General features: G+C 73.7%; 58 protein-coding genes and 1 pseudogene (1 of these 59 running past the window's edge). 27 read left to right on the top strand and 32 right to left on the bottom strand.

Translation table 11 applies throughout. The features are described from left to right. Both mptB and HF526_RS19360 read left to right on the top strand, forming a co-directional pair. A protein-coding gene (gene mptB, locus HF526_RS19365; RefSeq protein ID WP_239028872.1) for a polyprenol phosphomannose-dependent alpha 1,6 mannosyltransferase MptB crosses the window boundary here: on the top strand, positions 1–1599 show its 3' portion. The gene continues 102 nt to the left of window position 1, outside the view; 1599 of the gene's 1701 nt are visible here — the last part of the coding sequence; its start codon lies beyond the left edge, outside the window; the stop codon is at positions 1597–1599. Then, positions 1583–2530, top strand: a complete 948-nt coding sequence (locus HF526_RS19360; protein WP_169382955.1) for a phytoene/squalene synthase family protein — start codon at positions 1583–1585, stop codon at positions 2528–2530. The genes mptB and HF526_RS19360 overlap by 17 nt, the downstream gene beginning before the upstream one ends. Here HF526_RS19360 and HF526_RS19355 read toward each other — a convergent pair. Then, positions 2527–2892 carry an Rv2175c family DNA-binding protein gene (locus HF526_RS19355; RefSeq protein WP_338051594.1) on the bottom strand — a complete coding sequence of 122 codons (366 nt, stop codon included), beginning with the start codon at positions 2890–2892 and terminating at the stop codon, positions 2527–2529. The genes HF526_RS19360 and HF526_RS19355 overlap by 4 nt on opposite strands. A 67-nt stretch (positions 2893–2959) precedes the next feature. Between HF526_RS19355 and pknB the strand changes: the two genes are divergently transcribed. After that, positions 2960–4786, top strand: a complete 1827-nt coding sequence (gene pknB / locus HF526_RS19350; protein ID WP_169382935.1) for a Stk1 family PASTA domain-containing Ser/Thr kinase — start codon at positions 2960–2962, stop codon at positions 4784–4786. Positions 4787–4801: 15 nt separating this feature from the next. On the opposite strand, the gene HF526_RS19345 is transcribed toward pknB, so the two are convergent. Next, a complete protein-coding gene (locus HF526_RS19345; protein ID WP_169382934.1) occupies positions 4802–6190 on the bottom strand; it encodes a class II 3-deoxy-7-phosphoheptulonate synthase in 1389 nt (462 codons plus the stop codon). Positions 6191–6360: 170 nt separating this feature from the next. On the opposite strand from HF526_RS19345, the gene HF526_RS19340 reads away from it, so the two are divergent. After that, a complete protein-coding gene (locus HF526_RS19340; RefSeq protein WP_169382933.1) occupies positions 6361–6504 on the top strand; it encodes a GPGG-motif small membrane protein in 144 nt (47 codons plus the stop codon). A 34-nt stretch (positions 6505–6538) separates the two neighbouring features. On the opposite strand, the gene HF526_RS19335 is transcribed toward HF526_RS19340, so the two are convergent. Both HF526_RS19335 and HF526_RS19330 read right to left on the bottom strand, forming a co-directional pair. After that, positions 6539–7027 (bottom strand): polyadenylate-specific 3'-exoribonuclease AS, encoded by a 489-nt coding sequence (locus HF526_RS19335; protein ID WP_169382932.1) that lies wholly within the window; start codon positions 7025–7027, stop codon positions 6539–6541. Between the two features lie 78 nt (positions 7028–7105). Beyond that, a complete protein-coding gene (locus HF526_RS19330) occupies positions 7106–7852 on the bottom strand; it encodes a 1-acyl-sn-glycerol-3-phosphate acyltransferase (protein WP_169382931.1) in 747 nt (248 codons plus the stop codon). A gap of 218 nt (positions 7853–8070) precedes the next feature. Here HF526_RS19330 and HF526_RS19325 point away from each other — a divergent pair, with 218 nt between their 5' ends. Next, a complete protein-coding gene (locus HF526_RS19325; RefSeq protein ID WP_169382930.1) occupies positions 8071–8622 on the top strand; it encodes a hypothetical protein in 552 nt (183 codons plus the stop codon). 25 nt (positions 8623–8647) lie between these two features. Here HF526_RS19325 and HF526_RS19320 read toward each other — a convergent pair whose 3' ends face one another. The 6 genes from HF526_RS19320 to HF526_RS19295 all read right to left on the bottom strand — a co-directional run bounded on the left by HF526_RS19320 (position 8648) and on the right by HF526_RS19295 (position 13095). Continuing rightward, positions 8648–9592, bottom strand: coding sequence for an ROK family protein (locus HF526_RS19320; protein ID WP_169382953.1), 945 nt, complete (start codon positions 9590–9592; stop codon positions 8648–8650). Positions 9593–9675: 83 nt separating this feature from the next. Then, entirely contained in the window at positions 9676–10035 is a 360-nt protein-coding gene (locus tag HF526_RS19315) for a hypothetical protein (RefSeq protein ID WP_169382929.1), read from the bottom strand. Then, complete coding sequence (locus tag HF526_RS19310) at positions 10032–11261, bottom strand: TRC40/GET3/ArsA family transport-energizing ATPase (RefSeq protein ID WP_169382928.1); 1230 nt, start codon at positions 11259–11261, stop codon at positions 10032–10034. Before HF526_RS19310 ends, HF526_RS19315 begins: the two co-directional genes overlap by 4 nt. A gap of 55 nt (positions 11262–11316) precedes the next feature. Beyond that, positions 11317–11760 (bottom strand): SRPBCC family protein, encoded by a 444-nt coding sequence (locus HF526_RS19305; RefSeq protein ID WP_169382927.1) that lies wholly within the window; start codon positions 11758–11760, stop codon positions 11317–11319. Positions 11761–11789: 29 nt separating this feature from the next. Continuing rightward, a complete protein-coding gene (locus tag HF526_RS19300; RefSeq protein WP_169382926.1) occupies positions 11790–12578 on the bottom strand; it encodes a metallophosphoesterase family protein in 789 nt (262 codons plus the stop codon). 106 nt (positions 12579–12684) lie between these two features. Further along, on the bottom strand, positions 12685–13095 hold the full coding sequence (locus HF526_RS19295; RefSeq protein ID WP_211177479.1) for a polyketide cyclase / dehydrase and lipid transport: 411 nt from the start codon (positions 13093–13095) through the stop codon (positions 12685–12687). A gap of 125 nt (positions 13096–13220) precedes the next feature. Here HF526_RS19295 and HF526_RS19290 point away from each other — a divergent pair, with 125 nt between their 5' ends. Beyond that, a complete protein-coding gene (locus HF526_RS19290; RefSeq protein ID WP_169382925.1) occupies positions 13221–15053 on the top strand; it encodes an AMP-binding protein in 1833 nt (610 codons plus the stop codon). Positions 15054–15060: 7 nt separating this feature from the next. Here HF526_RS19290 and HF526_RS19285 read toward each other — a convergent pair whose 3' ends face one another. The 3 genes from HF526_RS19285 to HF526_RS19275 form a co-directional block, all read right to left on the bottom strand. After that, on the bottom strand, positions 15061–16209 hold the full coding sequence (locus HF526_RS19285) for a glycosyltransferase (protein WP_169382924.1): 1149 nt from the start codon (positions 16207–16209) through the stop codon (positions 15061–15063). A 90-nt stretch (positions 16210–16299) separates the two neighbouring features. After that, on the bottom strand, positions 16300–17358 hold the full coding sequence (locus HF526_RS36980; protein WP_169382923.1) for an NlpC/P60 family protein: 1059 nt from the start codon (positions 17356–17358) through the stop codon (positions 16300–16302). Between the two features lie 629 nt (positions 17359–17987). Beyond that, entirely contained in the window at positions 17988–19367 is a 1380-nt protein-coding gene (locus tag HF526_RS19275) for an NYN domain-containing protein (RefSeq protein WP_169382922.1), read from the bottom strand. Positions 19368–19462: 95 nt separating this feature from the next. Here HF526_RS19275 and HF526_RS19270 point away from each other — a divergent pair, with 95 nt between their 5' ends. Then, the gene (locus HF526_RS19270; RefSeq protein ID WP_338051593.1) at positions 19463–21208 is read left to right on the top strand and encodes a DEDD exonuclease domain-containing protein; all 1746 of its coding nucleotides are present in this window, start codon (positions 19463–19465) and stop codon (positions 21206–21208) included. Between the two features lie 56 nt (positions 21209–21264). Next, on the top strand, positions 21265–21543 hold the full coding sequence (locus tag HF526_RS19265; RefSeq protein WP_169382921.1) for an Lrp/AsnC ligand binding domain-containing protein: 279 nt from the start codon (positions 21265–21267) through the stop codon (positions 21541–21543). Positions 21544–21558: 15 nt separating this feature from the next. On the opposite strand, the gene trpD is transcribed toward HF526_RS19265, so the two are convergent. Both trpD and HF526_RS19255 read right to left on the bottom strand, forming a co-directional pair. Beyond that, positions 21559–22608 (bottom strand): anthranilate phosphoribosyltransferase, encoded by a 1050-nt coding sequence (trpD, locus tag HF526_RS19260; RefSeq protein ID WP_169382920.1) that lies wholly within the window; start codon positions 22606–22608, stop codon positions 21559–21561. Positions 22609–22635: 27 nt separating this feature from the next. Next, entirely contained in the window at positions 22636–23076 is a 441-nt protein-coding gene (locus HF526_RS19255; RefSeq protein ID WP_169382919.1) for a hypothetical protein, read from the bottom strand. Positions 23077–23196: 120 nt separating this feature from the next. Between HF526_RS19255 and ctaE the strand changes: the two genes are divergently transcribed. The 6 genes from ctaE (at position 23197) to HF526_RS19225 (ending at position 29986) form a co-directional block, all read left to right on the top strand. Further along, positions 23197–23820 (top strand): aa3-type cytochrome oxidase subunit III, encoded by a 624-nt coding sequence (gene ctaE, locus HF526_RS19250; RefSeq protein ID WP_169382918.1) that lies wholly within the window; start codon positions 23197–23199, stop codon positions 23818–23820. An 85-nt stretch (positions 23821–23905) separates the two neighbouring features. Then, a complete protein-coding gene (gene qcrC, locus HF526_RS19245; RefSeq protein WP_169382917.1) occupies positions 23906–24748 on the top strand; it encodes a cytochrome bc1 complex diheme cytochrome c subunit in 843 nt (280 codons plus the stop codon). Continuing rightward, on the top strand, positions 24745–25884 hold the full coding sequence (gene qcrA, locus HF526_RS19240) for a cytochrome bc1 complex Rieske iron-sulfur subunit (RefSeq protein WP_169382916.1): 1140 nt from the start codon (positions 24745–24747) through the stop codon (positions 25882–25884). Before qcrC ends, qcrA begins: the two co-directional genes overlap by 4 nt. Next, positions 25881–27560, top strand: a complete 1680-nt coding sequence (gene qcrB, locus HF526_RS19235) for a cytochrome bc1 complex cytochrome b subunit (protein WP_169382915.1) — start codon at positions 25881–25883, stop codon at positions 27558–27560. The genes qcrA and qcrB overlap by 4 nt, the downstream gene beginning before the upstream one ends. A gap of 172 nt (positions 27561–27732) precedes the next feature. Next, positions 27733–28758, top strand: coding sequence for an LLM class F420-dependent oxidoreductase (locus tag HF526_RS19230; protein ID WP_169382914.1), 1026 nt, complete (start codon positions 27733–27735; stop codon positions 28756–28758). Next, a complete protein-coding gene (locus tag HF526_RS19225) occupies positions 28664–29986 on the top strand; it encodes an acyl-CoA dehydrogenase family protein (RefSeq protein ID WP_169382913.1) in 1323 nt (440 codons plus the stop codon). Before HF526_RS19230 ends, HF526_RS19225 begins: the two co-directional genes overlap by 95 nt. 93 nt (positions 29987–30079) lie before the next feature. On the opposite strand, the gene HF526_RS19220 is transcribed toward HF526_RS19225, so the two are convergent. Both HF526_RS19220 and HF526_RS19215 read right to left on the bottom strand, forming a co-directional pair. Continuing rightward, positions 30080–30508, bottom strand: a complete 429-nt coding sequence (locus HF526_RS19220; RefSeq protein WP_211177477.1) for a hypothetical protein — start codon at positions 30506–30508, stop codon at positions 30080–30082. A 1-nt stretch (position 30509) separates the two neighbouring features. Then, on the bottom strand, positions 30510–30995 hold the full coding sequence (locus tag HF526_RS19215) for a cupredoxin domain-containing protein (protein WP_211177476.1): 486 nt from the start codon (positions 30993–30995) through the stop codon (positions 30510–30512). 164 nt (positions 30996–31159) lie between these two features. Here HF526_RS19215 and HF526_RS19210 point away from each other — a divergent pair, with 164 nt between their 5' ends. Together HF526_RS19210 and HF526_RS19205 are read left to right on the top strand one after the other, a co-directional pair. Further along, positions 31160–31741, top strand: a complete 582-nt coding sequence (locus HF526_RS19210; protein WP_211177475.1) for an RNA polymerase sigma factor — start codon at positions 31160–31162, stop codon at positions 31739–31741. Next, positions 31734–32414: a zf-HC2 domain-containing protein gene (locus tag HF526_RS19205; RefSeq protein WP_169382912.1), complete on the top strand. Its 681-nt coding sequence runs from the start codon at positions 31734–31736 to the stop codon at positions 32412–32414. Before HF526_RS19210 ends, HF526_RS19205 begins: the two co-directional genes overlap by 8 nt. A gap of 6 nt (positions 32415–32420) precedes the next feature. Here HF526_RS19205 and HF526_RS19200 read toward each other — a convergent pair whose 3' ends face one another. Both HF526_RS19200 and HF526_RS19195 read right to left on the bottom strand, forming a co-directional pair. Next, on the bottom strand, positions 32421–33536 hold the full coding sequence (locus HF526_RS19200; protein WP_169382911.1) for an acyl-CoA dehydrogenase family protein: 1116 nt from the start codon (positions 33534–33536) through the stop codon (positions 32421–32423). Positions 33537–33573: 37 nt separating this feature from the next. Beyond that, positions 33574–34290, bottom strand: a complete 717-nt coding sequence (locus HF526_RS19195) for a FadR/GntR family transcriptional regulator (RefSeq protein WP_211177474.1) — start codon at positions 34288–34290, stop codon at positions 33574–33576. Positions 34291–34787: 497 nt separating this feature from the next. Here HF526_RS19195 and HF526_RS19190 point away from each other — a divergent pair, with 497 nt between their 5' ends. Beyond that, positions 34788–35066 carry a hypothetical protein gene (locus HF526_RS19190; protein ID WP_169382909.1) on the top strand — a complete coding sequence of 93 codons (279 nt, stop codon included), beginning with the start codon at positions 34788–34790 and terminating at the stop codon, positions 35064–35066. A 24-nt stretch (positions 35067–35090) separates the two neighbouring features. Here the strand turns inward: HF526_RS19190 and HF526_RS19185 are convergent, their stop codons facing one another. The 3 genes from HF526_RS19185 to HF526_RS19175 form a co-directional block, all read right to left on the bottom strand. Continuing rightward, a complete protein-coding gene (locus HF526_RS19185) occupies positions 35091–36482 on the bottom strand; it encodes an FAD-dependent oxidoreductase (protein ID WP_169382908.1) in 1392 nt (463 codons plus the stop codon). A 134-nt stretch (positions 36483–36616) separates the two neighbouring features. Continuing rightward, positions 36617–37021, bottom strand: coding sequence for a MaoC/PaaZ C-terminal domain-containing protein (locus HF526_RS19180; RefSeq protein ID WP_169382907.1), 405 nt, complete (start codon positions 37019–37021; stop codon positions 36617–36619). Further along, on the bottom strand, positions 37018–37479 hold the full coding sequence (locus tag HF526_RS19175; RefSeq protein ID WP_169382906.1) for an FAS1-like dehydratase domain-containing protein: 462 nt from the start codon (positions 37477–37479) through the stop codon (positions 37018–37020). Before HF526_RS19175 ends, HF526_RS19180 begins: the two co-directional genes overlap by 4 nt. 160 nt (positions 37480–37639) lie before the next feature. Here HF526_RS19175 and HF526_RS19170 point away from each other — a divergent pair, with 160 nt between their 5' ends. After that, positions 37640–38764, top strand: a complete 1125-nt coding sequence (locus tag HF526_RS19170) for a DICT sensory domain-containing protein (protein ID WP_169382905.1) — start codon at positions 37640–37642, stop codon at positions 38762–38764. Positions 38765–38775: 11 nt separating this feature from the next. On the opposite strand, the gene HF526_RS19165 is transcribed toward HF526_RS19170, so the two are convergent. The 4 genes from HF526_RS19165 to HF526_RS19150 all read right to left on the bottom strand — a co-directional run bounded on the left by HF526_RS19165 (position 38776) and on the right by HF526_RS19150 (position 43041). Further along, positions 38776–39948, bottom strand: coding sequence for a PaaI family thioesterase (locus tag HF526_RS19165; RefSeq protein ID WP_239028870.1), 1173 nt, complete (start codon positions 39946–39948; stop codon positions 38776–38778). Then, complete coding sequence (locus HF526_RS37480; protein WP_169382903.1) at positions 39867–40286, bottom strand: DNA glycosylase AlkZ-like family protein; 420 nt, start codon at positions 40284–40286, stop codon at positions 39867–39869. The genes HF526_RS19165 and HF526_RS37480 overlap by 82 nt, the downstream gene beginning before the upstream one ends. Before the next feature lie 230 nt (positions 40287–40516). Beyond that, positions 40517–41884, bottom strand: a complete 1368-nt coding sequence (locus HF526_RS19155; protein WP_169382902.1) for an NtaA/DmoA family FMN-dependent monooxygenase — start codon at positions 41882–41884, stop codon at positions 40517–40519. Continuing rightward, positions 41881–43041: an LLM class flavin-dependent oxidoreductase gene (locus HF526_RS19150; protein ID WP_169382901.1), complete on the bottom strand. Its 1161-nt coding sequence runs from the start codon at positions 43039–43041 to the stop codon at positions 41881–41883. Before HF526_RS19150 ends, HF526_RS19155 begins: the two co-directional genes overlap by 4 nt. 115 nt (positions 43042–43156) lie before the next feature. On the opposite strand from HF526_RS19150, the gene HF526_RS36455 reads away from it, so the two are divergent. From HF526_RS36455 to HF526_RS34665, 3 genes and pseudogenes are all read left to right on the top strand, one after another. Further along, on the top strand, positions 43157–43285 hold the full coding sequence (locus HF526_RS36455; RefSeq protein ID WP_275404094.1) for a hypothetical protein: 129 nt from the start codon (positions 43157–43159) through the stop codon (positions 43283–43285). Beyond that, positions 43282–43395: pseudogene (locus HF526_RS37475) on the top strand (hypothetical protein); the annotation flags it as partial. The gene HF526_RS36455 and the pseudogene HF526_RS37475, both read left to right, overlap by 4 nt. Positions 43396–43570: 175 nt before the next feature. After that, on the top strand, positions 43571–43807 hold the full coding sequence (locus HF526_RS34665; protein WP_211177473.1) for an alpha/beta hydrolase: 237 nt from the start codon (positions 43571–43573) through the stop codon (positions 43805–43807). Here HF526_RS34665 and HF526_RS19140 read toward each other — a convergent pair. From HF526_RS19140 to pcaB, 3 genes are all read right to left on the bottom strand, one after another. Further along, positions 43747–44214, bottom strand: a complete 468-nt coding sequence (locus HF526_RS19140) for a nuclear transport factor 2 family protein (protein WP_169382900.1) — start codon at positions 44212–44214, stop codon at positions 43747–43749. The two genes, HF526_RS34665 and HF526_RS19140, sit on opposite strands and share 61 nt — an antisense overlap. 65 nt (positions 44215–44279) lie before the next feature. After that, entirely contained in the window at positions 44280–45068 is a 789-nt protein-coding gene (locus HF526_RS19135) for an IclR family transcriptional regulator (protein ID WP_169382899.1), read from the bottom strand. Beyond that, the gene (pcaB, locus tag HF526_RS19130) at positions 45065–46219 is read right to left on the bottom strand and encodes a 3-carboxy-cis,cis-muconate cycloisomerase (RefSeq protein WP_169382898.1); all 1155 of its coding nucleotides are present in this window, start codon (positions 46217–46219) and stop codon (positions 45065–45067) included. Before pcaB ends, HF526_RS19135 begins: the two co-directional genes overlap by 4 nt. Positions 46220–46314: 95 nt before the next feature. Between pcaB and HF526_RS19125 the strand changes: the two genes are divergently transcribed. From HF526_RS19125 to HF526_RS19115, 3 genes are all read left to right on the top strand, one after another. Further along, positions 46315–46971, top strand: coding sequence for an HAD hydrolase-like protein (locus tag HF526_RS19125; RefSeq protein ID WP_420821641.1), 657 nt, complete (start codon positions 46315–46317; stop codon positions 46969–46971). A 344-nt stretch (positions 46972–47315) separates the two neighbouring features. Next, positions 47316–48065 carry a CoA transferase subunit A gene (locus HF526_RS19120; protein ID WP_169382896.1) on the top strand — a complete coding sequence of 250 codons (750 nt, stop codon included), beginning with the start codon at positions 47316–47318 and terminating at the stop codon, positions 48063–48065. After that, positions 48062–48688: a CoA transferase subunit B gene (locus HF526_RS19115; RefSeq protein ID WP_169382895.1), complete on the top strand. Its 627-nt coding sequence runs from the start codon at positions 48062–48064 to the stop codon at positions 48686–48688. The genes HF526_RS19120 and HF526_RS19115 overlap by 4 nt, the downstream gene beginning before the upstream one ends. A 33-nt stretch (positions 48689–48721) precedes the next feature. Here HF526_RS19115 and HF526_RS19110 read toward each other — a convergent pair whose 3' ends face one another. Both HF526_RS19110 and HF526_RS19105 read right to left on the bottom strand, forming a co-directional pair. Next, complete coding sequence (locus HF526_RS19110; RefSeq protein ID WP_169382894.1) at positions 48722–49927, bottom strand: cytochrome P450 family protein; 1206 nt, start codon at positions 49925–49927, stop codon at positions 48722–48724. Positions 49928–49960: 33 nt separating this feature from the next. Beyond that, the gene (locus HF526_RS19105) at positions 49961–51094 is read right to left on the bottom strand and encodes an NAD(P)/FAD-dependent oxidoreductase (RefSeq protein ID WP_169382893.1); all 1134 of its coding nucleotides are present in this window, start codon (positions 51092–51094) and stop codon (positions 49961–49963) included. 268 nt (positions 51095–51362) lie between these two features. Here HF526_RS19105 and HF526_RS19100 point away from each other — a divergent pair, with 268 nt between their 5' ends. Then, entirely contained in the window at positions 51363–52085 is a 723-nt protein-coding gene (locus HF526_RS19100) for a 4'-phosphopantetheinyl transferase family protein (protein WP_338051592.1), read from the top strand. 7 nt (positions 52086–52092) lie between these two features. Here the strand turns inward: HF526_RS19100 and nhaA are convergent, their stop codons facing one another. Further along, positions 52093–53427: a Na+/H+ antiporter NhaA gene (gene nhaA, locus HF526_RS19095; protein ID WP_338051591.1), complete on the bottom strand. Its 1335-nt coding sequence runs from the start codon at positions 53425–53427 to the stop codon at positions 52093–52095. Between nhaA and HF526_RS19090 the strand changes: the two genes are divergently transcribed. After that, positions 53420–54037 (top strand): DsbA family protein, encoded by a 618-nt coding sequence (locus HF526_RS19090; RefSeq protein ID WP_338051590.1) that lies wholly within the window; start codon positions 53420–53422, stop codon positions 54035–54037. The genes nhaA and HF526_RS19090 overlap by 8 nt on opposite strands. A gap of 37 nt (positions 54038–54074) precedes the next feature. Further along, a partial coding sequence (locus tag HF526_RS19085; RefSeq protein WP_338051589.1) for a DNA polymerase IV occupies positions 54075–55433 on the top strand: 1359 nt, incomplete at its 3' end.

Genomic DNA, 55433 nt, shown 5'->3' with positions numbered 1-55433 from the left:
ACGGCGGTGCACCGGCCCGCCGACCCCGGCCCGCACGACGACGGGGCCACCGCGCGCCGCACCCCCAGGGCTGCGCCGCGGACGTTGCGAAGCCGCCTCGGCGACCCCCCGCCGGGTCCGCTGTTGCTCGGCCTGCTCGGCTCCCTGCTGATGGTCATCGGGGGATTCGGCGCCGGCGGCGTTCTGGTTCGGGACCCGATCCTCACGAACAGCGCGGTCGGGTTCTGGCGCTACGGGCACGGCCGCGAACTGGCCGTCGCGGTGGTCTACCTCGGCGTCGCGTTGATGGCCTGGGCCTGGGTGCGGCTGGGCCGGGAGGTGCTGGCCCACCGGGTCGGGGGCCGGGCGGTGCTGACCGTGTCGGCGGCCTGGCTGGCCCCGATGCTGGTCTCCCCACCGCTGTTCACCCGAGACGTGTTCAGCTACCTGGCCCAGGGCGCGCTGCCGCTTGCCGGGTTCGACCCGTACGCGGTGGGCCCGGAGGTGATGCCGGGGATCTTCACCGACAACGTGCACTACTTCTGGCAGGACACCCCGGCGCCCTACGGCCCGCTGTTCATCCTGCTGGCCAAGGGGATGGCCGCCCTCGTCGGCAACAACATCATCCTCGGCGTGATCGGCATGCGCCTGCTGCTCGTCGTGGGGCTCGTGCTGCTGATCTGGGCACTGCCCGAGCTGACCCGCCGCCTCGGCGGCCGGGTGCCGGTCGCACTGTGGATCGCCGTGGCCAACCCGGTCATGGTCATCCACATGGTCGGCGGCGGACACAACGACCTGCTGGTCGTCGGGCTGCTCGCCGCCGGGTCGCTGTTCGCGCTGCGCGGCCGGCACGCGACCGGCATCGCGATCGTCACCGCCGCGATGGCGGTCAAGGCCAGCGCCGGTGTGGCGCTGCCGTTCCTCGTGCTCATCTGGGCCGCCCACCTCCCCGGGTCACGGACCGCGCGGGTACTCAAGGCCGGCGCCGCCGGCCTCGGCGTGTTCCTCGTCGTCTTCACCGCGGCATCGGTGGCCGCCGGGGTCGGGCTGGGCTGGCTGCCCGCGCTGAGCGCCCCGTCGATGATCGTGAACTGGCTGTCGCTGCCCACCGGAGCCGGTGAGCTCACACACACCCTGGTCAGCATCGTCGCCGATGTGCCCAAGCAGCCGTTCATCAACGTCGGCCGCATCATCGGCGCGATCGTGCTGCTCTACATCGCGGTCACCCAGTGGTGGAAGGCCCGCGACGGTGGGCCCGACGCCATCCACCGCGCCGGCATCGTGCTGTTCGCCGTCGCCGTGCTCTCCCCCGCCACGCTGCCCTGGTACGTCAGCTGGGGGATGGCACTGCTGGCCATGGTCGCCTGGAGCCCGCGGGCCTTGTCCTGGCTGGTCTTCGGCTCGCTGTGGCTGGTGATCGTCTACTACCCCAGCGGCGAGGCGGCCCTGTACAACTGGGGCTACCTGGCGGTGTGCGCCGCGCTGTGCACCCTGGCCGCGGTCTCGCTGCGGCACCCGGATCCGCTCAAGCTGCGCACCCGCAAGGCCGACACCGAGACCCCGGCGCCCGTCCCCTCGGACGTCGCGACCGCCGGCAGCGGTGCTGAGCGGGCCGGCTGAGCTCGACGCAGCCGGCGTCCACGACCCGGCGCTGCGAGCCGCCTACGCCGCGTGCCGGGAGCTGAACGCCGTCCACGGCCGGACCTACTTCCTCGCCACCCGGCTGCTCCCGCCGGAGCGCCGCCCCGCCATCCACGCCCTCTACGGGTTCGCCCGGCACGCCGACGAGATCGTCGACGACCTGGGTGACGGCCGCCCGGTCGCCGACCGGGCCGCGGAGCTCGAGGCGCTGTCCGGACAGCTGGAGACGGCCCTGGGGGGCGGCCCGGCGACGCACCCGGTCCTCGCCGCGGTCGCCGACACCGCGCTGCGCTACGGCATCGACCGGCGTCACTTCGCCGACTTCCTCGCGTCCATGCGGATGGACACCCACGTCACCGGCTACCCTACCTACGACGACCTGGCCCGCTACGTGCACGGCTCGGCCGCGGTCATCGGCCTGCAGGTCCTGCCGGTACTGGGCACCGTGGTCCCGCGCGCCGAGGCCGAGCCGCCCGCGGCCGCGCTCGGCGTGGCCTTCCAGCTGACCAACTTCCTGCGCGACGTCGGAGAGGACCTCGACCGCGGCCGGGTCTACCTGCCCGCCGACGAGCTCGCCGCGTTCGGCGTCGACCGCGAGCTGCTGGTGTGGTGCCGGCGTACCCGCCGCCCCGATCCCCGGGTGCGGCGCGCCCTGGCCCATCTGGTGGCTCGCACCCACGGGGTCTACCGGCGCGCCCAGCCCGGCATCGCGATGCTCGAGCCGGTCTCCCGGGCGTGCGTGGCGTCCGCGTTCACGCTCTACCGCGGAATCCTCGACGAGGTCCGCGACGCCGGTTACCACGTGCTGCACCGCCGGGTGTCCGTCCCGAACCGCCGCCGCGCCGCCGTGGCGCTATCGGGACTGGTCCGGGTGCTGGGCGCCCGGACCCGCCGCGGCAACGGCCGCTAGAACGCCATGGCCTGGGCCCGGCGCTTGACCTCCTTGTGACGGCCGGCGCGCAGCGCAGCGATCGGGGCGCCGGGCAGCGACTCGTCGTCGGTGAACAACCAACGCAGGATGTCGTCGTCGTGGTAGCCGCCGTCGCGCAGCACCGTGATCGTCCCGGCCAGGCCCTTCACGACGGCCGAGCCGTCCATGAAGTCGGCCGGCACCACTGTGACGCCGTCACGGCGCAGCGAGAGCAGCTGACCGTCGCGAACCAGTTGGTGTACTCGGCTCACGGAGATGGACAGCAGCTGCGCCACCTCGGCGACCGGGAGCATCGCCACGTCCTCGGATAGCGCCGCGGGGGCGCCCGACACCTCACTCACAAGCGCACACCCTCTCACAGCACCGGGGCGTCGGGGCAGCCTCCGGGCGGGCGGTAACGTCGTCGGTGTGAACGCCCCCACCGGCGCTGTCGGCGCGCTGCTCGACGCGCGCTACCGGGTCGGGCCGGTGATCGCCCGCGGCGGGATGTCCACCGTCTACCGCGGCACCGACACCCGGCTGGACCGGCCCGTGGCGATCAAGGTGATGGACCCGCGGATGGCCGCCGACCCGACGTTCCGGGTGCGGTTCGAGCGGGAGGCCCGGTCGGCGGCGCGGATCGACCACCCCGCCGTGATCGACGTGCACGACCAGGGCGACGACCACAGCGGCCCCGAGCCCACGCTGTTCCTGGTCATGGAGCTCGTCGAGGGCGGCACGCTGCGCGACGTGCTGCGCGCCCGGGGTGCCGTCGGCGTCCCGGCCGCGTTCGCGGTGCTCGAACCGGTGCTGGCCGGGCTGGCCGAGGCGCACCGGCTCGGGCTGGTGCATCGGGACGTCAAGCCCGAGAACGTGCTGATCAGCCGGACCGGCGAGGTCAAGGTCGCCGACTTCGGACTGGTCACCGCGGCCGCGCAGGCCGGCGCCAGCCACGCCGGGATGATCATGGGAACGATGGCCTACCTGTCCCCCGAGCAGGTCGCCACCGGCTCCGCCGACGCACGCAGCGACGTCTACGCCACCGGAGTGCTGCTCTACGAACTGCTCACCGGCGCGCCGCCCTTCACCGGCGACACGGCGATCTCGGTGGCCTACCGGCACGTGAACGAGGACGTCCCGGCCCCGTCGCAGACCGCGACCGAGGTACCCCCGGAGCTCGACGCGCTGGTCCAGCGCGCCACCCGCCGCGACCCCGCCGCCCGCCCGGCCGACGCCGCCGCGTTCCTCGCCGAGCTGCGCCGGGTACGCGACCGTCTCCGAGTGCCCCGGGTGCCCGTACCGGTGCCTCCGCCCCGCCCGATCGACGAGCAGGACACCGTCCCCGCGGGGCCGCGCCGGGTGCCCGGTGGCACCAGCGTCGAGCCCGTCCCGGACTGGTCCGCGGCCGGCCCGCCGGGCCCCGGCGGCACCCGCGCGCTGAGCCGCCCGGTGGACCTGGAGGCGACACCGGGCTCGACGCGGCACACGCCCATCCCCGCCGCGGGTCGCGCGGACCATCGGGTGGCCCGGCGCCGCAGCAGGCGCATCTTCGCGGTGTGGATCGCCGTGATCCTGGTGCTGGGGATGCTGGTCGCCACCGCGGCCTGGTGGCTGGGTACCGGCCGCTGGACCGCGATGCCGTCGGTGGTGGGGCTGAACCGTGCGGCCGCCGAGAAGCTGATCGCCGAATCGGACCTCGTCGTCTCGGTGACCGAGGCCCACCACGACTCGGTCGCCACGGACGTCGTCTCCGCCGCCGATCCCGCGCCGCAGTCGCGGCTGCTGCGCGGCAGCCAGGTCAAGCTGGTCGTCTCGACCGGCCGGCCCGTCGTGCCCGCCGTGGCCCCCGGTGCGACCGTCGCGGCCGCCGAGCAGACGGTGCGGTCCGCCGACCTCACCCCGGTGCAGGCCACCGGTGCCACCGAGTTCAGCTCCACCGTGCCCGAGGGCGCCGTCATCCGGACCGATCCGGCGGCGGGCACGCAGTTGCCGATCGGCGGCTCCGTCACGCTCGTGATCAGCCGCGGCGCCGCGCCCCCGCCGCCCCCGCAGCAGGTGCAGGTCCCGTTCGTCATCGGCGAGAAGGCCCGCGACGCCGCCGAGATGCTGAACGAGGTCGGCCTCTCCACCCAGCTGGAGTCGGCCTTCCCCTTCGGCCGCGGGAGTGGCCGGGACAACGGACGCGTGGTCGGGCAGAGCCCGTCCGCGGGATCCGAGGTACCGCCGGGGACCCCGGTCGTCCTCACGATCCTCTGACCCGCGAGTCGCGGGTCAACCGCGAAGCATCTCGGCGACCAGGAAGGCCAGCTCGAGGGATTGCTGGGTGTTCAGGCGCGGGTCGCAGGCCGTCTCGTAGCGGCCGGCGAGGTCGGCGTCGGAGATCTCCTGGGCGCCGCCCAGGCACTCGGTGACGTCCTCGCCGGTGACCTCGACGTGGATGCCGCCGGGATGCGTGCCCAGCGCGTGATGCACCTCGAAGAAGCCCTGCACCTCGTCGACGATGCGGTCGAAGTGGCGCGTCTTGTAGCCGGTGGTCGACTCGTGGGTGTTGCCGTGCATCGGGTCGCACTGCCAGATGACCTTGTGCCCGGACGCGGTGACCTTCTCCACGATCTCCGGCAGCACGTCACGGACTTTGCCGTTGCCCATCCGGCTGATCAGCGTGAGCCGGCCCGGGGTGTTGTCCGGGTCGAGCCGCTCGACGTACTCGACGGCCAGTTCCGGCGTCGTCGTCGGGCCGATCTTGAGGCCGATCGGGTTGGACAGCAGCTCCGCGAACGCGATGTGCGCGCCGTCGAGCTGGCGGGTGCGCTCCCCGATCCACAGGAAGTGCGCCGAGAGGTCGTACAGCTTCGGGCTGGGGCCGCTGGTGTCCATCCGCAGCATCGCGCGCTCGTAGTCGAGGAGCAGCGCCTCGTGCGAGGCATAGAACTCGACGCTGCGCAGGTTGTAGTCGTCGACCCCGCAGGCGCTGATGAACCGCAGCGCACGGTCGATCTCCGTGGCGATCGACTCGTAGCGCTCCCCGGCGGGCGACATCCGCACGAAGTCCTTGTTCCAGTCGTGGACCATCGTGAGGTCGGCCATGCCGGTCGCGGTCAGCGCCCGGACCAGGTTCATCGCCGCGCCCGCGTTGGCGTAGGCGCGGACCATCCGGGACGGGTCCGGGATCCGCGCCGCCGGGTCGGCGACCAGCGAGTTGACGATGTCGCCGCGGTAGGACGGCAACCCCAGCGCGTCGACGGGCGAGCTGCGCGGCTTGGCGTACTGGCCGGCGATGCGCCCGACCTTGACCACCGGCACGCTCGCGCCGTAGGTGAGCACGATCGCCATCTGCAGCAGCGTGCGGATGGTGGCGCGGATGTGCGGCTCGGTGTTGTCGACGAACGTCTCCGCACAGTCGCCGCCCTGCAGCAGGAAGGCCTCGCCCCGGGCGACGGCGGCCAGCCGGTCCTGCAGGCGGTCGACCTCCGGGGGCAACGTCACCGGCGGGACGCTCTCCAGCACGGTGCGCACGTGCTCGACCTGCGCCGGGTCCGGCCATTCCGGTTGCTGTGCGGCGGAGCGGGACAGCGCCTCGTCCAGCCGGGTTCGTAGCTCGGCGGGCAGCGGCGGCAGCTCGGGAAGCACCTCAACCGGGGCGTCGACGGTCCAGTTCACGGTGTCCAAGGGTAAGCGGTCATCCCGGGGGTGCGGCGCAGGGTTACCCCACACGAGGTCGCCCCGCGGCTGAGTGGCGGAACGCCGGCCGGGAGGGGCTGCGCCGAACGGCCTCCACGACCACCCGGACGGCCCGATTCCGAATCGGAGCACTGCGGATATACCCCGCCATGTCGACTCTTCTCTGGATTCTGGCCGTCGTCCTCGTGGTCGCCGGTGTCGTCGCGCTCCTCCGCAGGCAGCTCCTGTGGGGCATCGTGCTCATCATCGTCGGGCTGCTGGTGGGCCCGGGCGGGGTGAGCATCTTCACCTGACCGGCGCGCCGCGCGACGCCCGGTGGGTCCGTCCTCACCGGGCGGCGACCGCCGCGTCGATCGCCTCCCACCGCCGCAGGTTGAGCCGGGCGTCGGCGAGCGCGTCGTGGGCGTCGGAGCTGGGCGGCGGCAGCGGCGGCCGCCCGGCGTCCTCCCAGCGCTGGCGCAACTCCCTGGTGAACCGGGGCAGGGCGCGGGGCAGCGCGGGCATGGCGCCCCACAGCTGGCACAGTGCGACGTGGTCGTAGGCCGCGATCCAGGCCCAGAGCTCGACCTCTCCGGGGGCCGAGGTCAGGAACTCGAGCAGCCCGGAGCGGATCTGGGCCCGTGAGCACCATGCCCGGTCGGCCGGTGAGGGCAGCTTCGGCAGCACGTTCGCGCGCACCCAGGCGCCCGCCCGTGCCGGATCGAACTCCGTGGACACCGCATAGAACTCCCTGCCGTCCTCGCCGACCACGCCGATCGACACCAGGTCGATCGTCGTGCCGTCCTCGATGAACTCGCAGTCGTAGAAAAACCGCACGACGGGCAGGCTAATCGGCGCAGGTCGCCGAGGCTCGATGACACCGGCCACGCCCGGGGCGGCGTGGCCCCGGGCGGCTCAGCCGGCGCGGGTTCCCGGGACCCGGGCGGCGTCGCGGGCGTCGCTCCTCGCCGCCTCCCTCTCGGCGGCGGCCGCCTTCTCCTTGACCGACGCGGCGTAGAGGTCCACGTAGGTCTGCCCGGACAGTTCCATCAGGGAGTACATGATCTCGTCGGTCATCGAGCGCTCGATGAACCGGTCGCCGGCCATCCCCTCATAGCGGGAGAAGTCCAGCGGCTCGCCGACCTTGATGTGCACGTGGTGCGGCCGCCACATCCGGGAGCCGATCGGGTTGACCTTGTCGGTGCCGATCATCGCGACGGGGATCACCGGCACCTCGGCCTCGAGCGCCATCCGGGCGACGCCCGTCTTGCCCTTGTACAGCCGCCCGTCCGGCGACCGGGTGCCCTCCGGGTAGATGCCGAGCAGCTTCTCCTCCCGCAGCAGCCGCACCGCGGTGCTCATCGCGGCCTGGGCCGCCGATCCGCCGGACCGGTCCACCGGGACCTGGCCGACGCCGGTGAAGAACTGCTTCTTCGCCCAGCCGATCGCCCCGGGCTCGGTGAAGTACTCACGCTTGGCCAGGAAGGTGATCCGCCGCGGCACCAGCAGTGGCAGGAAGAACGAGTCGACGACGGCGAGATGGTTGCTCGCCAGAATCGCACCACCGCTCTCGGGGATCCGGTCGACTCCCTCGATCGTCGGCCGGCACAGCAGCCGCAACAGCGGCCCGAGCAGCACGAACTTGGACCACCAGTACAGCACCTGGGCGTGCCTCCCTCGACGCGGAGGCCCAAGCCTACGGAGCCCCCCGGTTGATGCCAACGGGTGGCTCACCGTCGCCGCCGGACAGGGTCTCTCGCCCGGGAACGGAACGTGTCAGGATGGTCCCTGCGCCGTCGCCGACGGCATCTGGGGAGGTCGCCGATGCCCCTCGACTCGGACGTCGGGCTGTTCCGGACGCTCGCGACGGAGGGTGCCGGATGAGCCACGATCCCGAGGAGCGCTGCGGCCGCGAGTTCGGGGGCCCGGAGCCAGACCCGATCCGGGACGACTTCGACCGCATCGTCGAAGGGTGGCGCCGGGAGGGCAGGGTCCCCGAGTGGCCCGACGACCTGAGCCCCGACGATCCGCGCCTCGACGACCTGGAACCGGACGGCCCGCGCCTCGACGATCCACGGTCCGGGGTCTCGCGGTCCGACGTGCCGTGGCCCGAGGAGAACCGGCCGGCGGTGCCGCCCCGGCCACCGCGGGCGGTCGATCCCGCGCCCGCCGATGAGGACGACCACTTCGTTCCCCCGGACCCGCCGCCCCTGCCCCGGCTCGGCCCCCCGGCCGTGATCGGCCTGGGGCTGCTGGCTCTCGGCCTGCTGCTGATCATCCACCCGGCGCTGGTCGGGGTCTCGTCGGTCTACGGACTGCCGCTCGGGCTGCTGTCGCTGGCCGCCGGGCTGGGCTGGCTCGTGCTGCGGCTGTGGCCGGCCGCCCCGCCGAGCGGCGACGGCGACGGGGAGGACGACGGCGCGGTGCTCTGAGCCGCACCGTCCCGGCGGGGCCCGCTCAGCCGTGCACGAGGTCGCGGGCGAGTTGTGCGGACCCGACGACGGCGGCCGCCTCACCGAGCTGTGCGGTGCGGATCCGGGCCAGCGGGCGGTTGCCGGCGCCGGTGACCGTTCGCGCGTAGTGCTCGCGGGCCTCGTCCAGGAACAGCGGGGCCGACTCGGACACCCCGCCGCCGAGCACGATGAGCTCGGGGTCGAACACGTCCGCCACCAGGGAGAACCCCTCCCCCAGCCAGCGCCCCAGATCGGACATCGCCCGCCGGGCCAGCCGGTCGCCCTCCCGGGCGGCCGCGGCCACCCGCTGCCCGGTGATCCGGCCGGGGTCGCGCATCGCCTCGCGGGCCAGCAGCGATCCGCCGTGATCCTGACCCAGCATCTCCAGGGCCGTGGTGGCCAGCCCGGTGCCGCTGCAGTAGCGCTCCCAGCAACCGCGCTTGCCGCACGGGCACGGCCGCCCGTCGGGGACGACCCGCAGGTGCCCCAGCTCGGGCGCCACCCCGTGGGTGCCCCGGTACAGCTCGCCGCCGACCAGCAGGGCGGCCCCGATCCCGGTGCCGAGCGCCACGAACGCCGCGACGGACGCGCCGGTGGCGGCGCCGAACCGGCGCTCGGCCAGCGCAGCGGCGTTGGCGTCGTGCTCGACGACCACCGGCAGGTCGAGCCGGTCGGCGATGCGGTCGGCCACCGGGGCGTCGCGCCAGGTCAGGTGCGGGGCGAACCGCACGGTGCGGTGATCGGGGCCGATGAACCCGGCCAGGGCCAGTCCGACCGCGGCGATCCGGTGCCGACCGGCGAGCTCGCGCACCGTGCCGGCGATGGTCTCCTCGAGGGCCGCGTCGCTGGACGGTGTGGGCGCCCGCGTGGTGTCGAGGACCTCGCCCTCGGCGTCGACCACACCGGCCCGGACACTGGTCCCGCCGACGTCGACACCGACCGTGAGCACCGGCCGCCGGCGCAGGGTGAGGGGCTCACGGCGGGCGAGGGTCTCCCGGTGGCGGCGAGGAGCCGGGGCGGTGCGGCGAACGCTCATGTGCGGTCTACCGGGATGTGCTGCACGGACCGCCGCGCGGGTCCGGCCGGCTCGCTCGCCGTGGTTCCCCCGGGTGTGGCGCCTGCGCCCTCGTCCAGCGCGCTGCGCAGCACGGCCAGCAACTCGGAGGCCTGCTCGGCGAGCCGGATCGCGAGCTCGGGACGTTCGCCGCGCAGCGCAGCGATCAGCGCACAGATCGGGCACGCCGCGCAGCCGGCCGGGGTGGCCGCGGCGTCCGTTCGGATCCGTTCCAACGCGGGCTGCAGCCGGTCCAGGGCCGTGATCGCGATCGCGCGCAGCTCCGCGGCCAGCCCCGGGTGCCCACCGCAGCCGGGCCCGTCCATCGGTTCGCTCATCGCATCCAGACCGCGGGATCGGGTGCGAAGACCACGCGCAGGTCGTCACCGGCGAGCCGGGCCGAGGTCACCGCGCAGCGGCACAGCACCGAGGGCAGCGTGACCATCCGGCGGGCCGGCCCGACGGTGACGGCCAGCTCGTCGCCGATCCGGGCCAGATCCAGCGGCCCGTCGGCGGCGCCGGGCAGGCGCAGCACCAGCTCGAACTCCGAGTCGAGCGCGATACCCTCGCCCGCGGTGCGGCGCACCTGCAGCGGCGGCGGGGCCGGGGCGGCCGGGGCCACCGGGTCGGCGTCGCCGTAGACCGAGCGGGCCAGCTCCAGCAACGCGGGCACGCCGATGGGCTCGGCCGCGGCGTGCTCGGCGGCGCGTAGCGGGACGTCCAGACCGGCGAGTTCGCCGAACACCCCCTGCTGCTCGGCGTGCCGCTCGCGCAGCCAGCGCCCGGCCGGCCCGCGCAGCGACGCGGGCGGGGCGGGCAGCACCCGGTTGACCACCAGCCCGTCGACCCGCAGCCCGTGCAGCGCCAGCGCGGTGAGCGTGCGCCGGGTCTCCGCGGCGACCACCCGCTCCGGGGTCAGCACCAGCCGGATACCGGTCCGGCGCTGGTCGGCGAGCATGCCCTGCAGCCCGGTGAGCTGATCGGCGAGGCCGTCGAGGGCGTCGACCGTGCGGTCCCAGTGCGCCAGCGACTCCGACGCCGTGCGGCCGCCGGCCAGGCCGGCGAGCATGCCCCGCACGGCGCGGCGGTGAGCCGGGAAGAGCCGCTCCAGGTAGCCGCTGAGCGCCGCGGGCAGGCCGAGCAGCCGCAGTGTCTCCGCGGTGGGGCCGCAGTCGACGACCACGACCTCCCACGGCCCGGTCTCCGCCGCGCGGCGCACCTCGCCGAGCGCGAGTAGTTCCTCGACGCCGGGCAGCACGGTCAGCTCGTCGGCAACCAGCTCGTCGACGCCGGCCCCCGCGAGCAGGGTGCGCAGGTGACCCTGCAGCCGCCCCCACGCGCCGTCGAGCAGGGCACGGGTGTCGATGTGCGCGGCGAACAGCCCGGCCTCGAGCTCGGCCGGCTCGCCGCCGAGATCCGCCGCCAGGGCGTCGCCGAGCGAGTGTGCCGGGTCGGTGGAGACGACCAGCACTTTGCGATCGGCTCGCGCCAGGAGGGCAGCCGTCGCCGCGGCCAGGGTGGTCTTGCCGACGCCCCCCTTGCCGGTGAACAGCACCACGCGCACCGCCGGAGCGTAGCCGCCCCACGTTGCGAGGCGATCGACCCCCGCCGCGCAGAGGTCAGCTCGCGCCGCGCTCCACCCGCCGCTTGAGCCCCTTCAGGGCGGTGTCGATGATCACCTTCTCGGCCTTGCGGCGCAGCATGCCGATCATCGGGATGTTCAGGTCGACCGCCAGCGAGTAGGTCACCGTGGTCGACTCGCCGTCCGCGACGAGCCGGTAGGAGCCCGTCTGCGCCTTCTGGATCTGGCCCTTCACGAGGTTCCAGCTGACCGACAGCCCGTCCGGCGCCCAGTCGTAGTCGAGCGTGTAGGAGTCCTTGATCGGCCCGGCGTCCATCGTGAACCGGACCCGCTCGGCGCGGTTCCCGGGACCCGTCTCGAGCACCTCGACCGTCTTCACCTGCTCGGCCCACTCGGGGTACGCGGGGAAGTCGGCGATCACCGACATCACCCGCTCCGGATCCGCGGCGATGGAGATCGAGGACGTGGTCGCGTCGGCCATGGCGCGCAATGTACCTCCCGGTCCGCCGCTCACCAGCGCAGGACATAGGGCACGCCGCTGCGGCGGAAGTGCCCGACGTTCACGCACTCGGTGCGCCCGACCCGCATCCGCGCGGCGAGCGGCTGGTGCACGTGCCCGAACAGCGCGGCCCGCGGCCGGTCCCGGGCGATCACGTCGAGCAGGCCGGGGCCGCCGGACTCCGGACGCCGGGAGACCACGTCGTAGACCAGGTCGGGAACCGCGGGCGGGACGTGACTGCAGAGGACGTCCACCTCGGACAGTCCCACGGCGATGGCACCGAACTCCGTGGCGGGCAGCAGGTTCGGCTGCCAGGGGCCGCCACGGCGTCGCACCAGCCCGGCCGGCAGCGGAGCACCGCCGACGAAGCCGAAGCGCAGCCCGCCGATCTCGACCACCCGCCTGTCGGCCAGGCACAGGCCAGGCCCGGCGAACTCGGGCCACAGGTGCGGCAGGTCGACGTTGCCGGGGATGGCGTAGGCGGGGGCCGGGAGCACCGCGAACATCTCGGCGTACTGCGCCCGCACCGCCTCCTCCACGACCGCCGCCGGGTCCTCGAAGCGGGACCAGGCCTGCCGGGCGTACTCGGCCAGCTCACCGGGCCGGCCCGACGCGCGCAGCCGGCCGAACCGGGCGCTGGCCTCGGGCCCGAGGACGCGCCCGAGGATCCCGCCGGCCGGGTCGTGGTAGTCGACGAAGTCGACGAGGTCGCCCAGCACGATCAGCGCGTCCGCCCCGTCGCCCGCCCGGGCCAGCGCCTCGGTGTTGCCGTGCACGTCGGAGACCACGTGGACGCGCATGGATCAGCACGCTACCTCGCGCCGCCGGCCGCGGCGCGGTGATCGTCGTCGCGCGAGTCGCGCCACCCCACCCGCGAGTCGCCCTGTTTCAGTGCGCGCGTCGCCGTCAGTCCGCGTCCGGCCAGGACCCCGGCGGCTCCCCCGCCTCGCGCCCGGCCTCGAGCCGGTCCTTCAGGGCGAACCCGATCGCCTTGGCCGCGCGCTGGCGGCGACGCGACTCCGCGGCTGCCCGGCGCGGCGGCGCGGGCGCCGGACCCCCGTCCGGGCCAACCGGGTCGGCCCGCAGGAAGTAGTGCAGGACCGTGCCGTCCAGCACCTCCTCCAGCCACACCTCCATGCTGCCGACCAGGGCGCCCTCGACCGTCCAGCGCACACCCCGGGGCCCGCGGTCGGTGACCACCTCCAGCCGCAGGTCGGGCCACAGCTGCGACCAGCGCGCAGGCACCGCGAACTCGGCTGCGACCCGCTCGCGCGGGACCGCGAGGAAGATCTCGTCCACCACGTCGACCGACGGCATGCCGTTCAGCCTTCCGCATGCCCGCCGCGCCGGCGAAATCGGTCGAAACAGACAGTGCACCCGGGTGCAGCGACACGATAGGTTGCGCGCGGAGAAGCCTGCCAGCGCCGGCCAGGAGGTCAACAGTGCGTGAGTACAGCGTGCCCGCAACGGTCCGGGTCGGTGAGGACGAGAACCTCGTCGGCGCGGTCTACCACAACGCCGAGCGGCACGCCGACGCGATCCTGTTCCGGCGCCGTGGCGCCGACGGCGCGTGGACCGACGTCCCCGCGGCCCGGTTCGCCGAGCAGGTCACCGCCGTGGCCCGCGGGCTGATCGCCGCCGGGGTCGAGCCGGGTGACCGGGTGGCCCTGCTGTCACGCACCCGCTTCGAGTGGACGCTGCTCGACTACGCGATCCTCGCCGCCGGCGGCGTCACGGTCCCGATCTACGAGACCTCCTCGGCCGAGCAGATCTCCTGGATCCTGTCCGACTCCGGCGCCGTCGCGATCATCGTCGAGACCGAGAAGCACCGCGGCCTCGTCGAGAGCGTCGCCGATTCACTGAACGCGCTGAAGCGGATCTGGCAGATCGAGCCACCCGCCGGGTCGCCGAGCACACCCGGGGCGGTGGACGCACTGGTCGCCCTCGGCTCCGGCACCGCCGACGACGAGGTGCACGCCCGGCGCCGTGCGGTCAAGGCCGACGACCTGGCCACCCTGATCTACACCTCGGGCACCACCGGCCGGCCCAAGGGCGTCGAGCTGACGAACCGCAACCTGGTCGCCGAGTGCAAGACCGTGTCCGACGTCTTCCCCGAACTGCTCACCGCGGGCGGCTCGGTACTGCTGTTCCTGCCGCTCGCGCACGTGTTCGGCAAGGTCATCCAGTGCGGCGCGGTGCAGACCCGCACGACCATCGGACACACCCCCGACGTCGCGAACCTGCTGGCCGACCTGGCCGTCTTCAGGCCGACGTTCCTGCTCGCGGTGCCGCGCGTGTTCGAGAAGGTCTACAACGGCGCCCGGCAGAAGGCCCACACCGAGGGCAAGGGAAAGATCTTCGACGCCGCCGCGGACACCGCGATCGCGTGGAGCCGGGCCCAGGACGCCGGCGGGCCGGGCCTGCTGCTGTCGCTCAAGCACACGCTGTTCGACAAGCTCGTCTACGGCAAGCTGCGGGCCGCGGTCGGCGGCAACGTCGTCGCCGCGGTGTCCGGCAGCGCCCCGCTCGGCGAGCGGCTGGGTCACTTCTTCCGCGGCGTCGGGCTGCCGATCCTGGAGGGCTACGGACTCACCGAGACCTCGGCGGGGATCACCGTGAACACGCTGTCGGCGCAGCGCGTCGGCAGCGTGGGCCGCCCGATCCCCGGGCACGCCGTCCGGATCGCCGACGACGGCGAGATCATGCTGTCCGGCGACATCGTGTTCCGGCGGTACTGGCGCAACCCCACCGCGACCGCCGAGGCGATCGAGGAGGGCTGGTTCCACAGCGGCGACATCGGCGAGCTCGACGACGACGGCTTCCTGACGATCACCGGCCGCAAGAAGGAGATCATCGTCACGGCCGGGGGCAAGAACGTCGCCCCGGCGGTGCTCGAGGACCGGTTGCGCGCACACCCGCTGGTCAGCCAGTGCATGGTCGTCGGCGACGGGCAGCCGTTCGTCGCCGCGCTGATCACGATCGACCACGAGGCGCTGCCGGCCTGGCGGGAACGCAACGGCAAACCGGCCGGAGACGGCGCAGCCGACCTGGTCGACGACCCCGAGCTGCGCGGCGAGATCGCGGCCGCCGTGGAGGACGCCAACCAGGCCGTGTCCCGGGCCGAGCAGATCCGCAAGTTCCGGATCCTGCCGGTGGACTTCACCGAGGCGGGCGGCGAGATGACGCCGACGATGAAGGTCAAGCGCAACGTCGTCGCCTCGAAGTTCGCCGACGACATCAGCGCGATCTACAGCGGGGCCAAGCAGCACGCCTGAGCCGGCATCACCCGCCGGTCACCACCGGTGCGCCGTCGAGCAGCCCGCGCAGCCGCCGGACGAGACCCGACCAGCTCCAGTCCTGGAGCATCCACTCCCGCCCGGCGGCGCCCATCGCCTGTGCACGGTCGGGGTCGGCCAGCAGCCGGGCAAGCGCGTCGGTGAGCGCCGCGGTGTCGCGACCGCCCACCACGTGCCCGGTTCGACCCTCCAGCACGGTCTCCGGGGCGCCACCGGAGTCGCCGGCCACCACCGGCACCCCGCAGGCGGAGGCCTCGAGCAGCACGATGCCCAGCCCCTCGACGTCCAGTCCCCCGCCGCGGGTCCGGCACGGCAACGCGAAGACGTCCCCGACCGCGTGGTGCGCGGGCAACTCGGCCGCCGGGACCGCGCCGGTGAACACCACGTGTTCGCTGACGCCGTGTTCGGCGGCCAGCCGGCGTAGGCGGCCGGCGTCCGGGCCGGAACCGACGATCAGCAGCCGGGTTCCCGGCACCCGCCTGCGCAGCTCACCCAGCACCCGCACCAGCATGTCCTGGCCCTTCCGGGCCACCAGCCGGGACACGCACGTCACCACCGGAGCCTCACCCAGGCGGTAGCGGGCGCGCAGCTCGGCGCGGGCTCCCGGGTCGGGGCGGAAGATCTCACCGTCGATCCCCGACGGGAGGTGCTCCAGTGCGGCGTGGGGCCCGAAGGCGGCGGCCACCCGGCCCCGGGTGTAACGCGAGATGACGGTGAGCACGTCGGCGTCGCTGCCGATCCGGCGCAGCGCCTGCCGGGCGCCGGGCAGCATCGACCAGCCCACCTCATGGCCGTGCGTGCTGGCCACCACGCGCTCGACCCCGGCCCGGCGGCGCAGACCCGGCCCGAGCAGCGCCAGCGGCGCGGCCGCGCCGAACCAGACGGTGGTGGCGCCGTGCTCGCGGGCCAGCGCGGCAGCCCGCCGGGCGACCGCGGGCACCGGCAGCATCAGCGAGGTGGGGTGCCGGTGCACCGGGTAGCCGCGACCGGCGTCGAACTCGGCGGCTCCCGGCCAGGCGGGCGCGTAGACGGCGAGCTCGCCCGCGGGCAACCGGTCGGCCAGCGCCTGGAGGTAGTTCTGGATGCCGCCGGCGCGGGGCGGGAAGTCGTTGGTCACCAGCAGTGTGCGAGGCACGGGCGCGACGCTATCTGGCCCGAGAAACAGATCGGGCGGCAGCCGGTCTCGGACCGGCCGCCGCCCGGGTGTGGGGAGCGGATGAGTCTGTCAGAGACGCCGAGCGCCGGAGAAGGCGCTCTTCGACACCGTCTGGTACCGGACGACGTCACCGGTCTGGGGCGCGTTGATGAACTTGCCGTCGCCGGCGTAGATCCCGACGTGGCTGACCGGGTGGTAGTAGAAGACCAGGTCACCGGGCTGCAACTGGTCCCAGGAGACCGGCTGGCCGACCGTCGCCTGCTGGCTGCTCGACCGGGGCAGGGTGATGCCGGCCTGCCTGAACGCCCACGAGGTGAGCCCGGAGCAGTCGTAGCTGTTCGGGCCGGTGGCGCCCCACTGGTAGGGCTTTCCGAGCTGGGTGGCGGCCGCCTTGAGCGCCCGGACCCCGACCCCGGTGCCGAGGATCGGCAGGACCGGCGCGGAGATGGTGGGCCCGTTGATCTCGTCGCGCTGCCGCGGGCTGAGCTGTGCCAGCAGCTTCTCGACCTCGGCGACGTGGGTCTCGGCGTCCTTCTTGCGGGCGCCGATCTCATCGGCGGCCTGCTGGGCCGCATCGGCGGCCTGCTGGGCCGCGGTGGTCGCGGCGTCGGCGTCGGCCTGCGCCTTCTGGGTGGCCTGGACCTTGGCCAGCAGCTCGTCGAGAGCCTGCTTCTGCTCGGCCGAGAGCGTCTCCAGAGCCGACATCTGGTCGATGTAGTCCTGCGGCGACGCGCTCGCGAGCAGCGCGCTGAACTGGTCGAGGCGGCCGCTCTCGAAGGTGGACAGCGCGACCATGTCGGTCTGCTGGCGGAACTGCTCCTCGTCGGCCCTCGCCTGATCGGCGGCGGCCTTGGCCGGCCCGACGGCGGCGGCGAGGGTCTCGGCCTGGGCCTTCTTGGCCGTCAGGTCGTCCTGCGCCGCGTGCCACTGCTCGGTGATCGCCTCCGCATCGTGCTGGGCCTGCTGGAGCTGGGCCTGCGCGTCGGCGGCGTTCTGGGGTGGCGGGGCTGGGTCTGCACCGGCCGGGGTCACGGCGACCCCGACGGCCACGACAGCGGTGACGATCACGGGCAGCGCCCGCAGGACGAACCGGCCGGGCCGGGTACCACTGCGTCGAGGCGACACCACGCGGACGTGTCTCCTTCCTCGAACCGCCGCTCCCCGACCGGGGCACGAATGTCCCGAACGATGGAGCAGACGGTGACCCTGCGTCGCCACTCCGGTCGAATGGCTGACCCTCCGCAAGGTCTCGCGGAGATTACGGAGACAGCCCCAAAGGCGTCCAACACGGGGGCGCCTCGGCGTGGCGAGTTGCAGTAGTCACTGTCAGGCACCAGGAAGTGACCGGTCGCCGTTCTATGACGGCATTTCATTACCCTACGTGACGACCCTGGGAATCACTCGTCGAGTCGGGGGAAGCTCGGCGCGGACGATCGGCCACCAAACGCAACTTCGGCACCAAACCCTGGTCCGCCAGAACAGCGAGCGCGCGCTCCTCCGGTGCGTCGAACTGCACGATCGGGGCGCCGGACGGTGCTTCCCCCGTCCGGACGCGCGGCGATGGGACACCCAGCAGCACGCCGATCACGCAGTCGCCGCAGGCGTCCCCGCGGACCGCGCAGCTGTCGCAGTCGATGATCATTTCTGCTCCCTCGACGATCCGGTTCGCGATCGCCGCGGACGCTACGACCGGGCACCGACATTCCCGGGCGAGCGAGTGCGAGCCGGCCGGTTCGACCACCCGGGCCGGCCGGGGCTCAACCCCGGACCAACCGCGCCAGCAGAACCGGTGAGGGCAGCGCATGCGCGCCCCGGCGGCGCACCGACTCCATGACCGCGCGGTCCGACGTCGCCACCAGGACCGGCCGGCCCTCGGGCTCGGCCGCGACCAGCGAGCGGATCACGTCGTCGGCGAGCACCCCGGCGTCGCTGAACAGCACGCGCACCCCGCGCGAGCCGCGGGTCGGCGCCGCGACCACCCCGGACCCGTCGAAGACGACGGTGACCTCGACCCCCGTCCGCGCCGCCAGCGCACCGAGCTGGCCCACCAGCCGGGTGCGCTGGTCGGCCAGCGGGAGTTCCGGGTAGCCGGTCTTGCTGACGTTGTAGCCGTCGACCACCAGGTGCACCGCGGGCAGCGCGAGCAGCGCGTCCAAGGCTGCGAGATCGTCCACCGGCGCCCCGGCGCGGGCCGCCCCGCGCACCCCGGCGACCAGATCACCCGGACGGGGCCCGCCCCCGCCACCCAGCGCGAGCTCCCGGCGCAGCCCTGAAACGGCCCCACCGAGGGTGTCCAGCAGCAGTCCGAGCCGCACCTCGTCGGCCTGCCGGGCCTCCCGCGCGGCCTGCCGTGCGGCCGCCACCTCGGCCGCCGCGCGGGCGGCCCGGCGCCGTTCCTGGTCGGCCCGGGCGCGTTCGCGGTCGCGTTCGGCGAGCGCGGCGGCCAGCTCCTGCTCGGCCGCGCGCCGCAGCTCGTGCACCGCGTTCTCCGCGGCGGCCTTCGCGTCGTTCGCGGCCCGCAGCTTCGCGCCCTGCTCCCCCACCCTGCGGCGCAGCTGCTGGTACTCCACGTCCCGCTGCTGGTCGGCCGAGCGCGCCTGCTCACGGGCCTCGGCGAGCTCGCCGCGCAGCCGCTCCAGCTCGACGGTCAGCTTGTCCACCCGGGAGAGCGCGGCGTCGCGCTCCGCGCGCAGCTCGGCCACCTCGCCGCGGCGGGCAGCGGCCTGCACGAGCTCGGCGGCGTTCGGGTCGGCGCCGAGCACACCGGCGGCGGCCGCGGTGAGCGGGTCTTCGGAGCCGGCATCGAGCTCACCCGGCCGGTGCGCGTCCCACCATGCCAGCACCGCGGTCCGCAACGCCGCCGACGAGTGCAGCTCGGCGACCAGGGTGGTGGCGCCCAGCTTGGCCCGCTTGGCCGGGGTGAACCGGGCGAGCCGGCGCAGCGGCACCGGCACGTCGGCCACCGGCAGCTCCCCGACCGCGGTCGCGGCGACCTCGGCCAGCCGGGTGCGGACCGGCTCGGGCAACCTCGCCCAGTCGACGGCGGCGGCCGGCTCGTCGGGCGCGGCGGCGGTCTCGTCGGGCGGGCACGACGCGACGTCGCCCGCACCGGGCGAGTCGTCTGCGTCGGGGTACATCGGTCCAGGCTATCCGTGCGGCGACCGGCCGGGGGACGCCGTCATGCTGACGGGCGGCGCGGAAGTGTCGGAGGCCGCAGTTACCGTCCGCACCCGTGCCGTCGCTGCCGTCCACCGAAGCTCCCCAGCTGTCCTTCGACGAGCTGGGCACCCCCCTGCGCGAGGTCACCTTCGTGGTGCTGGACCTGGAGACCACCGGTGGCAGCGCCGCAGGCGACGCGATCACCGAGATCGGCGCGGTCAGGATCCGCGGTGGCGAGCGGATCGGCGAGCTGGCCACCCTGGTCGACCCGGGCACCGGGATCCCGCCGAACGTCGTCGCGCTGACCGGCATCACCACGGCGCTGGTCACGGGCGCGCCGCGGCTGCCGGAGGTGTTGCCGACCCTGCTGGAGTTCCTGTCCGGTTCGGTCCTGGTGGCCCACAACGCGCCCTTCGACGTGGGCTTCCTGCGCGCGGCGTGCGAACGGCACGGCCGGGTGTGGCCGCGGCCGCCGGTGCTGTGCACGGCCCGGCTGGCCCGTGCGGTGCTCCCGCGCAGCGAGGCGCCGAGCGTGCGGCTGGGCGCCCTGGCCCGGCTCCTCGGCACCACCACCCTGCCCACTCACCGGGCGCTGGAGGACGCCCGGGCCACCGTCGAGGTGCTGCACCACCTGCTGGAGCGGATCGGCAACCTGGGTGTGCAGAGCCTGGAGGAGCTGCTGACCCTGGCCCGCGACGCATCGGCGCACCGGCCGACCCAGAAGCAGCGGCAGAAGCGCAGGCTGGCCGAGCCGGTGCCGAGCGCGCCCGGGGTGTACTTGTTCCGCGGCCCCCGCGACGAGGTCCTCTACGTCGGCACCAGCGGCGACCTGCGCCGCCGGGTCCGCAGCTACTTCACGGCGGGCGAGCGCCGCCGCCGGGTGCGCGAGATGGTCGGGCTGGCCGAGCGGGTCGACTCGGTGGTGTGCGCGCACGCGCTGGAGGCCGGGGTCCGGGAGCTGCGGCTGCTGGCCGCGCACAAGCCGCGCTACAACCGCCGCTCGCGCCATCCCGACCGCGGCTGGTGGGTGGCGCCCACCGCCGAGGCGTTCCCCCGCCTGTCGGTGGTCACCAGCCCGCGCGCCGGTGCGCTCGGCCCGTTCGGCTCGCGCAGCTCGGCCCGGGCGGCCGCGGAGACACTGCTGGAGGTCGTCCCGCTGCGCCGGTGCACGCAGCGGATCCCGGCCCGCAACCCGTCGGCCGCCCCGTGCGTGCTGCACGAGCTGGGCCGCTGCAAGGCCCCGTGCGCCGGGTACCAGCCGGTGGACGACTACGCGCCCGCGGTCGCCGCACTGCAGGCGCTGGTCGCCGGGCAGGACGACGGGGCGCTGCGCGCGCTGGCCGACGAGATCACCGCGCTGGCCGACCGGGAACGTTTCGAGGCCGCCGCACGCCGCCGCGACCAGCTCGCCAGGCTGATCGTCGCGCTGGAGCGGTCCCAGCGACTGGCCGCGCTGGCCGCGCTGCCCGAGCTGGTGGGGGCCCGGCCCGACGGGCACGGCGGCTGGGAGCTCGCGGTGCTGCGCTGGGGCCGGCTCGCCGCGGCCGGCGTGGCCCGCCGCGGGACCCCGCCGATGCCGGTGGTCGAGGCGTTGCGGCGCGGCGCGCAGACGGTCCTGCCCGGCCCGGGCCCGCTGTACGGAGCGCCGGCCGAGGAGGTGCGGCTGCTGCACCGCTGGCTGACCACCGGGGGGACCCGGCTGGTGTACAGCGAGCCCAACTGGTCCGAGCCCGCCCGCGGGGCGGCATCGTGGGGCGGGTGGGCGCGGCGCGCCCGCCCCGCGCCTGTCGTGGACGCCTCGGGCGCCGGACTCGGCTAGCCTCCGCCCGTCCGGCCCCACCGTCCGTCGGGGCCGCCACCGAGGAGGGAACCGACGTGATCACCGCGATCGTCCTGGTGCACACCGCCGCCGACCGGATCCCGGAGACCGCACAGGCCATCGCGGATCTCGACGGGGTGAGCGAGGTCTACTCCTGCGCCGGCGACGTCGACCTCATCGCCGTCGTCAAGGTCGCGGAGCACGAACAGCTCGCCGACGTGATCGCCGGCCGGTTGAGCAAGGTCGATGGGGTGCGGCACACCGACACCCACATCGCCTTCCGCTCCTACTCCCGAGCGGACACCGAGGCGACCTTCTCCGTCGGGCTGGGCTGAGGCCGCGCCGGGGGGTCAGCCCTTCAGCGCGGTCGAGTGCTGCGCCCACCGGTCGAGCAGCGTCGCGGCCGCCCCGGAGTCGATGGCCGACCCGGCCCGCTTCAGTGCGCCGGCCATCGCCTCGGTGAGATCCGCGGGCGGGCCGTCGAAGGCGACCAGCGCGCCGGCCGCGTTGAGCAGCACCGCGTCGCGCACCGGCCCGCGGTCACCGGCGAGCAGCGCCCGGCAGGCCGCGGCGTTCACCGCTGCATCGCCGCCGCGCAGGTCGTCGCGCGTCGCCGGGGCGACGCCGAGCGCGGCCGGGTCCAGCGTCTCGGTCCGGATCTCGCCGCCGCCCGCGATCCAGACCGTGCTGGTGGTGGTCGTGGTGAGCTCGTCGAGCCCGTCGTCGCCGCGGACGACGAGCACCGACATCCCCCGGCCGGCGAACACCTCGGCCAGCAGCGGGGCCAGCCGCGGGTCGGCGCACCCGACCAGCGCGGCCGGCGGCTGGGCCGGGTTGGTCAGCGGCCCCAGCACGTTCATCGCGGTCGGCACCCCGAGCTCGCGGCGCGGACCGCCGGTGTGCCGCATCGCGGGGTGGAACACGGGCGCGAAGCAGAATCCGATCCCGACCTCGGCCACGCACGCGGCGACTCCCTCGGGTGGCAGGTCGATCGCGACGCCGACCTCTTCGAGCAGGTCGGCCGCTCCGCACGCGGACGATGCGGCCCGGTTGCCGTGCTTGACCACCGGCACCCCGGCGGCTGCCACCACGATCGCCGACATCGTCGAGATGTTGACCGTGTTCGCCTGGTCGCCGCCGGTGCCCACGATGTCGACGGCCGGCCCCGGCACGACCACCCGGCGGGCGTGTCCCAGCATCGCATCGGCCAGCCCGCTGATCTCGGCGGGCGTCTCCCCCTTGGCGCGCAGCGCGACGAGGAAACCGGCCAGCTGGGCCGGGGTCGCCTCGGCCGAGAGCACCCGGTTCATCACCCAGGCGGTGTCCGCGGCGTCGAGGTCCTGACGGCTGATCAGCCGCCCCAGCACTCCGGGCCAGGTCTGTGAATCCGAATCAGCCATCATGGACCGTCCTGTCGTGAAAGTCGGTCAGCTCCGCGTGACGAGCTCGCCGGACCGCACCCGGCGCAGCACGTCGGCCACGGTCTCGGCGGCGGTCAGCGGGTCGAGCGGGTGCACGAGCACCGCGTCGGCCTGCGACCAGGTCGCGAGCCAGCGGTCGTCGCGGCGGCGCACCGTGACGATCACCGGCGGGCAGTCGTCGATCTCGTTCTTCAGCTGGCGCGACAGCCCCATCCCCCCGGTCGGCTGGGCCTCCCCGTCGAGGATCGCCAGATCCACCTGACCGGCGTCGCAGGCGGCCAGCACATCGGCGATGCCGCCGACCTCGTGGAACCGCACCCGGCCCAGGTCCGGGGCCGGTCGCCGGCCGATGGCCGTCGTGATGGCCTCACGGACCTCGGGGCGGTGGCTGAACACCAGCACGGTCCAGGTCTGCTGCTGTTCCGGGCTGCCGGCTGCGCTGCTCACGGGGCGTCATCGTAGTCAGCCGAGCCACCTCCGGGCGCGGGCGGGAACTCGGCGGCCCGGTGCGGCGTTCAATCACTCGGGCGTGATCGCCGCCGTGACTCCCCCGACAGGCTGTAGAAGATGGCCTGGGGTCATAATGCCGGAGTGACGACAGCGGCTCCCAACATCAGTGCGCGGATCCACTCGCTGAACCGCCCGAACCTGGTCAGCATCGGCACCATCGTCTGGCTGTCCAGCGAGCTGATGTTCTTCGCCGGGCTGTTCGCGATCTACTTCACCGCGCGCGCCCAGAACGTCGGCGAGTGGCCTCCCCCGCCGACCCACTTGGAAGTCCCGTATGCGCTGGTGGTGACCATCGTCCTGGTCGCCTCCTCGTTCACCTGCCAGTTCGGCGTGTTCGCGGCCGAGCGCGGCGACGTGTTCGGCCTCCGGCGCTGGTACCTGATCACCCTGGCGATGGGCACGTTCTTCGTGCTCGGCCAGGCGAACGAGTACCGCACGCTGATCGAGGATGGCACCACCATCTCCTCCAGCGCCTACGGAACCGTCTTCTACATGGCGACGGGTTTCCACGCGCTGCACGTCACCGGCGGCCTGATCGCGTTCGTCTACCTGCTGATCCGCACCAAGCTCAGCAAGTTCACCCCGGCTCAGGCCACTGCGGCGATCGTCGTGTCCTACTACTGGCACTTCGTCGACGTGGTGTGGATCGGGCTCTTCGCCGTCATCTACTTCATCCGCTAACCGCACTGCATAGAACCGCCACAGCGCCGTACCCCACAAGACCCGGACAGACCGCCACGACCGCGAGGGTTGGAAGACGCCGACGATGGATTCCACGACCACCACACCACGCCGCCGCCGAAGGCCACACGGCAGACTCCGCCGTAGGCTCGCCGGTGCGCTCGCCCTGGGCATCGGCCTGCTCGCGGTCGGGGGCTTGTACACGGCGTTCGCGCCGCAGCCGCAGGTCGCGAAGGCGCAGGGCGACACCGCGCTGATCGCGAAGGGCCAGCAGCTCTACAACAACACCTGCATCAGCTGCCACGGCGTGAACCTGCAGGGTGTGCAGGACCGCGGCCCCAGCCTGATCGGTGTGGGTGAGGCGGCGGCCTACTTCCAGGTCTCCTCCGGTCGCATGCCACTGGCCCGCCAGGAGGCGCAGGCCGTCCGCAAGCCCCCGGCGCCGGGCTTCGACCCGCACACCCCGGAGGGCCAGGCCAACCTCGACGCGCTGGGCGCGTTCATCGAGGCCAACGGCGGCGGCCCGCAGCGGCCCGCCGCCACCGGCGCAGCGCTGCGCGGGCCCGACCCGGCCCGCGGTGGCGAGCTGTTCCGGCTCAACTGCGCCTCGTGCCACAACTTCACCGGTCGCGGCGGTGCGCTGTCCTCGGGCAAGTTCGCCCCGAACCTGGACGCCGCCTCCGAGGACCAGATCTACACGGCGATGTTGACCGGCCCGCAGAACATGCCGAAGTTCGCCGACCGTCAGCTCACGCCGGCGGAGAAGGAGGACATCATCGCCTACATCAAGTCGGTGTCCGGCTCGAACAACAGTGTCGGCGGCTACGCCGCCGGCGGGATCGGACCGACATCCGAGGGCGTCATCGCCTTCGTGGTGGGCCTGGGCGCGCTGGTCGGGTTCGCAATGTGGTTGGGAGCGAAGTCATGAGTGCGGGTTCGACGGGCACGGCGGGCGAGGCGCGCCACCTGCCCTCGCCTGAAGAGCTGGAGCAGATGTCGCCGGAGGAACTCGCCCGGCTGGCGGCCGAGCTCGACGAGGTCGAGATCGTCCACCTCGGGAAGAAGTTCCCGATCCCCGGCACCCGTGCCGAGAAGCGGGCCGAGCGCTCGGTCGCGCTGTGGTTCACCCTCGCCGCGCTGTCGGCGGTGGCCTTCATCGTCGCGTTCATCGCCTGGCCGCACGAGTACCGCAGCCCCTTCGAGGCGGGCTACACGATGTACTCGCTGTACACCCCGGTCGTCGGCGCGACGTTCGGCTTCGCGGTGCTGGCGCTGGGCATCGGCGTCATCGCGTATGTCAAGAAGTTCTTCCCGGACGAGGTCTCGGTGCAGCAGCGCCACGACGGCCCGTCCGACGAGATCGCCCGCCGGACCCTCATGGCCCAGCTCACCGAGGCCGGCAAGGAGACCGGCATCGCCCGCCGCTCGCTGATCAAGCGATCGGCCGGGGCGGCTGCCGGGCTGTTCGGTCTCGGGGTGGGCGTGGCGGCGCTCGCGCCGCTGATCCGCAACCCCTGGAAGGGCGGCGACGAGGCGGCCCTGTGGGTCACCGGTTGGCGCCATGCGCCGGGCGAGACGGTCTACCTGCGCCGCGACACCGGCGTCCTCGGCGAGATCTCCCGGGTCCGTCCCGAGGACATGGAGCCCGGCGCGATGGAGACGGTGTTCCCGTTCCGTGAGTCCGAGCGGGGCAACGACGAGGCCCTCCTGCACGCGCAGCGCGCCTCCGACAACCCGGTCATGCTGATCCGGCTCCGGCCCGGCACTCCGACGATCAAGCGGAAGGGCCAGGAGGACTTCAACTACGGCGACTTCTACGCCTTCTCCAAGATCTGCACCCACCTGGGCTGCCCGACCTCGCTGTACGAGGCGCAGACCAACAGGATCCTGTGCCCCTGCCACCAGTCGCAGTTCCTGGCCACCGAGTACGCGAAGCCCGTCTTCGGCCCGGCCACCCGGGCACTCCCTCAGCTGCCGATCACGGTCAACTCCGAGGGGTACTTCGTGGCGAGGAGCGACTTCATCGAAGCCGTCGGCCCGGCCTTCTGGGAGCGGAGACCATGAGCGCGATCACGACGCCCACCAGCCCCTCCGGCGGGGCGAATCCCAAGGTGGCACAGGCCCTCGACCAACTGGACCAGCGGTTCCACCCGGCCGCAGGCCTGCGCAAACAGTTCAACAAGGTCTTCCCGACGCACTGGTCGTTCATGCTCGGCGAGATCGCGCTCTACAGCTTCATCGTGCTGCTGCTCTCGGGCACCTACCTGGCGCTGTTCTTCGACCCGTCGATGACCGAGGTCGTCTACAACGGGCCGTTCGACAACCTGCGCGGCGTGCACATGTCGCGGGCCTACGAGAGCGCCGTCCAGATCTCCCTGGAGTTCCGCGGCGGCCTGTTCGTCCGCCAGGTGCACCACTGGGCCGCGCTGCTGTTCCTGGCCTCGATGGTCGCCCACATGATGCGGACGTTCTTCACCGGCGCGTTCCGCAAGCCGCGTGAGACGAACTGGGCCATCGGCGTCCTGCTGATCTTCATCGGCCTGTTCGAGGGCTTCAGCGGTTACTCGCTGCCCGACGACCTGCTGTCGGGTATCGGCCTGCGCATCGCCTCGGGCATCACGCTGACGGTGCCGGTCATGGGCACCTGGGTGCACTGGGCGCTGTTCGGCGGCGAGTTCCCGGGCACCGAGATCATCCCGCGGCTCTACATCATCCACGTGCTGGTGCTGCCCGGGATCCTGCTCGCGCTCATCGCGGTGCACGTCGGGCTGGTCTGGTACCAGAAGCACACGCAGTTCCCCGGCCCCGGCCGCACCGAGAACAACGTGGTCGGCGTCCGGATCCTGCCGGCCTTCGCGGCCAAGGGCGGCGCCTTCTTCGCGGTGACGGTCGGCGTGATCGCCCTGCTGGGCGGGCTGTTCCAGATCAACCCCATCTGGCAGCTCGGCCCGTACGACCCCTCACACGTCTCGGCCGGCTCGCAGCCGGACTGGTACATGCTGTTCAGCGAGGGCATGGCCCGCATCTTCCCGCCGTGGGAGATCTACCTGTTCGGCAAGTACACGATCCCGGCGGCGTTCTGGCCGACCGCGGCGTTCCTGCCCCTGCTGTTCGTGGTGGCGGCGGCCTACCCGGCCATCGAGCGGAAGTTCACCAAGGACGACGCGCTGCACAACCTGCTGCAGCGCCCGCGCGACGCACCGGTCCGCACCTCGCTGGGCGTCATGGGGCTCTCGTTCTACCTGTGGCTGGTCCTGAGCGGCATCAACGACTGGATCGCGTTCTTCTTCCACGTCTCGCTCAACGCCACCACCTGGGCCGGTCGGATCGGCGTCCTGCTCATCCCGCCGATCGCCTACTGGGTCACCTACCGGATCTGCATCGGCCTGCAGCGGGCCGACCGGGAGGTGCTCGAGCACGGCATCGAGACCGGCATCATCAAGCGCCTGCCGCACGGCGAGTTCATCGAGGTGCACCAGCCGCTGGCCGGGCTCGACGAGCACGGCCACCCGATCCCGCTGCCCTACCAGGGCGCTCCGGTGCCCAAGCGGATGAACCAGCTCGGATCGGCGGGCGCGCCGGTCAGTGGATCGCTGACCAAGCCCGACCCGGTCGACGAGACGGCCGCGCTGGAGCGGGCCCGGGCCGAGACGGTGGCGGCGGAGAACGCACGCCACGCCGAGCGGCGCGAGCTCGCGGGTCGTCCGCAGGGCGGCAGCCCGTCCGACCTCACCGACTGAGGTTCGGCGAGGCAGCACGTCAACGGGAGGGCCCCGCCGATCCGGCGGGGCCCTCCCGTTTCCCATGGGGTCCCGGCCCGGCTGCGCCCGGGTGCCGTCCGGTCATCATGATCGGGGGCGGCAGTAACGTCCCCGGTGACCACTCCGGACGAGGCGAAGGGTGCACCGGGGCATGAAGGTGGATGCGCAGATCACGGCGTCCGGGTTGTCGGAGCTCTCGGAGCTCGCCCGGGGTCGGGAGAAGAGCGGCTACGACGGGCTGTGGAGCGCGGAGACCGCGCACGACCCGTTCCTGCCGCTGATGCCGGTCGCCGAGCACACGAGCCGGATCGAGGTCGGCACGGGGATCGCGGTGGCCTTCGCCCGCAACCCGATGTCGATGGCCTACAGCGCCCACGACCTGCAGGTCTACACCCGGGGCCGGTTCCTGCTCGGTCTCGGCAGCCAGGTCCGACCGCACGTCGAGCGGCGTTTCGGCATGCCGTGGAGCCACCCGGCGCCGCGGATGCGGGAGTACATCGAGGCGCTGCGGGCGATCTGGGCGAGCTGGAACACCGGCGAGCGGCTGAACTTCCGTGGCGACTTCTACTCCCACACCCTGATGACGCCGTTCTTCTCCCCCGAGCCCAGCCCGTGGGGCCCGCCGCAGGTGCACCTGGCCGCGGTCGGCGACAAGATGACCGAGGTCGCCGGTGCCGTCTGTGACGGCCTGCAGGCCCACCCCTTCACCACCGAGCGCTACCTGAGGACGCGGACGCTGCCGACGCTGCAGCGCGGCCTCGACAGCAGCAACCGCACGCGCGCAGACGTGTCGGTCAGCCTGTCCGGCTTCGTCGTCTCCGGGCACACCGAGGAGGAGATGGCCGCGGCGGCCCGGGGCATGCGCGAGCAGATCGCCTTCTACGGCAGCACGCCGAGCTACCGCCCGGTGCTGGAGCTGCACGGCTGGGCAGAGCTGGGCACCGAGCTGAACCGGCTGTCCCGCTCCGGCGACGATGACCGCTGGCAGAAGATGGGCGATCTCATCGACGACGAGGTGCTGCACACCTTCGCCGTCGTCGCCGAGCCCGACCGGATCGGACCGGCCGTGCTCGAGAGGTTCGGTGGCATCGTCGACCGGTTCGGCTTCTACGCGCCCTACGCGCACGACCCCTCCCTGTGGCAGCCGGCGGTCGACGCGCTGCGGAACGGGAGCTGACGTAGACCTCGACTACCCCGCCGACGCGGAATCCTTCCGTGCCGAGGTACGCGCCGTGCTCGCCGAGGAACTGCCCGAAGGCTGGGAGGGCATCGGCGCGATCGCCGACACCACCGAGGCCGACGCGTTCGTCGACGACTGGCGGGCCGTCCTGGCCCGGCGCGGACTGCTCGGCATCACCTGGCCCGCCGGGTACGGCGGCCGCGGGCTGACCAAGCTGCATCAGGTCGTGCTGATGGAGGAGCTGGCCCGGGCCGGCGTGCCGGCGGGCGGGCACAACGACACCTTCGGCATCAAGATGGTCGGCAACACGCTGCTCCGCTGGGGTACCGAGGAGCAGAAGCGCCACCACCTGCCACGCATCCTCTCCGGCGAGGACCGGTGGTGCCAGGGTTACTCCGAGCCCGGCGCCGGCTCCGACCTGGCCGGGCTGTCCACCCGCGCCGTCGCCGACGGCGGCACCTGGGTGATCAACGGGCAGAAGGTGTGGACGTCGTGGGCGCACCGGGCCAACTGGATCTTCGTGCTGGCCCGGACCGACCCCGCGGCGTCCAAGCACCGGGGCATCTCGTTCCTGCTGGTGCCGATGGACCAGCCGGGCCTGCAGGTGCGCCCGATCCGCTCGGCCACCGGGGCGAGCGAGTTCAACGAGGTCTTCTTCGACGACGTGCGTACCCCGCTGGGCAACGTGGTCGGGCCGGTGAACGGTGGCTGGAAGGTCGCCCAGACGCTGCTCGGCTACGAACGGGGCGAGGAGGCCGCCACCAACCCGATCCTGTTCCGCGCCGAGTTCGACCGGATCGTCGAACTGGCCCGCGCCCAGGGCGTCGCCGACGACCCGCTGGTCCGCCAGCAGCTCGCCCGGCGCTTCGCCGAGGTCGAGATCATGCGCTACCTGGGCTACCGGGTGCTCACCGGCTGGCTCGCCGGCCAGGGACCGGGGCCCGAGTCGTCGATCTCCAAGCTGTACTGGAGCGAGTACCACCGCCGCGCCACCGACCTCGCCCTCGAGCTGGCCGGGATGCGCGCCCAGGTGATCACCGGGCGGCCTCCGCTGCGCGGGTTCCGCACCGATGACCCCGGCGCACGCAACACCACCGGCTCGTGGATCGGCAGCTACCTCAACGCCCGCGCCGGCACCATCTACGCCGGCACGTCCGAGGTCCAGCGCAACATCATCGCCGAAACGGTCCTGGGCCTGCCCCGTGAGCCGAGACCAGCGCCGTGACCACGGTCCGGCACGCCGTACCCACCGGCCCCGTTCTGCTCCCCACGCCGACCAGATCGGCGCCGATCAGGCCGCCCCGCTGACCCGTCGCGCTCATCCCCGGTGCCGCGCGGCGTACGCGGTCAGCGCCAGCGCGACCGTGCCCGCCGCCTCGACGGCCAGCGTGGCCGGCACCAGCGGGGCGTCGATGACCTCCCGCACCCCGAACAGTCCGACGGTCAGGCTGACGACCAGGGCGGCCAGGGTGCCTGCCGTGAACAGCGCGCCGAGCGCGGCCACCGGTGCGAGCCGGCCGAACCGGACCACCAGCAGCGCGACGGCCAGGACCGCGGCGCCGACGGCGTTGAGCAGGAACAGCACGCCGATGATGCGCACGTCGCGGAAGCCGTCGAACCACAGCTGCAGGTGGATCCAGCCCATCGCCACCGTGAGCGCAGCGCCCACCACGCGTCCGGTGAGCAGCATCCCCGACCGCCGGACGGTCACGGGCACCCTGGTCCGCCCGTCCCGAATCGGAGCCATGTCAGGCGACGGTGATCGTGGTCGTCATGCCCTTGGCCTTGTGGTCGCCGACCGGGCACCAGATCTCGTAGCTGCCGGGCTGAAGGGTGACGGTCAGCGAGGCCGACTGGCCCGACTTCAGCGGGCCGCTCGCGGACTGGTTCTGCACGCCGGGGCCGTTGATGGTGATGGTGTGCGGGTACTGGCCGGTGTTGTCGGCCACGAAGGTGTAGGTACCGGGTGTGAAGGTCTGCTCGGACAGTGTCAGCGCGAACTCGCTCATCGTCACCGTCACCTGCTTCCCGGCCGGCTCGGCGGCCGCGGTGCCGGCGGCGGCCGCGGTGGTCGGCACCGCGACGGGGACGGTGGGCGCGGCGGCAGCACCGTTCGATCCGCCGCCGCAACCGGCCAGCGTCAGGGTCAGCACGGCGAGACCGGCCGCGGCCGCGAAGGCCCCGCGTCGGCGTGTTCCACTCCGGTCGGCGGGCTTCGTGGAGATCATCTGCATGGCGGGCTCCAGGTCGTCGTCTCGGGGGATCAAGCGGTTCCAGGTACGGCCCCGGACGGAATCGGGATGACGCCCCGACCGACCGTTATCGGATCGTGATCCAGCAGTGCAGCTTTGCCGTCTGTTGACGCAATCTCGACCGACTCTTTGCCCGTAGAGAAAGTGTGTTCATCCGCCGCCCACCCGCCGACGGGCTCGCCGACGAGCTCCTGCTGGCCGGGCTGGGTGCGGGCGACCCCGACCTGGCCCTGGCGTTCGTGCGCCGGTTCCAGCGGATCGTGTTCGGCGTCGCGCTGACCGTCGTCGGCGACACCGGGCTGGCCGAGGACGTCGCACAACAGGGGTTCGAACGCGCCTGGCGCTCGGCCGCGCTCTACGACCCGCGGCGCGGGTCGGTGCGGACCTGGCTGACCAGCATCGTGCACAATCTCGCGGTGGACGCGGTCCGGGCCCGGCGCCCGGCCCCGGTCGCCCCTCAGGACCTGATCGGCCTGATCGGTGCGATGAGCGACCTGCCCGAACGGCGGGCACTGGCCCAGGACGCCGCGGACCAACTCCGCCGGGCACTCGCCGGCCTCCCCACCGAGCAGGCCCGAGCCGTCGTGCTGGCAGGCATCCACGGGCTGACCGCACGGGAGATCGCCGAACAGGAGGGCATCCCGATCGGCACCGCCAAGTCCCGGATCCGCGGGGCGATGCTCAAGCTGCACACCGCGCTGGCCGCCGAGCAGGCCGATCATGACTGACGAGACGCGCGGAGCGGTGAACCGGCTGAGCTGCGAGCAGAGCCGGCAGATCGCGGCCGAGTTCGCGCTCGGAGTGCTGCCCGGCTTCGAGCGCGCCCAGGTACTCGAGCACCTCGACGGTTGCGCCGGCTGCCGCTGGACCGTCGCCCGGCTCACCGCCACCCGGGATCGGCTGCTCGAGATGCTTCCCGAGGCCGAACCCCCGGCGGGCTTCGAACGGATGGTGCTCGACGGGCTTCGGCGCCCGCTGCGCCGAAGCCCGCGCTGGCTTCCGCTGGCCGCGGCCCTGCTGGGCGTCGTGCTCCTCGCCGGAGGCTGGCTGCTGGGACGGGCCGGCGCACCGCCCGCCGTGACGGCCCCGGACGGCGCACTCGCGGCGGCCCAGCTGACCGTCGACGGCCGCCGGGTCGGGCAGGCGTTCGCGTACCCGGGACAGCCGTCGTTCGTCTACGTCTCGCTCGACACCCAGCTCGCCGACCAGACCGGTCCGGTGTCGTGCACCCTGGAGCGTCCGGACGGGTCGTCGGTGCCGATCGGCACGTTCACCGTGCGCCGCGGGTACGGGCACTGGGGTGCGTCCGCACAGCTGCAGGGCGACGCGCTGCGCTCGGCCCGGCTGGTGCTGGTGGACGCGTCCGGCGCGACGGTGGCCGCCGCCCGGTTCAGCGGTTGACGCGCGTCAGAAGCCCGCCAGGGTGGCGAGTCGTTCCCGGTGGAACGCCGGCGAGCCGAGCAACGTCTCGGAGCTCTTGGCCCGCTTGAGGTACAGGTGCGCGGGGTGCTCCCAGGTGAACCCGATCCCACCGTGGATCTGCATGTTCTCCCCCGCGCAGAACGTGTAGGCCTCCGAGCAGTAGGACTTGGCCAGGCTGGCCACGGCCGGCGCCTCCGCGCTGTCCGAGGCCGCCGCCCACAGCCCGTAGTAGGCCGCCGAGCGGGCCGCCTCGAGCTGCACCAGCATGTCGGCGCACTTGTGCTTGATCGCCTGGAACGAGCCGATCGGGCGGCCGAACTGATGGCGGTCCTTGGCGTACTGGACGGCCATGTCGAGCGCCGCCGCCGCGCCGCCGACCTGCTCGGCGGCCAGCAGCACCGCGCCGACGCGCAGCGCGTGCTCGACCGCGGCCCACCCGGCGCCGTCCTCCCCGATCAGCCGGGCCGGGGCGGCACGCAGCTCGATGCGAGCCTGCTTGCGAGTCTGGTCGAGGGTGGGCAGCGCGGTGCGGGTGACGCCCGGGGTGTCGGCGTCGACGGCGAACACACCGATACCGACGGCCGAGCGGGCGATGACGAGCAGCAGCCCGGCGGTGTGCCCGTCGAGCACGTTCGTCTTGTCCCCGGTCACCGTCCAGCCCGCGGCACCCCGCCGCGCGCGGGTGCTCACCGCCGACTCCACCCAGGAACCGGACTCCTCGGTCAGCGCCAGCGTCGCGACGGTCTCCCCGGACGCGATGGCCGGCAGGAACTCCGAGCACGCGTCCTCGTCGCCCGCGGCCAGCAGCGTCGCCGCCGCCAACCCGACCGAGGACAGGAACGGTGCGCCCAGCAGCGCCCGGCCCATCTCCTCGAACGCGACGCCGAGCTCGATCAGCCCGAACCCGGAGCCGCCGTAGGCCTCCGGGATCGCCAGGCCCTGCACCCCGATCTCCGAGGCCAGCCGCGCCCAGGTCGCCGGATCCCAGCCGCGCTCGTCGTCCATCAACCGGCGCACCTCGGACTCGGGCGCGCGGTCGTCGAGGAACGACCGCAGCACCGCAGCCAGCTCGGCCTGCTCCGCGCTCAGGCTGAAGTCCACTCAGGTGCCTCCGTGAAGGTCGGTGCGCACGCGGCCGTCAGCTCATCAGGTCGAGCACGGTCTTGACGTCGGCGCGCAACAGGTAGTCCCGCGCCTCGGTCAGGTGCCGGCGCCACAGCTCCTCGGCGCCGGCCACGTCCCCGGCCTCGATCAGGTCGACGATTCGACGGTGCGCGTTGAGGCCCTTGCGGCTGGCCCGCTCGTGCGCGGGCGTGCCGAGGTCGTTCTCCACGTGCGCGAGGTTGGCCATCTCGATGATGCGCTCGAGCATCCCGGAGAGCACCTTCAGCGTCTGGTTGCCGGTCAGCTCGGTGAGCAGCGCATGGAACGCGGTGTGCGTGCGGATCGAGCGCAGCGGCTCGTCGGCCGCCGCGTCGTGGTCGACCAGCGCCGCACGCAACCGCGCCACGTCGGCGTCGGAGCGCCGCTCGGCCAGCAGCGCCACCATCGGCGGCTCGATCACGATCCGGGCCTCGTAGACGTCCTCCAACGTGGTGCCCCGGTGCTCGAGGATCAATCCCGCGTAGCGCGCCGCGACGTCCGCGTCGGGCACCTGCACCCGCGCACCCCCGTGCGCGCCGCGCCGGACGCTGATCAACGACTCGGACTCCAGCACCCGGAACGCCTCGCGCAGCGTCGGCCGCGACACCCGGAACTGCTCCATCAGCGCCGCCTCCGACGGCAGCGCCTCCCCCTCGCTCAGCTCACCCCGGACGATCTGACGACGCAGATGCCCCGCGACCAGCTCGGCCATCTTCGGCACCCGCATCTGGCGGCCCACCGGACCGTGCGAGCCACTCCGCGACCTGGGCTCACTCGGCTCTGCAGCCATTGAGCGCCTCCATGCTGGTCACGCCTGCGCCACGACGACCGGATCCGTGAAGTAGGCAAAGAAGATAACGGTTCCCATGGTAGCCCACGGCCACGATCCGGCCGGGCCGTCACGCAGCTGCGCACCGCCTGCGTCACGGCACCGGCCACCACGGCCGACCCCGGGTGCCCACGGCGAGGCGCCCCGTAACACCTCCGCTGCGCACGCCCGGACTACCGCCCCGTGATCGCGGTTGATATGGTCCGCTGCGTGCGCATCGTCGAGCTCCTCGCTCCGCGCGCCGAGGTAGTACCCTCGCGCGCCGGCTGAGCCAGGCTGCCTGCGCGCACTCCCCCCGGCCGCTGTTCTCGCGGCCTGTCACGTTTTCCGAGATCTGGCTCGGGTTCCCCTCTCCCGTGAAACACCCCCGGAGCCTGATCATGAGCCTCACCGCCGACGCCCGCCCGTTCTCCGACATCGCCTCGCGTATCCACCGCCGGCACACCGTGGTCACCTCCGGCGGCATGGACGGTGTCATGAGGGTCGCGGCGGTGCTGCAGAGCTGCGGCCGCCCGGTCCGCGACTTCTCCGTCGACGTCCGTGAGGGCGTCATCTACAGCTCGCTGAGCTGCACCATCTCGATGACCGCGGATGAGGCGCAGGCCTTCGCCGACCGGCTGCGGTCGATCCCCTCGGTGGTGTCGGTCGACCCCTGCTGAGCCCGGCGCACGGCCTCGGGGACGTCAGCTCACCTCGGCCTCCGCGCGGCAGGCCGCGAGCATCGCCGCAAGCTCCGCGACCTTGACCCGCTCGGCGCCGCGGGCCGCGCCGAGCCGCAGCTCCTCGGCGTCCAGGCGCAGCCAGTCGGTCCAGTCGACCGGATGCACCCCGTACGCGGCCAGCGCCTCGAGCAGCGACTCGCGGTCCGGGTGCGCGGGCGCAGGCAGGTGCGGCAGGTCCTCGAGCAGCGCCGCGACGGTCTCCGCGGCATCGCCCTTGTTCGTGCCGATCACGCCGGTCGGGCCGCGCTTGATCCAGCCGGTGACATAGGCACCGGGCACCGGCTCGCCGTCGCGGACCACCCGGCCGCCGACGTTGGGCACGGTGCCGGAACGTTCGTCGAAGGGCAGCCCGGGCACCGGTTCCGCGGAGTAGCCGATCGCGCGGACCACCAGGCCGACGTCGAGGGTCTCCTCCTCGCCGGTGCCGACCACCCGCCCGTCGGCGTCGATCCGGTTGCGTTCGACGACCACACCGGACACCCGCCCGTGCTCCCCCAGCAGCCGGACCGGGCTGCGCAGGAAACGCAGGTGGATGCGCCGCGGCTTCGTCCCGCCCTCGGATCCGCCGGCCGCCGCCCACCGGGTGAGCATCTCCAGGTTCTGGCGCTGCCGGCGGTCCTCGGGCGCCTCGATCCCGGCCGCCAGCAACCCGTCGTCGTGCACCACGACCTCGGCGTTGGCCAACTCCCCGATCTGGCGCAGCTCCGCCGGGGTGAACCGGACGTGCTGCGGGCCGCGGCGGACGAACACGTGCACGTCGCGAATTCCGCTGCGGGTGAGCGCGTCGAGCACCCGGTCCGGGATGTCGGTCCCGGCCATCTCCTCGTGGCTCTTGGCCAGCACCCGAGCCACGTCCAGCGCGACGTTCCCGGCCCCGACGACCGCGACACCGGGATGGGCGAGCGGCGGGTCGAGCTCGGTGAAGTCGGGGTGCCCGCAGTACCAGCTGACGAACGCGCCCGACCCGATGCTGCCGGCCAGCTCCTCACCGGGGATGCCGAGGGCACGGTCGACCGAACTGCCGGTGGCGTGCACGATCGCGGTGTAGTGCTCGCGCAGCACCTCGAGCGGGACGCCCGGCGCACCCCCGCCGTCCCGGCCCACCGCGACGTTGCCCAGGAAGTGCACCTCGGCGGGGTCGAAGGGTTTCTGCAGCACCCGGATGACCGACTTCATCTTCACGTGGTCGGGCGCCACGCCGTAGCGGACCAGACCGTAGGGCGCGGGCAGGCGGTCCAGGACGTCGACACTGATGCCGGCGTCGCCGTAGCCGGCGGCGAGCAGGGCCGCGGCGGCGTAGAGCCCGGAAGGACCGGCCCCGATCACCGCCACCCGGGGCTGAGGGAGCGTCATCCGATCTCCTTGCGGCGCCGGTCCGTGGTGCTGAAGCGCGTCAGGCGCGTGTGGTTGATTCATACCCTGCCGCGGAACGCTGCGTAAACAGTTGGACGATCATCACGATGAGCGCTGCTCCTGTGCTCCCCCGGTCAGGGGTCCAGGCGGGTGGTTGCGGTCCCGCTGACCACGGTGACGCCGTCCTGGTTGGTGGTGACGACGCTCAGCGTCGCGGTCGGCTCGGCGCCCTCGGAGATCGCGTCGACGGTGATCGTCGTGGTGAGGGTGTCGCCCGGCCACACCTGTGCGGTGAACCGGACCCCGAAGTCGAGCAGCCGGTCCTCGCCCACCCAGTCGGTGAGCGCCCGCCCGGTGAGGCCCATCGTCAGCATCCCGTGTGCGAACACGCCCGGGTAACCGGCGACGTCGCGGGCGAACGGTTCGTCGGTGTGCAGCGGGTTGTAGTCGCCGGAGGCGCCCGCGTACTGCACGATCCTCGTCCGCGAGAGGTTCTCGACGACGACGGTCTCGCGGCTGTCGCCGACGCTCGGCGTCACTGGTCCCCCTCCGGCTGCGCGGCCGGCCGGTCCCGGAGCACGCCGACCGAGCGGGCCGTCACGACCAGCTCGCCGTCGGCGTCGCGGTACTCGGTGATCGTCTCGGTGAACCGCAGGGTGCCGGAGCGGCCGGTCTTCTCCCACGTCTTCCCGGCCCGCTCGGTCGCCGACAGCACGTCACCGACCCGGACCGGCCGGTGATAGGTGTAGTGCTGCTCGGCGTGCAGCGCGCCGGCACCGTCGGGCATGTGCCCCGAGTCCGCGCCGGAGCCCCACCACGGCCCGATCGACGGCCGCAGCCGGTACCCCGGCTCGAACTGGGCGCTCGCCTGCACGAAAGTGGGCGGGGCGAACTCGAGTCCGGTGGTGTCGGCGCCGGCCTCCGCATCGGGATAGCCCACCGCGCGGCGGAACATCAGCACATGCCCCGCTTCGACGGGGAAGCGTTCAACACCCATGCAGCGACGCTAGCAAGCGGGGAGCGCAGACACGTGCATCCGCGCCTCGATCGCCGCCGGCCCGCGGCCCGTTGCCGATGCGCCGCAACCGACCCCGGGACGGCTCGTTGAAGCGTCGCGGCGCGTGCCGGCGCCGCGGCGAGACGAGGAGGTGCCCGACGTGCAGACCCGGGACAGCAGGACCGAACCGGGAGACGAAGGGTCCGGAACGTTCACCAAACAGCTGCTCGTCGAGATCTCACACGCCATGGAGCGGTTCGCGCTGGCCGGTCCGGACGAGCCGAGGCTGGTCATCGCGATGTTCCAGCGGCTCGCGTACTTCCGGCGCGAGGCCGAGATGTACCGGCGGATCGCCGAGCGCGGCGCGACGGTGCTGGTCGGCCTCGTCGAACAGTTCCCGCCCGACCTGCCGCCCGGGGTGCGGCACCTGCTGCTCGGCGACGGCGACGAGCTCGCCCGCGAGTGGTCGGTCACGGTGCTCGGCCCGCACGGCGGGGCCACCCTGGTCGCGGAGGACGAGGAGCGGGTGACACCCGGGGCCCGCACCCTCGAGGCCGGGCGCCGATTCCACGGCCGCTGGTCATTCCGCCGCCGCGACGCCTATGCGGAGGTGCTCCGGCTGCGCGCCGCGACCTCCAGCCGGCTGCCGGTCGACACCCTGCGCGCGATCGACGACGTACTCAGCGCGGTGGTGACGGTGCCCGAGCCACCCGGGCAGGAGTGGCTGGACGCACCGCTGCGCTTCCTCGTCGACCGGATGGATCTGGCCCGCCGGGGCGGGGACAGCCTGCGCGGCCGGCTCGACGAGATCGCCGACCCGGCCGGGGAACGCGACCCCCGCACCGGGCTGCTGACCGAGCGGTTCCTGCGGCGCTGGACCGCCGGGCTCGGCCCGGGGACGCTGCCGTTGGGCCTCGTGCTGCTGCGCGTCGACGGGGCGGCCGAGCTACGGCACCGGTACGGCCTGCGCGCCGAACTGGCCGCGATGCAGGGCGTGGCGCAGTGCTTCGCGCGGCAGCTCTCCGACGTCGACCGGGTCGTGCGGATGGGCCACGAGGACTTCCTGGCCGTGCTGCCGGCCCGCCGCCCGGACGAGGTGCTGCGCTTCTCCGAGGAGGTGACCCGCCAGATCAGCACGCTGGAGCAGCAGTACCCGTTCGTCCCGCTGGCGGGCGCGGCCGCGGCCACGGTGACCCGGCAGCGGCCGCTGCCGCTGCCCGCACTGGCCGACCAGGTCGCGCGGGTCAGCGCCGCCCGCGCCGGGGTCTCGCTGCTGGTCGGCTGACGCGCGGATCGTCACCGGGACAGCACCACCGACGTCCCGGTGGCGATCGCCGCGACCTTGCCGTCCGCCCGCACCACCTCGGTGCGCACCGTCCGGAACCGGCGGCCGTGCCGCACGAACGCACTGCGGCACATCAGGCCCCCACCGTCGAGCGGCACCGGGCGCAGGTAGTCCACACCGAACGTGAGGCGGCGGACGGGACCGCCCCGCCCGGCCTGGAAGCGGTCCTGCGCGGCGTGCGCGATGGCCATCAGGACTCCGCCGTGCAACTGGGCTCGCATGTTCGCCATGGCGGGGGTCAGCGGCGCGCGCAGCTCGGCCGGGTCGCCGCCGGGGTCGGCGGTCGCGAGCCCGGCGACGGCGGCGAAGTCGTAGACGACGTCGGGCAGCACGGTGGGCAGCCGCAGCCGTGTCGGGACGCCGTCGACCGCCTGCTCCACGGCCATCGTGCCCACCCCGTGCGCCACGAGGGCGCCGGTGTCGTCGGTGAGCACGACCCGCGCGGACCCGGTGCTGGTATCCACGTGCACCGCGTCGGCCGCCACGAGCAGGTGTGCCGCGCCGGGCCCGACCGGCCCGACGTGATCGACGCGCAGCTCGACGGTGGGCCCGCCGGCCGAGTTCGGGACCCCGGAGTGCACGCAGATCCCGACCGAGGTGTCGGCCACAACGGCCAGTACCGCCGGGATCACCCGGCCCTCGTCGTCGAGCACGGCCGGGGTGAGCGGCACCTGCAGCCGGAACCGGCCGGGCACCAGTTCGAGCGGGACCGCGCCGAGCGCGCCCTCGACCGCCGCGCCTGCGAACCGCGATGCCAGCACGTCGAGATCGGGCACCCCGCCCACGGTCTGCTGCTCCACCCGGACATCCTCGTTCACCCGCGGGGCCGGTGGCGGCGTGCGCTGCGTCACTGCGGTGCCGTCGCCCGGGACGCCGCGGCAAGGGTCAGGTGCCGGCCGCGGCGAGGGCGACGGCGCCGCAGCTGCGGAAGGTCCGCCGGTAGTGCAGGCAGGCGGCGATGCCGCCGGCGGTGCGGTCGGCACCCGCACCAGGCCCACCCGCAGCCCGGCGCCGTTCCAGGCCGCCCGGGAGAACCCGTCGGCTACCAGCAGATCGACGAGCTCGGCCTGCTTGCGCGGTCCGTCGGCCAGAGAGCGGCGCACCGCGGCGGACACTGCGTGCATGTCGACGCCGGCAGTACGCTTCTCGACCCGCAGCCACCACGTCCGCCGGACGGCCGCACCGCCTCGGTGAGCAGCGGGAACTCGCGCGCCGACACCATGTGGATCGTGCAGCGTATGACCCAGCCCTGCACCACCCGCCGCCGGATGAGCGCGTCGGTCAACTCCTCACGCCCGAACCCCGCCGGCCGCGACCACAGCCCGACGGGGAGTACTGCGTCTGCAGCCCGGGCACGCGCTCCACCGCGCGGACGGGCGCCAGCGCGGACCCGCTCCAGCAGCAGCTGACGGGCCAGCAGCGCGCGATCGAGCGTACCGACGGACGACACCCGCTCGGCCATGCGGGCAGTGTCGCGCGAATCCCCGACATTCCGGTCGCAGGCGGCTCGCCTGCGACCGGGCCGGCGAATCCTCGCGGTGCGATCCCGACTCGGCGCGCATCCCGCGATTCAGGCGCAAGACCACGCCGACTCACGCCCCGAAACGTGCCGGCTCGCGCTCCCGAGAACGCCGACTCGCGCTCCGCAGAACGCCGACTCGCCCTCCCTGAAGTGCCGACTCGCGGGGTGGGTCAGGAGGCGCGGGCGGCGGGGTGGGGAGTCGCGGCGGAGGTCGGGCGGGCGAGACCGAGGTGGGCGCGCAGCGTCGTGCCGGTGTAGCCGGTGCGGTAGGCGCCGCGGTCCTGCAGCTCCGGGACCACCGTGTCGACGAACTCGTCGAGACCGCCGGGCACCAGGTGCGGGACGAGGATGAACCCGTCACTGGCGTCGGCCTGCACGGCCTCGTCGATCTGCGCCGCGACCTGCTTCGGCGTCCCGACGAACGACTGCCGCGCCGTCGTCTCGACGATCAGCTCGCGGATCGACAACCCGCCCTTGGCCTCGGCCAGCTCCCGCCACTCGCGGGCCACCTTCATCGTGTCCTTGTCGTGGCGCACCCGGCCGCGGGTGATGGAAGCGCCGTCCGGGTCGGGGTCGACGTCGGGCAGCGGGCCGTCGGGGTCGTAGGCCGACAGGTCACGGCCCCACACCTGCTCGAGGAACGCGATCGCGGTCTGCGGGCTCACCTGCTGGCGGCGCACGTGCTCGGCGCGCTCGTGCGCGTCGGCCTCGGTGTCGCCGAGCACGAACGTCGCGGCGGGCAGGATTGTGAGGTCGGGCTCGGAGCGCCCGTAGCGGGGCAGCCGGTCCTTCATGTCGCGGTAGAACGCCTGTCCGGCCTCGATCGTGCTGTGCCGGGAGAAGATCGCGTCGGCGGTCGCGGCGCCGAACTCGCGGCCCTGGTCGGAGTCGCCGGACTGGATCAGCACCGGATGTCCCTGCGGGCTGCGCGGCACGCCGAACCGGCCGTGGAAGGAGAACTGCTCGCCGCGGTGCTCGACGACCGGCACCTCGCGGGCGAAGATCCCGCGTTCCCGGTCGTCGACCACGGCTCCGTCGGCCCAGCTCAGCCACAGTTCCTTGGCCGCGGCGAGGATCTCCCCGGCCCGCTCGTAGCGCTGCTCGGGCCGCAGGAAACCACCGCGGCGGAAGTTCTCGCCGGTGAACGCGTCCGAGCTGGTCACCAGGTTCCACGCCGCGCGGCCGCCGGACAGGTGATCCAGCGAGGCGAACTGGCGGGCGAGCTCGTACGGCTCGTTGAACGTCGTGTTGATCGTGCCGCCGAGGCCGAGGTGCGTGGTCACCGCCGCGATGGCGTTCAGCACGGTGAACGTGTCCGGACGCCCGACGACGTCGAGGTCGTGGATCTTGCCCCGGTGCTCGCGCAGCCGCAGTCCCTCGGCGAGGAACAGGAAGTCGAACAGCCCCCGCTCGGCGGTTCTCGCGAAGTGCACGAACGAGGAGAAGTCGGTCTGGCTGCCCGATTCGGGGTCGCCCCAGACCGTGGTGTTGTTGACGCCCGGGAAGTGCGCCGCGAGATGGACCTGCTTCTTGCTCATGCGTTCGCTCCCTGCGCGTAGAAGTTCGCCGGCCGCGCCAGCCCGAAGCGTTCCCGCAGCGAGCCGTCGGCGTACCCGGTCCGGAACAGGCCGCGTTCGGACAGCAGCGGCACCACCTCGTCGGCGATCGCGGTCAGGCCGCTGGGCAGCGCGAGCGGGACCGCGGTGAACCCGTCGGCCGCACCGGCGGCGAAGGCGTCGGCCAGGGTGGCGGCCAGCTCGGCCGCAGTGCCGACGACGCGCAGCGACGACGGCTCCAGTTCGCCGGCCCAGCCGTCCAGCTCGGCCAGGTCGCGGCCGGCCGCGGCGGCGGTGCCGGCGAGCAGCACCTCCACGTCGAGCAGCACGGCGACGGTGCCGGGATCGCGACCGGCGTCCGTGACGGCGGCCCGGACCCGGTCGCGGGCCCGCGCCGCGGCGGCCACGGTCGGTGCGGCGATCCGCACCACGTCCGCCCACCGCGCCGCGACGGCGAGCGCCTCCGGCTCGTCGGCGCGCAGCACGATCAGCGGGTGCGCCTGCGGCGAGCGCGGGGTGATCGACGGGCCCTTCACCGAGAAGAACTCGCCGGTGAAATCGATGTAGTGCAGCTTGTCGCGATCGATGAACCGGCCGGTGGCGACATCACGGATCTCGGCGTCGTCCTCCCAGGAATCCCAGAGCCGGACGACGACCTCGACGGCCTCGGCGGCCTCACGCCAGAGGACATCGGCGGCAGCGGCGTCCTTGCGCCCGAACAGGTCGGCCTCGGCCTGGGTGCGCGACACCGCCGGTTCCCAGCCCGCCCGGCCCGAGGACACGAAGTCCAGCGTCGCGATCGCCTTGGACAGGTGGAACGGCTCGGTGTGTGTCACCGTGGCGGTCGGGACCAGCCCGATGCCGGGCACCACCGGTGCCACCCGCGCCGCGACAGCCACCGCGTCCAGCGATCCGGGCAGCACCGACGCATCCGCGGGCGGCGGCCCGAACGAGTCGGCCAGCGCGACGAAGTCCAGCCGGCCGCGCGCGGCGGTCTCGGCCAGGCGGGTGTGGTAGGCGGCCTCGAAGACCCCGGCGCCGGGACCGTCGGCGCGTCGCCACGCTCCGGGATGGCGCCCCGCACCCGACACCTCCACGGCCAGGTGCAGCTGCCGCTGCTCCGTCGATCGGTCGCTCATCGCTCCCCCGCTCACGGCGCTCGAAACCTTCCCCTGTTCGAACAGCGTGCTGGCGGGGGACCATTCCCGCAGCCCGGTGTGACGGGGCGCTTGCATCCCCGCGAATGATGAGACCGTGCTGGACCGGTCCCTGCTCACCGGTGCGCTGCCGGTGGTGATCGTGCTGGCCGGTGCCGGCGGGCCGGTCGACCCGGTGGCCGGCAGGCGCGGCGACGTGCGCCGGGCAACGCGGCCACCTATCTGACCGTCGGCGTCCCGGCCTGGATCCGCCACCACCTGCAGGTCGACCCGGACCCGCCGTCGTGGGCGGTCGGCGGGTTGTCCTACGGCGGGACCTGCGCGCTGCAGCTCGCGCTCACCGCGCCGACCGTCTACCCGTCGTTCGTCGACATCTCCGGGCAGTCCGAGCCCACCCTCGGCGACCGGGCGCGCACCGTGCGGGCCCGGTCGCGGCGCCGAGGCCGCGTTCCGCGCCGTCAACCCGCTGGATCTGCTGGCGACCCGGCGCTCTCTGCAGCCGGCCGGCTGGATGGTCGCGGGCGCCGACGACGCCGAGTACGGGCCCCCGGCCCACACGGTCTTCGCTGCGGTGCGGGCGGCGCGGGTCCCGGTGCAGCTGATCGTGCTGCCGGGCGGGCACACCTGGCAGGTGCGGGGCCCGGGGCTGGAGAGCGCGCTGCCCTGGCTGGGCCACGCGGCTGCACCTCACCTCGTGACGCCGGGCGCCGGGTGCAGCGCGCTGTGCTCGGCCGCCGCGATCGAGTAGCCGCGCTCCGCGTAGGGAAAGCCGTCAAGTTCGGTGGTCTGCGGTTGCTGCTGGTAGTAGGAACGGATCTCCCGGATCAGGCCGCCGGTGAAGGTGAACCACTCGGCGCCGCGGGTCGCCACCCGCTCGCCGGCCTCCGGCGGCCGCCAGAACATCGTCCACTCGATGACGGCCTCGTCCGGCCCGGCCAGGCAGTGGTCGACGACCCAGCGCGCCCCGATCATCCGCGCCACCTTGCGCCAGTACCGCGCCAGGTGCTCGGCGCCCGCGACCGGGGCGGACCCGACGTTGGGCGCCAGGAAGTAGTGCACGACGTCGGGGTGCAGGGTCTCGAGCATGAGGTCGACGTCGCCGGTGCTGCAGCCGTCGTAGTACCGGGTGATCACCGCGAGCGGGTCCGAGGCCATGAGATCATCCTGGCGGTTCAGGGACGGATGATCCATGGCCGCCGGCGCGACTGCCGCGGCGCCGCTCACCCGGCCTGCAGGTCCGCCTCGATGGCGGCGGCGCACGCCTGAAGTTCGGGCAGCACATCGCGCAGCACCGCCTCGGGCGTACCCCGGGAGGCCTGGGTGCTGACGTTGGCCGCGGCGACGACCGCGCCGGAGCGATCCCGGATCGGCACCGCCAGCGAGCGCAACCCCAGCTCGAGCTCCTGGTCGACCAGGCAGTACCCGGCGGCGCGGACGGCGTCGAGTTCGCGGCGCAACCCGTCGAGATCGGTGATGGTGTTGTCGGTCAACGGCTCGGGCCGCAGCCCGGCGAGCACGGCGTCGAGTTCCGCGGGCGGCAGGGCGGCGAGCAGCACCCGGCCCATCGACGTCGCATAGGCCGGGAACCGGGTGCCGATCGTGATCGCCACGGTCATGATCCGCGAGGTCGGCACCCGGGCGACGTAGACGACGTCGCCGCCGTCGAGGACCGACACCGACGCCGACTCCCGCACCGTGCGCACCAGGTTCTCCAGGTGCGGCGCGGCGACCTCGGGCAGCGACAGGCTGGACAGGTAGGAGTACCCCAGCTCGAGCACCCGCGGGGTGAGCGCGAACAGCCGGCCGTCGGTGCGCACGTACCCCAGATCGACCAGGGTGAGCAGGAACCGGCGGGCCGCGGCGCGGGTCAGGCCGGTGGCGCGGGCGACGTCGGACAGGGTGCGCTCGGGGTGCTCGGCGTCGAAGGCCCGGATCACCGCGAGGCCGCGGGCCAGCGACTGCACGTGATCGGTGCGCGGGGCCGCATCGGCCTCCCCCGGCCCGGTCATGGGCCTGCCTGCCCGGGGCCCGGCCGGCCGGCGAGGATCCGGTCCACGATCTCGCCGGCGTGGTGCGGCCCGGTGGCCCCGGCGGCGGTGAGCGCCAGGTCGGCCGCCATCGCGTCCGGGTGCACCTGTAGTCCCGCCAGCGACACCCGCAGCCGCGCCGCTGCGCCACCGGTGGCGCGCAGCAGGTCGGTGAGCGTCTCCCACTCCGCGTGCCAGGCGCCCGCGGCGCGCTGGTGCTCGTGGTCCATCGCGGCCAGCAGCGTCGCGACCAGGCCGGGGGCGCGGCGGGCCGCGGCCCGCGCGGTGATCGCGGCGATCGGGTTGCGCTTGTGCGGCATCGACGACGAGTCCCCCGGCGCCGACTCCGACACCTCGCCCAGCTCGGTCGCGGCCAGCAGCACGACGTCCGTGGCAGGCTTCGCGCAGGCGCCCGCCGCGATCCCGAGCGCGGCCGCGAGTTCCCCGATCCGGGTCCGCTCGGTGTGCCAGGGGACGTCCTGGCGGGCGAGCCCGAGCAGGTCGGCGACGCCGTCGGCGACGGCGAACCCGTGCGGGTGCAGTGCGGCGAGTGTCCCGGCGGCCCCACCGAACTGGACCGGCAGCGCCGCGGTGACCTCGGCCAGCCGCCCGCGGGCCCGGTCCAGCCCGGCGCACCATCCCGCCGCGACGGCACCGAACGTCGTGGGCAGCGCCTGCTGGCCGAGCGTCCGGGCGATCATCGGGGTGTCCCGGTGCGCCGCGGCGAGCGCCGCGGCGGCGTCGGCGGCGCCGCGCAGGTCGTCGAGCACGACCTCGGTGGCCGAACGCACGAGCAGCACCAGCCCGGTGTCCATGATGTCCTGGCTGGTCGCACCCGGGTGCACCGACGTCCCGGCCTCTCCGGCTGCGGCGCGCAGCAGGCGGACCAGCGGGATCACCGGGTTACCGCCTTCGACGGCGGCCCGGCCCAGCTCGGCCGGGTCGATCTTCAGCCCGGCCGCGGCCTGTTCGATCCGCGCGGCCTGCTCGTCGCCGACGACCCCGTGCGCCGCGGCCGCGCGGGACAGCGCCGCCTCGACGGCGAGCAGCGCGCGCACCCACGCCGTGTCGTCGAGCCGCGCCGCGACCCGGTCGCCCCCGTACAGCGGGTCGAACAGCTCTCCCCGGCTCACCGCTCCCCTTCCGTTCGCGATCCGCACAACCGTACGGCCAACGACACACCACACACCCGCCCGGGCGGCACCACGACACGGCGAGGATGGGACGTGTGACCGGAACCCACCCCGACACCGTCCTGCTCGACCTCGACGGCACCCTCGTCGACTCCGCCCCTGGCATCCTCGGCTCGCTGCGTTCCGCCTTCGACGAACTGGGCCTGCCCTGGCCCACGGAGTCGATCGGCCGCCAGGTCCTCGGCCCGCCGCTGTACCGGTCGCTGCCGGCGATCGTGGGCGAGGAGGCCACCGCCGAGGTGATCCCGGTCTACCGCCGGCGTTACGCCGAGACCGGGCTGCTGGCCAGCGAGCCCTACCCCGGGATCGACGCACTGCTGCGCGAGCTGTCCGCCGCCGGCACCCGGCTCGCGCTGGCCACCAGCAAGGCGGAGGTCCACGCGCGCGCCATCCTGGAGCACCGGGGATGGACCAACCTGTTCGAGGTGACGTGCGGCGACACCCTCGACGCCGCGCGGCCGAACAAGGCCGCCGTGGTCGCCGAGGCGCTTCACCGGCTCGGCGAGCCGGGCGCCGCGATGATGGTGGGTGACCGCTCGCACGACGTGGTCGGCGCCCGCGCGCACGGGATCGGCTGCGTCGGCGCCGGCTGGGGCTACGGGCAGCCGGGCGAGCTCGCCGAGGCCGGCGCGGTCACGGTCGTGGCCACCCCGGCCGAGCTCGGCGCGGCGCTCTCGCTGACCGGCCGCTGACCCGGTCGCCGGCCCGCTCGACATCTCTCCACGCAGGGAGTCCTCCCGCCGAGGTGGAGCAGACGGTGGTCGAGCCGGGCGACCGGCCGAACCACGTCCGGCTCCCGGCCCGCGGGCCGGCGCGGCCGTCCCGGGCCTGCCGGTCACGCTTGCACCGCAGGTCGCGGGGGCGATCGACGACCGGGACGGCGGCGGCGCGATCGACCGCGACGGTGTCGGGTCGGCGCGATGCGCGCCGCGGTGGACGGCATGCTGCGCCGCCCGCGGGCGCCGATAGCACCTGGCCCGGTGTTCGCATCGCGAACTCTTGTGCGTTGAGCGCACGGAGTCGTACGCTGCCGGCCATGGACAAGGTGGTGGCGACCGCGGCCGAGGCGGTCGCGGACATCCGCGACGGCTCCTCGCTCGCCGTCGGCGGGTTCGGCATGTCCGGGGTGCCGACGACGCTGATCGCCGCGCTGCTCGAGCAGGGCGCGGGCGAGCTGGAGACGGTGAGCAACAACCTCGGCGTCGACGGGTTCGGACTCGGGACCCTGCTCTCGGCCGGCCGGATCCGGCGCACCATCGGCTCCTACGTGGGCAACAACAAGGAGTTCGCCCGCCAGTACCTGGCCGGTGAGCTGGAACTGGAGCTGACCCCGCAGGGCACCCTCGCGGAGCGGCTGCGCGCCGGCGGCGCCGGCATCCCCGCGTTCTACACCCCGGCCGGTGTCGGCACGCTGGTCGCCGACGGCGGATTGCCGTGGCGCTACGCCCCGGACGGCTCGGTCGCGGTGATGTCGCCGAAGAAGGAGACCCGCGAATTCGGCGGCCGGACCTTCGTGCTCGAGGAGGCGATCGTCACCGACTTCGCACTGGTGCACGCCTGGAAGGGCGACCGGCACGGCAACCTGGTGTTCCGGCGCAGCGCCCGCAACTTCAACCCCGACTGCGCCGCTGCCGGGCGCATCACCATCGCCGAGGTCGAGCACCTCGTCGAGCCCGGAGAGATCGACCCCGACGCCGTGCACACCCCCGGCATCCACGTGCAGCGCGTCGTGCACGTGCCGGACGCCGACAAGCCCGTGGAGTTCCGGACGGTGAGAAGCGCATGAGCCTGACCCGTGACCAGCTCGCCGCCCGGGTGGCCGACGAGCTGCCCGACGGCTCCTACGTCAACCTGGGCATCGGCATGCCGACCCTGGTCCCGGGGTTCATCCCCGAGGGCCGGACCGTGGTGCTGCACTCCGAGAACGGCATCCTCGGTGTCGGCCCCTACCCGGCCGGCGACGAGGTCGACCCGGACCTGATCAACGCGGGCAAGGAGACCGTCACCGTGCTGCCCGGGGCCAGCTTCTTCGGCTCCGCGGCCAGCTTCGGGATGATCCGCGGCGGGCACGTCGACGTCGCGGTGCTCGGCGCGATGCAGGTCAGCGCGGCCGGCGACCTCGCGAACTGGGCCATCCCCGGCAAGATGATCAAGGGCATGGGCGGGGCGATGGACCTCGTGCACGGCGCCGCCAAGGTCATCGTGATGATGGAGCACGTCTCCCGCGACGGCTCCCCCAAGATCGTCGAGGAGTGCACGCTCCCGCTCACCGGGGCCCGCTGCGTGGACCGGATCATCACCGACCTGGCCGTGATCGACGTGACCGGCGACGGCCTCGTGCTCGTCGAGACCGCGCCGGGCGTCACCGCCGACGACGTCCGCGCGAAGACAGGCGCGTCCCTGCGCTGACGCGCCCGTGCGCGGAAATCGTCGCCAGAGCGACTATTTCCGCGCACGGGCCAACAGGCTCATGAGGCCGCGCACCAGGGTGCTGCGCCGGTAGACCAGCTCGGCCGGGTCGACGGCAAGGCTCAGGTCGGGGAAGCGGGCCAGCAGCGCGCCGATGGCCACCTCACCCTCGATCCGGGCCAGCTGCGCGCCCAGGCAGAAGTGCAGGCCGTGGCCGAACGCGACGTGGCCACCGGCGTCGCGCTCGACGTCGAGGCGGTCGGCGTCGGGGAACCGGGCGCCGTCCCGGTTGGCGGCCGCCAGGCCGAGCATGACCACCGAGCCCTGCGGGATCGTCACCCCCGCGATCTCGACATCCTCGGCGGCGAACCGCACGGGCGCGTTGCTCACCGGCGAGTCCCAGCGCAGGAACTCCTCGACGGCGCCGGGCATCAGCTCGGGCCGCTCGCGCAGCCGGGCCAGCTGGTCGGGGTGGGTGAGCAGGCCCAGCACGCCGTTGCCGATGAGGTTCACGGTGGTCTCGTGGCCGGCGATGAGCAACAGCATGGCCATCCCGACCAGCTCCTCCTGGGAGAGCCGGTCACCGTCCTCGTCGGACACCTGCACCAGTGCGCTGAGCAGCGCCTGATCGGGCTCGGCACGTGTGCGGTCGATGAGCGCGGACAGATACTCGGCCAGCTTCGCCGACGCCGCGATCTTGTCCTCGGCCGGCGACTCGTCGATCATCACGCGGGACCACGCACTGAAGTCGTCCCGGTCGGCCGCCGGGACCCCGAGCAGCTCGCAGATCACCTGCACCGGCAGCTCGGACGCGTAGTCCGCCATCAGGTCGACCTTGCCCGCGGCCGGCAGCGCATCGAGCAGCCCGGCGGCGATCTCGGAGATCCGCGGCCGCAGCTCGGCCATCCGGCGGGCAGTGAACGAGCGGCTGACCAGCTTGCGCAACCGAGTGTGGTCCGGCGGGTCCATCAGCAGCATCATCGGCGTCGGCGAGGCCGGGGCGCCGGCGCGAGCCTCCGGCGGCAGCGTGTAGCGCCAGTCCTTGGACAGCCGAGGGTCGGTGAACGCCGCGCGCACGTCGTCGTACCGGGTGATCAGCCACACCGGGCCGTCGGGCAGCTCCAGCCGGCACACCGGCTGCTCGGTGCGGAGCCGGGCGTAGGCCGGGTGCGGATCGGCCCAGAACGCCCCGTCGAACACCTCGGGCCCGGCGGTGGCCGCAGGCGCTGTCTCGGTCATGCACCCCATCGTGCCACGCTTGTGAGCAATTGCTTACTTGAATCGTGCAGGAGCCAGGACCGCAGGATCCACCGGGACGTCGGCCGGCACCGGACCGCCCGTGATCACCGCGGCGCCCAGGGCGGCCAGCGCCGGGGACGACTCGATGCCGGACCCGCCCTGACCTGCGAAGAAGTGGAACCCGGGGTGCTCCGGGCGGGCACCCACGACCGGGCTGCGGTCGGCCACGAACGAGCGCAGCCCGGCCCAGCTCGTCCGGATCGAGCGCAATCCCAGCCCGGTGGCGGCCTCCGCGCGTTCCAGTGCGGTCGCGACGTCGAGTTCGTCCGGGCGGGCATCCACCGGTTCCGACGGGGTCTCGTCCCCCGGGGAGACCAGCAACTGCTCGCCGTCGGCCTTGAAGTAGAACCGCTCGTCGGCCTCGCAGACCATCGGCAGCGGCGCGCCGCCGTCGACGCGCAGCCGCGCCGGATCCGGCACCCGGGCCACCGCGATCGTGCGGCGCAGCGGGGTCAGCCCGATCGGCGCCACACCGGCCAGCGCGGCGACGGCGTCGGCCCAGGCCCCGGCGGCATCGACCACGTCCGCCACCTCGAGCTCCGCGAGGGCACCCAGCCGCACCCGCCACCCCGACGACGTCGGCGCGAGCCCCGTCACCGGCGTGCCCGCCCGCACCGCGCCACCACGGCGGCGCAGCCCGCGGATGTACGCCTGGTGCAGCGCCATCGCGTCGACGTCCGCGCCGGCCGCGGTCAACCCGGCGCCGCGCAGCGCGTCCGGGCGCAGCACCGGGCAGCGGCGCAGCGCCTCCGCGACCGAGATCGGCGCCGGCGCGTCGGGCTCCCCGGCGCGCTCGGCGAGCAGCCGGGACAGCGACCGCTCACCGGCCTCGTCGAAGGCCGCCCAGAGCACCGGGCGCGGGCTCAGCAGCGGCGGCGCGTCGAGCTCCGCGGCCAGCGCGGCGAAGCGGGGACCGCTCGCGGCGATCAGCGCCCGGACCGGCGCGGTGCCGTGACCGGGGATGTAGGTGGCGGCGGAGCGCGCGGTCGCGTGCACGGCGAGCGTCGCCTCGGTCTCCAGCAGCAGCACCGACCGGGACGCGGCGAGCTCGTAGGCGATCGAGGCGCCCGCGATGCCGCCGCCGATCACCACGAGGTCGGCGCTCATCGCGACCACCGTAGCCGCTGCGTGAAGTGGATGGCGGGACCGGATCGCGACTCCTACCGTTCCTGCCAGGTGCCTGTAGAGCTGCCGGGTGAGCCCGCACCCCGCCGCGGCCGTCGACGCCTCGCGTCCCGCCGCCCTCCCCGCCGCCGTGCCGTCGCCCGGAGAGGCACCAGCCGGCGCAGCGCGGCTCGCTTCCCGCCGGCCCCGGCGGGCCGGCCCGAGCACGGATCACATCCCGCGGGCCCTGGCGGCATGCCAGGCTGGCGGAGTGTCGAGCAGCGAGTGCGACGTCTGGTGGGCCCGTCCGCTCGACCCCAGCGGGCAGCCGGCCCTGGTCGCCCTGCTCGACGAGCACGAGCGGACCCGGTTGCGCGCGTTCCGCAGATCCGCCGACCAGGCACGCTACCTCGCCGCGCACGCGCTGGCCCGGCTGGTGCTCGGGGTGGTGCTGGACATGCATCCGGCCGGGGTCCGCTTCGACCGGACCTGCCGCTGCGGCCAGCAGCACGGTAAGCCCCGGCTGGCCGACGAACCGGACACGCCCGGCTTCTCGCTGACCCACTCCGGCGACCGGGTCGGGCTCGCGGTGTACGGCGCCGGCCCGGTCGGGCTCGACGTCGAGCATCTGCGGCCGCTCTCCGACGTCGCCGGGATGGCCGCCCACGTGTGCTCCCCCGCCGAGCTCACCCGGCCGCTTCCGACCGACACGGCGACCTTCCTCACCACCTGGACCCGCAAGGAAGCCCTGCTCAAGGCCACCGGCGAGGGCCTCTCCCGCCCGATGGCGACGATCACGCTGAGCCCCGCCGGAAACCCGCCGCGGGTCGAGGAGTGGGTCGGCAACGACGCGCCCTCGGGCCCCGTCTGGCTCGCCGACCTGCTCCCGGCGCCCGACCATCCCGCCGCCGTCGCCGGCTTCGGCGAACAGGTTCCCGCGATCCGGGAGGCCGACGGCAACGCGGTCCTGCTGGGCTGGCACGCGCGTCTGTAGCGACACCTCAGGCGGGCGGTCGCCACGGACGTGGCGGCAGCACCGGCAGTCCGCTCGGTGAGCACTGGCCGCCGCGTTCGCCGAGCACCCGGAAGATCATCCAGCCGCTCAGCGCGGCGAGCACCGACCCGGTCACGATCCCGATCTTGGCCTGGTTCTGCAGCGCCGGGTCGTCCAGCGCGAGTTCGGTGATGAACAGCGCCACCGTGAACCCGATCCCGGACAACGCGGCGCCCCCGATCAACTGTCCCCAGCGCAGCGTGTCCGGCACCCGGCCGATCCCGGTCTTGAGCGCCAGCCACGTCCCGGCACTGACCCCGATCGGCTTGCCGACCACGAGCCCGGCCACGACACCCCACGTGATCGGCGAGCGCAGGGCCGCGGCGATCGTCTGCGAGTCGAACACGATCCCCGCGTTGGCCAGCACGAACAGCGGCACGATCACATAGCTGCTCCACGGCTGGAGCCGCAGTTGCAGGCGCTCGTTCGGCGAGACCGCCTCGGTCACCGCGGCCTGCGCGGCCAGCGCCCGGGTCGGGGTCGGGTCGATCACGAGACTGCGGGCGAGCACCTGCACCCGCGCGATGTCCCGCGGCTGCGGCGCGTAGGCGTTGACCAGCAACCCCAACGCGACCCCGACGACGCTCGGGTGCACCCCGGACCGCAGCACCGCGAACCACATGATCACCCCGATCAGGGCGTAGATCGGGGTGCGCCAGAAGTTGACGAACCGCAGCCCGACCAGCGCCGCGAACAGCACGACGGCCAGCAGCAGTGCGACCAGGTCGACGTGCTTGGTGTAGAACACCGCGATCGCGAGGACGGCACCGATGTCGTCGACGATCGACAGCGCGAGCAGGAAGATCCGCAGCTGGTCAGGGCAGCGCGGGCCGACCAGCGCCAGCACGCCGAGCAGCACCGCGGTGTCGGTGGAGATCGCGATGCCCCACGCGCCGGCCGCCGGCCCACCGGCGTTGAACAGCAGGTACAGCGCGGCCGGCACGGTCAGCCCGCCGATCGCCGCCAGCGTCGGCGCCGCGACCGCGCGGGCCCCGCGCAGCTCCCCGATCGTCATCTCCCGGGAGATCTCCAGCCCGACGCTGAAGAAGAACAGCACCATCAGCCCGTCGTTGACCCAGTGCCGCAGGTCCTCGGTGAGCCCGAACCCGTCGAGGGAGATCGACAGCGGGGTGTGCCAGAACGCCTCGTAGCTGCTCGACAGGTTCGCCCACAGCAGCGCGATGACGGCGGCCGCGAGCAACAGCACGGCCGAGCCCGACTCGGTGCGCAGGAACGACCGCGCGGCCCGGCTGAGATCGCCGCGCTCGGATAGTGTGGTCACCGACACCTACCGATCCTCCCCCGAGCTCGACCGGGGTGGCGAGGAGGACACGATCAGCACCGCATCGAACGATTCGGGGTCGCTGGATCCGCCGATCGGTCCGTACGACCACGTGCAGGGCGTCCTCGGATCCGAGCTGTCCCTCGTGGAGTACGGCGACTACGAGTGCCCGTACTGCCGGGCCGCCGCGCCGGTGATCGAGGAGCTGCGCCGCCACCTCGGCGACCGGCTGGTGTTCGCGTTCCGGCACTTCCCGCTGGCCGAGCTGCACCCGTTCGCGCTGGCCGCGGCCACGGCCGCGGAGGCCTCGGCACTCAAGGGCCAGTTCTGGCCGATGCACGCCAAGCTCTACGCCGGCGACGAGCCGCACCTGACCCAGGCCGACCTGCGGCGCTACGCCGAGGAGATCGGGGTGCCCCCGGAGAAGGTGACCTGGCCGGCCACCCAGTTCGTCGAGGACCGGGTGGAGGCCGATTTCAACTCCGGCGTGCGCAGCGGGGTGCGCGGCACCCCGACGCTGTTCGTCAACGGCACGATCTACCGCGGCCCGGTGACCGTCGACGCGCTGCTCGACGCGCTCCAGCAGCACCCGGCCACCGCCGAGAGCTGAGCACCGGGCTGTCGGCGCCCGGGGTCAGAATGACCCGGTGGCGGACAGGTGGGTGCTGCACCTCGACATGGACGCGTTCTTCGCCTCCGTCGAGCAACTGACCCGCCCCACCCTGGCCGACCGGCCGGTGCTGGTCGGCGGGACCGGGCCGCGCGGGGTGGTGGCCGGGGCCAGCTATCAGGCCCGGGTGTTCGGGGCCCGCTCCGCGATGCCGATGGCGCAGGCCCGCCGGCGCTGCCCGCAGGCCGTGGTGCTGCCGCCGCGGTTCGCCCTGTACAAGTCGATCAGCGAGCAGGTGATGGCGGTGCTCGCCGAGGCGGCGCCGGTCCTGGAGCCGGTGTCGCTGGACGAGGCGTTCCTGGAACCGCCGGCACTCGCCGGGGTGGACGGGCCCGCGGTCACGGCGTTCGGCACCGCGCTGCGGGCCGCGGTCCGGGAGCGGACGGGGCTGCCCGCCTCGGTCGGCGCCGGGCCCGGCAAGCAACTCGCCAAGATCGCCTCCGAGCTGGCCAAGCCCGACGGGCTGCGGGTGATCACCCCCGAGGAGCAGCAGGCGGTGCTGGATCCGCTGCCGGTGCGCGCGCTGTGGGGCGTCGGACCGGTCGCCGAGGCGACCCTGCACAAGCTGGGCGTCACCACGATCGGCCGGCTCGCGGCCATGGACCTGCGTGAGGTCACCGGGCTGCTGGGCACCGCGGTCGGCGCCGAACTGCACCGGCTGGCCCGTGGCATCGACGACCGCCCGGTCGCGCCGCGCGGGGCGGCGAAGCAGATCAGCGCGGAGACGACGTTCGACACCGACCTCACCGCGATGGCCGAGGTGCATACCGCCGTCGCCCGGATGACCGAGGCCGCGCACCGGCGGCTGGTCGTCGACGGCCGAGCGGCGCGCACCGTCACCGTCAAGGCCCGCAGCGCCGACTTCACCACCGCGAGCCGGTCGGAGACCACGGCGGTGGCCAGCACCGACCTGGCCACGCTGACCGCCGTCGCCCAGCGGCTGGCCCGCTCCGCGGTACCCGAGGGCGGGGTGCGGCTCATCGGGGTGTCGCTGTCCGGGCTCGGCGACATCCCACCGCCGGCGCTGTTCGACGCCGTCGCGTCCGCAGACGGGTGGCGGCCGGTGCCGGCGGGTGAGCCGGTGCTCTCCGGGGACGGCCTGGCCGAGGTCCCGTCCGCGGGCCCCGCCGGGGGCCCGGACCGGTTCGCCGGGGCGGGCGGATCGCAGCCGCAGGCCGGGCCGCGACCGTGGCGAGCAGGGGACGACGTGCAGCACGCCGAGCACGGTCACGGCTGGGTGCAGGGTGCCGGGCACGGCCGGGTCACCGTCCGCTTCGAGACCCGCGCGACGGGCCCCGGCCTGGCCCGCACCTTCCCCGCCGACGATCCCGCCCTC

The sequence above is a fragment of the Pseudonocardia acidicola genome, from assembly GCF_012911935.1.
Classification (GTDB): Bacteria; Actinomycetota; Actinomycetes; order Mycobacteriales; family Pseudonocardiaceae; genus Pseudonocardia; species Pseudonocardia acidicola.
Note: the sequence above shows the minus strand (reverse complement) of the source record. Positions and strands in the feature narration are given on the sequence as shown.

Coding starts and splice junctions, on each gene's coding strand:
- HF526_RS19340 (WP_169382933.1), top strand. CDS start 6,361: ATGTCGACTCTTCTCTGGATTCTGGCCGTCGTCCTCGTGGTCGCCGGT.
- HF526_RS19325 (WP_169382930.1), top strand. CDS start 8,071: ATGAGCCACGATCCCGAGGAGCGCTGCGGCCGCGAGTTCGGGGGCCCG.
- HF526_RS19315 (WP_169382929.1), bottom strand. CDS start 10,035: ATGAGCGAACCGATGGACGGGCCCGGCTGCGGTGGGCACCCGGGGCTG.
- HF526_RS19305 (WP_169382927.1), bottom strand. CDS start 11,760: ATGGCCGACGCGACCACGTCCTCGATCTCCATCGCCGCGGATCCGGAG.
- HF526_RS19300 (WP_169382926.1), bottom strand. CDS start 12,578: ATGCGCGTCCACGTGGTCTCCGACGTGCACGGCAACACCGAGGCGCTG.
- HF526_RS19295 (WP_211177479.1), bottom strand. CDS start 13,095: ATGCCGTCGGTCGACGTGGTGGACGAGATCTTCCTCGCGGTCCCGCGC.
- HF526_RS19275 (WP_169382922.1), bottom strand. CDS start 19,367: ATGTACCCCGACGCAGACGACTCGCCCGGTGCGGGCGACGTCGCGTCG.
- trpD (WP_169382920.1), bottom strand. CDS start 22,608: ATGGCTGATTCGGATTCACAGACCTGGCCCGGAGTGCTGGGGCGGCTG.
- ctaE (WP_169382918.1), top strand. CDS start 23,197: ATGGCCTGGGGTCATAATGCCGGAGTGACGACAGCGGCTCCCAACATC.
- qcrC (WP_169382917.1), top strand. CDS start 23,906: ATGGATTCCACGACCACCACACCACGCCGCCGCCGAAGGCCACACGGC.
- qcrA (WP_169382916.1), top strand. CDS start 24,745: ATGAGTGCGGGTTCGACGGGCACGGCGGGCGAGGCGCGCCACCTGCCC.
- qcrB (WP_169382915.1), top strand. CDS start 25,881: ATGAGCGCGATCACGACGCCCACCAGCCCCTCCGGCGGGGCGAATCCC.
- HF526_RS19230 (WP_169382914.1), top strand. CDS start 27,733: ATGAAGGTGGATGCGCAGATCACGGCGTCCGGGTTGTCGGAGCTCTCG.
- HF526_RS19220 (WP_211177477.1), bottom strand. CDS start 30,508: ATGGCTCCGATTCGGGACGGGCGGACCAGGGTGCCCGTGACCGTCCGG.
- HF526_RS19215 (WP_211177476.1), bottom strand. CDS start 30,995: ATGCAGATGATCTCCACGAAGCCCGCCGACCGGAGTGGAACACGCCGA.
- HF526_RS19205 (WP_169382912.1), top strand. CDS start 31,734: ATGACTGACGAGACGCGCGGAGCGGTGAACCGGCTGAGCTGCGAGCAG.
- HF526_RS19195 (WP_211177474.1), bottom strand. CDS start 34,290: ATGGCCGAGCTGGTCGCGGGGCATCTGCGTCGTCAGATCGTCCGGGGT.
- HF526_RS19190 (WP_169382909.1), top strand. CDS start 34,788: ATGAGCCTCACCGCCGACGCCCGCCCGTTCTCCGACATCGCCTCGCGT.
- HF526_RS19185 (WP_169382908.1), bottom strand. CDS start 36,482: ATGACGCTCCCTCAGCCCCGGGTGGCGGTGATCGGGGCCGGTCCTTCC.
- HF526_RS19175 (WP_169382906.1), bottom strand. CDS start 37,479: ATGGGTGTTGAACGCTTCCCCGTCGAAGCGGGGCATGTGCTGATGTTC.
- HF526_RS19165 (WP_239028870.1), bottom strand. CDS start 39,948: ATGCACGCAGTGTCCGCCGCGGTGCGCCGCTCTCTGGCCGACGGACCG.
- HF526_RS37480 (WP_169382903.1), bottom strand. CDS start 40,286: ATGGCCGAGCGGGTGTCGTCCGTCGGTACGCTCGATCGCGCGCTGCTG.
- HF526_RS19155 (WP_169382902.1), bottom strand. CDS start 41,884: ATGAGCAAGAAGCAGGTCCATCTCGCGGCGCACTTCCCGGGCGTCAAC.
- HF526_RS19150 (WP_169382901.1), bottom strand. CDS start 43,041: ATGAGCGACCGATCGACGGAGCAGCGGCAGCTGCACCTGGCCGTGGAG.
- HF526_RS34665 (WP_211177473.1), top strand. CDS start 43,571: ATGGTCGCGGGCGCCGACGACGCCGAGTACGGGCCCCCGGCCCACACG.
- HF526_RS19140 (WP_169382900.1), bottom strand. CDS start 44,214: ATGGCCTCGGACCCGCTCGCGGTGATCACCCGGTACTACGACGGCTGC.
- HF526_RS19135 (WP_169382899.1), bottom strand. CDS start 45,068: ATGACCGGGCCGGGGGAGGCCGATGCGGCCCCGCGCACCGATCACGTG.
- HF526_RS19120 (WP_169382896.1), top strand. CDS start 47,316: ATGGACAAGGTGGTGGCGACCGCGGCCGAGGCGGTCGCGGACATCCGC.
- HF526_RS19115 (WP_169382895.1), top strand. CDS start 48,062: ATGAGCCTGACCCGTGACCAGCTCGCCGCCCGGGTGGCCGACGAGCTG.
- HF526_RS19110 (WP_169382894.1), bottom strand. CDS start 49,927: ATGACCGAGACAGCGCCTGCGGCCACCGCCGGGCCCGAGGTGTTCGAC.
- HF526_RS19105 (WP_169382893.1), bottom strand. CDS start 51,094: ATGAGCGCCGACCTCGTGGTGATCGGCGGCGGCATCGCGGGCGCCTCG.